The 57,671-nt window shown below is 38.4% G+C and carries 59 protein-coding genes (2 of these 59 running past the window's edge); 34 read left to right on the forward strand and 25 right to left on the reverse strand.

The window, feature by feature from the left end; all coding sequences use genetic code 11:
- The 6 genes from M1F17_RS19915 to ssuE all read right to left on the reverse strand — a co-directional run.
- Positions 1–233 carry the 5' portion of a PACE efflux transporter gene (locus M1F17_RS19915; protein WP_004265273.1) on the reverse strand. The gene continues 208 nt to the left of window position 1, outside the view, so the window shows 233 of its 441 coding nt (coding positions 1–233); it begins with the start codon at positions 231–233; its stop codon lies off the left edge, out of view.
- A 248-nt stretch (positions 234–481) separates the two neighbouring features.
- The gene (locus M1F17_RS19920) at positions 482–1,420 is read right to left on the reverse strand and encodes a sulfonate ABC transporter substrate-binding protein (RefSeq protein WP_094961890.1); all 939 of its coding nucleotides are present in this window, start codon (positions 1,418–1,420) and stop codon (positions 482–484) included.
- 47 nt (positions 1,421–1,467) lie between these two features.
- Positions 1,468–2,619, reverse strand: a complete 1,152-nt coding sequence (gene ssuD / locus M1F17_RS19925; RefSeq protein WP_004265268.1) for an FMNH2-dependent alkanesulfonate monooxygenase — start codon at positions 2,617–2,619, stop codon at positions 1,468–1,470.
- A 49-nt stretch (positions 2,620–2,668) separates the two neighbouring features.
- Positions 2,669–3,403 carry an ATP-binding cassette domain-containing protein gene (locus M1F17_RS19930; RefSeq protein WP_413242991.1) on the reverse strand — a complete coding sequence of 245 codons (735 nt, stop codon included), beginning with the start codon at positions 3,401–3,403 and terminating at the stop codon, positions 2,669–2,671.
- A gap of 2 nt (positions 3,404–3,405) precedes the next feature.
- On the reverse strand, positions 3,406–4,185 hold the full coding sequence (ssuC, locus tag M1F17_RS19935; RefSeq protein ID WP_004265254.1) for an aliphatic sulfonate ABC transporter permease SsuC: 780 nt from the start codon (positions 4,183–4,185) through the stop codon (positions 3,406–3,408).
- 64 nt (positions 4,186–4,249) lie between these two features.
- A complete protein-coding gene (gene ssuE / locus M1F17_RS19940) occupies positions 4,250–4,771 on the reverse strand; it encodes an NADPH-dependent FMN reductase (protein WP_004265252.1) in 522 nt (173 codons plus the stop codon).
- 691 nt (positions 4,772–5,462) lie between these two features.
- On the opposite strand from ssuE, the gene M1F17_RS19945 reads away from it, so the two are divergent.
- The 5 genes from M1F17_RS19945 to M1F17_RS19965 all read left to right on the forward strand — a co-directional run bounded on the left by M1F17_RS19945 (position 5,463) and on the right by M1F17_RS19965 (position 11,266).
- Positions 5,463–6,707, forward strand: coding sequence for a PfkB family carbohydrate kinase (locus M1F17_RS19945; protein ID WP_004265251.1), 1,245 nt, complete (start codon positions 5,463–5,465; stop codon positions 6,705–6,707).
- 10 nt (positions 6,708–6,717) lie between these two features.
- Positions 6,718–7,680, forward strand: coding sequence for a sugar ABC transporter substrate-binding protein (locus M1F17_RS19950; protein WP_318837123.1), 963 nt, complete (start codon positions 6,718–6,720; stop codon positions 7,678–7,680).
- A gap of 72 nt (positions 7,681–7,752) precedes the next feature.
- Entirely contained in the window at positions 7,753–9,279 is a 1,527-nt protein-coding gene (locus tag M1F17_RS19955; RefSeq protein ID WP_318837124.1) for a sugar ABC transporter ATP-binding protein, read from the forward strand.
- A gap of 13 nt (positions 9,280–9,292) precedes the next feature.
- A complete protein-coding gene (locus M1F17_RS19960; RefSeq protein WP_172767499.1) occupies positions 9,293–10,285 on the forward strand; it encodes an ABC transporter permease in 993 nt (330 codons plus the stop codon).
- A gap of 36 nt (positions 10,286–10,321) precedes the next feature.
- Positions 10,322–11,266, forward strand: a complete 945-nt coding sequence (locus tag M1F17_RS19965) for a nucleoside hydrolase (protein ID WP_196724870.1) — start codon at positions 10,322–10,324, stop codon at positions 11,264–11,266.
- 354 nt (positions 11,267–11,620) lie between these two features.
- On the opposite strand, the gene M1F17_RS19970 is transcribed toward M1F17_RS19965, so the two are convergent.
- Together M1F17_RS19970 and M1F17_RS19975 are read right to left on the reverse strand one after the other, a co-directional pair.
- Positions 11,621–12,664, reverse strand: a complete 1,044-nt coding sequence (locus M1F17_RS19970) for an NAD(P)-dependent alcohol dehydrogenase (protein WP_004265244.1) — start codon at positions 12,662–12,664, stop codon at positions 11,621–11,623.
- A gap of 171 nt (positions 12,665–12,835) precedes the next feature.
- Entirely contained in the window at positions 12,836–13,339 is a 504-nt protein-coding gene (locus M1F17_RS19975; RefSeq protein WP_004265242.1) for a DUF4334 domain-containing protein, read from the reverse strand.
- A 404-nt stretch (positions 13,340–13,743) separates the two neighbouring features.
- On the opposite strand from M1F17_RS19975, the gene M1F17_RS19980 reads away from it, so the two are divergent.
- Positions 13,744–14,643, forward strand: coding sequence for an AraC family transcriptional regulator (locus tag M1F17_RS19980; protein ID WP_094961884.1), 900 nt, complete (start codon positions 13,744–13,746; stop codon positions 14,641–14,643).
- Positions 14,644–15,174: 531 nt separating this feature from the next.
- Here the strand turns inward: M1F17_RS19980 and pfkA are convergent.
- From pfkA to M1F17_RS20025, 9 genes are all read right to left on the reverse strand, one after another.
- Complete coding sequence (gene pfkA / locus M1F17_RS19985; RefSeq protein WP_004265237.1) at positions 15,175–16,152, reverse strand: 6-phosphofructokinase; 978 nt, start codon at positions 16,150–16,152, stop codon at positions 15,175–15,177.
- 406 nt (positions 16,153–16,558) lie between these two features.
- On the reverse strand, positions 16,559–17,503 hold the full coding sequence (locus M1F17_RS19990) for a phosphatidate cytidylyltransferase (RefSeq protein ID WP_004265235.1): 945 nt from the start codon (positions 17,501–17,503) through the stop codon (positions 16,559–16,561).
- A complete protein-coding gene (locus M1F17_RS19995) occupies positions 17,500–18,129 on the reverse strand; it encodes a lysophospholipid acyltransferase family protein (RefSeq protein WP_164456203.1) in 630 nt (209 codons plus the stop codon). Before M1F17_RS19995 ends, M1F17_RS19990 begins: the two co-directional genes overlap by 4 nt.
- Before the next feature lie 237 nt (positions 18,130–18,366).
- Positions 18,367–19,119 carry a M48 family metallopeptidase gene (locus tag M1F17_RS20000; RefSeq protein ID WP_004265231.1) on the reverse strand — a complete coding sequence of 251 codons (753 nt, stop codon included), beginning with the start codon at positions 19,117–19,119 and terminating at the stop codon, positions 18,367–18,369.
- A 219-nt stretch (positions 19,120–19,338) separates the two neighbouring features.
- Positions 19,339–19,920, reverse strand: coding sequence for a HutD family protein (locus tag M1F17_RS20005; RefSeq protein WP_318837125.1), 582 nt, complete (start codon positions 19,918–19,920; stop codon positions 19,339–19,341).
- Positions 19,921–20,002: 82 nt separating this feature from the next.
- Positions 20,003–20,287, reverse strand: a complete 285-nt coding sequence (locus M1F17_RS20010) for an addiction module antidote protein (RefSeq protein ID WP_318837126.1) — start codon at positions 20,285–20,287, stop codon at positions 20,003–20,005.
- Positions 20,284–20,457 carry a type II toxin-antitoxin system RelE/ParE family toxin gene (locus tag M1F17_RS22595; RefSeq protein ID WP_413242992.1) on the reverse strand — a complete coding sequence of 58 codons (174 nt, stop codon included), beginning with the start codon at positions 20,455–20,457 and terminating at the stop codon, positions 20,284–20,286. The genes M1F17_RS20010 and M1F17_RS22595 overlap by 4 nt, the downstream gene beginning before the upstream one ends.
- Positions 20,458–20,841: 384 nt before the next feature.
- Positions 20,842–20,985 carry a Spy/CpxP family protein refolding chaperone gene (locus tag M1F17_RS20020; RefSeq protein WP_318837127.1) on the reverse strand — a complete coding sequence of 48 codons (144 nt, stop codon included), beginning with the start codon at positions 20,983–20,985 and terminating at the stop codon, positions 20,842–20,844.
- Positions 20,919–21,413 carry a Spy/CpxP family protein refolding chaperone gene (locus M1F17_RS20025; protein WP_318837128.1) on the reverse strand — a complete coding sequence of 165 codons (495 nt, stop codon included), beginning with the start codon at positions 21,411–21,413 and terminating at the stop codon, positions 20,919–20,921. The genes M1F17_RS20020 and M1F17_RS20025 overlap by 67 nt, the downstream gene beginning before the upstream one ends.
- A gap of 150 nt (positions 21,414–21,563) precedes the next feature.
- Between M1F17_RS20025 and cpxR the strand changes: the two genes are divergently transcribed.
- The 22 genes from cpxR to trmL all read left to right on the forward strand — a co-directional run bounded on the left by cpxR (position 21,564) and on the right by trmL (position 45,481).
- The gene (gene cpxR, locus M1F17_RS20030) at positions 21,564–22,262 is read left to right on the forward strand and encodes an envelope stress response regulator transcription factor CpxR (RefSeq protein WP_004265224.1); all 699 of its coding nucleotides are present in this window, start codon (positions 21,564–21,566) and stop codon (positions 22,260–22,262) included.
- Entirely contained in the window at positions 22,259–23,641 is a 1,383-nt protein-coding gene (cpxA, locus tag M1F17_RS20035) for an envelope stress sensor histidine kinase CpxA (RefSeq protein WP_318837129.1), read from the forward strand. Before cpxR ends, cpxA begins: the two co-directional genes overlap by 4 nt.
- Positions 23,642–24,112: 471 nt before the next feature.
- On the forward strand, positions 24,113–25,549 hold the full coding sequence (locus tag M1F17_RS20040; RefSeq protein WP_318837130.1) for a capsule assembly Wzi family protein: 1,437 nt from the start codon (positions 24,113–24,115) through the stop codon (positions 25,547–25,549).
- 655 nt (positions 25,550–26,204) lie between these two features.
- Positions 26,205–27,263, forward strand: coding sequence for a dTDP-glucose 4,6-dehydratase (gene rfbB, locus M1F17_RS20045; protein ID WP_318837131.1), 1,059 nt, complete (start codon positions 26,205–26,207; stop codon positions 27,261–27,263).
- Between the two features lie 3 nt (positions 27,264–27,266).
- Complete coding sequence (gene rfbA / locus M1F17_RS20050; RefSeq protein ID WP_172767502.1) at positions 27,267–28,139, forward strand: glucose-1-phosphate thymidylyltransferase RfbA; 873 nt, start codon at positions 27,267–27,269, stop codon at positions 28,137–28,139.
- Entirely contained in the window at positions 28,136–28,546 is a 411-nt protein-coding gene (locus M1F17_RS20055; RefSeq protein ID WP_318837132.1) for an FdtA/QdtA family cupin domain-containing protein, read from the forward strand. The genes rfbA and M1F17_RS20055 overlap by 4 nt, the downstream gene beginning before the upstream one ends.
- The gene (locus M1F17_RS20060) at positions 28,533–28,991 is read left to right on the forward strand and encodes an acyltransferase (RefSeq protein WP_318837133.1); all 459 of its coding nucleotides are present in this window, start codon (positions 28,533–28,535) and stop codon (positions 28,989–28,991) included. The genes M1F17_RS20055 and M1F17_RS20060 overlap by 14 nt, the downstream gene beginning before the upstream one ends.
- Before the next feature lie 14 nt (positions 28,992–29,005).
- Positions 29,006–30,130 carry a DegT/DnrJ/EryC1/StrS family aminotransferase gene (locus M1F17_RS20065; protein WP_318837134.1) on the forward strand — a complete coding sequence of 375 codons (1,125 nt, stop codon included), beginning with the start codon at positions 29,006–29,008 and terminating at the stop codon, positions 30,128–30,130.
- On the forward strand, positions 30,127–31,374 hold the full coding sequence (locus tag M1F17_RS20070; RefSeq protein ID WP_318837135.1) for an O-antigen translocase: 1,248 nt from the start codon (positions 30,127–30,129) through the stop codon (positions 31,372–31,374). The genes M1F17_RS20065 and M1F17_RS20070 overlap by 4 nt, the downstream gene beginning before the upstream one ends.
- A gap of 36 nt (positions 31,375–31,410) precedes the next feature.
- Entirely contained in the window at positions 31,411–32,304 is an 894-nt protein-coding gene (locus M1F17_RS20075) for a glycosyltransferase family 2 protein (protein WP_318837136.1), read from the forward strand.
- Between the two features lie 162 nt (positions 32,305–32,466).
- Entirely contained in the window at positions 32,467–33,618 is a 1,152-nt protein-coding gene (locus tag M1F17_RS20080) for a hypothetical protein (RefSeq protein WP_318837137.1), read from the forward strand.
- Positions 33,578–34,648 (forward strand): glycosyltransferase family 4 protein, encoded by a 1,071-nt coding sequence (locus M1F17_RS20085; protein ID WP_318837138.1) that lies wholly within the window; start codon positions 33,578–33,580, stop codon positions 34,646–34,648. The genes M1F17_RS20080 and M1F17_RS20085 overlap by 41 nt, the downstream gene beginning before the upstream one ends.
- Positions 34,645–35,763, forward strand: coding sequence for a glycosyltransferase (locus tag M1F17_RS20090; protein WP_318837139.1), 1,119 nt, complete (start codon positions 34,645–34,647; stop codon positions 35,761–35,763). Before M1F17_RS20085 ends, M1F17_RS20090 begins: the two co-directional genes overlap by 4 nt.
- A gap of 3 nt (positions 35,764–35,766) precedes the next feature.
- Entirely contained in the window at positions 35,767–36,768 is a 1,002-nt protein-coding gene (locus M1F17_RS20095) for an NAD-dependent epimerase (protein ID WP_318837140.1), read from the forward strand.
- A 44-nt stretch (positions 36,769–36,812) separates the two neighbouring features.
- On the forward strand, positions 36,813–37,979 hold the full coding sequence (locus M1F17_RS20100; protein WP_318837141.1) for a nucleotide sugar dehydrogenase: 1,167 nt from the start codon (positions 36,813–36,815) through the stop codon (positions 37,977–37,979).
- Positions 37,980–39,086, forward strand: coding sequence for a glycosyltransferase family 4 protein (locus tag M1F17_RS20105; protein ID WP_318837142.1), 1,107 nt, complete (start codon positions 37,980–37,982; stop codon positions 39,084–39,086).
- Positions 39,083–40,033 carry an NAD-dependent epimerase/dehydratase family protein gene (locus M1F17_RS20110; RefSeq protein WP_318837143.1) on the forward strand — a complete coding sequence of 317 codons (951 nt, stop codon included), beginning with the start codon at positions 39,083–39,085 and terminating at the stop codon, positions 40,031–40,033. Before M1F17_RS20105 ends, M1F17_RS20110 begins: the two co-directional genes overlap by 4 nt.
- Before the next feature lie 48 nt (positions 40,034–40,081).
- Positions 40,082–41,227 (forward strand): polysaccharide export protein, encoded by a 1,146-nt coding sequence (locus tag M1F17_RS20115; protein ID WP_318837144.1) that lies wholly within the window; start codon positions 40,082–40,084, stop codon positions 41,225–41,227.
- Between the two features lie 5 nt (positions 41,228–41,232).
- Complete coding sequence (locus tag M1F17_RS20120) at positions 41,233–41,661, forward strand: protein tyrosine phosphatase (protein ID WP_318837145.1); 429 nt, start codon at positions 41,233–41,235, stop codon at positions 41,659–41,661.
- 35 nt (positions 41,662–41,696) lie between these two features.
- Positions 41,697–43,775, forward strand: coding sequence for a polysaccharide biosynthesis tyrosine autokinase (locus M1F17_RS20125; RefSeq protein WP_318837146.1), 2,079 nt, complete (start codon positions 41,697–41,699; stop codon positions 43,773–43,775).
- Positions 43,776–43,792: 17 nt separating this feature from the next.
- On the forward strand, positions 43,793–44,818 hold the full coding sequence (galE, locus tag M1F17_RS20130; protein ID WP_318837147.1) for a UDP-glucose 4-epimerase GalE: 1,026 nt from the start codon (positions 43,793–43,795) through the stop codon (positions 44,816–44,818).
- A 159-nt stretch (positions 44,819–44,977) separates the two neighbouring features.
- Positions 44,978–45,481, forward strand: a complete 504-nt coding sequence (trmL, locus tag M1F17_RS20135; protein ID WP_125895018.1) for a tRNA (uridine(34)/cytosine(34)/5-carboxymethylaminomethyluridine(34)-2'-O)-methyltransferase TrmL — start codon at positions 44,978–44,980, stop codon at positions 45,479–45,481.
- A gap of 35 nt (positions 45,482–45,516) precedes the next feature.
- Here the strand turns inward: trmL and M1F17_RS20140 are convergent, their stop codons facing one another.
- The 6 genes from M1F17_RS20140 to M1F17_RS20165 form a co-directional block, all read right to left on the reverse strand.
- Complete coding sequence (locus M1F17_RS20140; RefSeq protein WP_047756788.1) at positions 45,517–45,873, reverse strand: type II toxin-antitoxin system PemK/MazF family toxin; 357 nt, start codon at positions 45,871–45,873, stop codon at positions 45,517–45,519.
- The gene (locus M1F17_RS20145) at positions 45,870–46,115 is read right to left on the reverse strand and encodes an AbrB/MazE/SpoVT family DNA-binding domain-containing protein (RefSeq protein ID WP_004906951.1); all 246 of its coding nucleotides are present in this window, start codon (positions 46,113–46,115) and stop codon (positions 45,870–45,872) included. Before M1F17_RS20145 ends, M1F17_RS20140 begins: the two co-directional genes overlap by 4 nt.
- 151 nt (positions 46,116–46,266) lie before the next feature.
- On the reverse strand, positions 46,267–47,088 hold the full coding sequence (cysE, locus tag M1F17_RS20150; protein WP_153674037.1) for a serine O-acetyltransferase: 822 nt from the start codon (positions 47,086–47,088) through the stop codon (positions 46,267–46,269).
- Between the two features lie 23 nt (positions 47,089–47,111).
- Complete coding sequence (gpsA, locus tag M1F17_RS20155) at positions 47,112–48,140, reverse strand: NAD(P)H-dependent glycerol-3-phosphate dehydrogenase (protein WP_004265161.1); 1,029 nt, start codon at positions 48,138–48,140, stop codon at positions 47,112–47,114.
- Positions 48,140–48,616: a protein-export chaperone SecB gene (gene secB, locus M1F17_RS20160; protein ID WP_004906947.1), complete on the reverse strand. Its 477-nt coding sequence runs from the start codon at positions 48,614–48,616 to the stop codon at positions 48,140–48,142. Before secB ends, gpsA begins: the two co-directional genes overlap by 1 nt.
- A 117-nt stretch (positions 48,617–48,733) precedes the next feature.
- Positions 48,734–49,171 carry a rhodanese-like domain-containing protein gene (locus M1F17_RS20165; RefSeq protein ID WP_004265159.1) on the reverse strand — a complete coding sequence of 146 codons (438 nt, stop codon included), beginning with the start codon at positions 49,169–49,171 and terminating at the stop codon, positions 48,734–48,736.
- Positions 49,172–49,604: 433 nt separating this feature from the next.
- On the opposite strand from M1F17_RS20165, the gene envC reads away from it, so the two are divergent.
- Both envC and M1F17_RS20175 read left to right on the forward strand, forming a co-directional pair.
- Positions 49,605–50,894: a murein hydrolase activator EnvC gene (gene envC, locus M1F17_RS20170; RefSeq protein WP_187710690.1), complete on the forward strand. Its 1,290-nt coding sequence runs from the start codon at positions 49,605–49,607 to the stop codon at positions 50,892–50,894.
- A gap of 48 nt (positions 50,895–50,942) precedes the next feature.
- Positions 50,943–52,007 carry a divergent polysaccharide deacetylase family protein gene (locus M1F17_RS20175; protein WP_318837148.1) on the forward strand — a complete coding sequence of 355 codons (1,065 nt, stop codon included), beginning with the start codon at positions 50,943–50,945 and terminating at the stop codon, positions 52,005–52,007.
- Between the two features lie 61 nt (positions 52,008–52,068).
- Here M1F17_RS20175 and tdh read toward each other — a convergent pair whose 3' ends face one another.
- Positions 52,069–53,094, reverse strand: coding sequence for an L-threonine 3-dehydrogenase (gene tdh, locus M1F17_RS20180; protein ID WP_004265155.1), 1,026 nt, complete (start codon positions 53,092–53,094; stop codon positions 52,069–52,071).
- Between the two features lie 10 nt (positions 53,095–53,104).
- The gene (locus M1F17_RS20185; protein WP_318837149.1) at positions 53,105–54,301 is read right to left on the reverse strand and encodes a glycine C-acetyltransferase; all 1,197 of its coding nucleotides are present in this window, start codon (positions 54,299–54,301) and stop codon (positions 53,105–53,107) included.
- A gap of 229 nt (positions 54,302–54,530) precedes the next feature.
- Between M1F17_RS20185 and rfaD the strand changes: the two genes are divergently transcribed.
- The 4 genes from rfaD to yibB all read left to right on the forward strand — a co-directional run.
- Positions 54,531–55,469 (forward strand): ADP-glyceromanno-heptose 6-epimerase, encoded by a 939-nt coding sequence (gene rfaD / locus M1F17_RS20190; RefSeq protein ID WP_004265152.1) that lies wholly within the window; start codon positions 54,531–54,533, stop codon positions 55,467–55,469.
- Positions 55,470–55,492: 23 nt separating this feature from the next.
- Positions 55,493–56,539: an ADP-heptose--LPS heptosyltransferase RfaF gene (rfaF, locus tag M1F17_RS20195; RefSeq protein ID WP_112308426.1), complete on the forward strand. Its 1,047-nt coding sequence runs from the start codon at positions 55,493–55,495 to the stop codon at positions 56,537–56,539.
- Entirely contained in the window at positions 56,539–57,501 is a 963-nt protein-coding gene (gene rfaC / locus M1F17_RS20200; protein WP_318837439.1) for a lipopolysaccharide heptosyltransferase RfaC, read from the forward strand. Before rfaF ends, rfaC begins: the two co-directional genes overlap by 1 nt.
- A gap of 104 nt (positions 57,502–57,605) precedes the next feature.
- Positions 57,606–57,671, forward strand: the beginning of a protein-coding gene (yibB, locus tag M1F17_RS20205) for a protein YibB (RefSeq protein ID WP_180312246.1). It continues 795 nt past the right edge of the window; the window shows 66 of its 861 coding nt (coding positions 1–66); it begins with the start codon at positions 57,606–57,608; the stop codon falls past the right edge of the window.

A 57,671-nucleotide genomic window follows, 5' to 3' on the forward strand; every position in this document is an offset into this window, starting at 1 on the left:
ACAAAACGGCGTCTAAATGTTCTAATACGTGATTTTTGTTTCGATTCCCAATATTCAAATGCGGTATTGAAAATAAAATTCCAACTAACGGCAATAGTAGTTATTACTAAGGCTAATGGCCCTGTAGTTCCTGCTGAATTACCAGAAAGAAAAGCCAGTGCCAATGCTGAAATAAACCAGCCAATAACTTCATAAATCGTTATAAATACAATTCTACGTTTTATTCCCTGCATTTCTCCACCTCCAATATATTATTACCAATAAAATGACAGAGTAAATATTCGTCAATATTAATAAAACTCAGCCACTTAAGTTTTTATCGCAGGAGACAATTTCATCTACTAGAAAGCGGCAAATGATATAACATTAAGTAGTAAAACATCTGATTATACGAAAAACCGTGTTAAATATTCTCGTATTAAGCTGGCGACTTTATATAAAACTTTATCAATTATTAGATTTAAATATTTTTATTAAAAAATTAATTTACCTTAATTATCCATTGTGCTTTTTTAACATCAACAGGTTCAGGAATTAGACGTGCTTTTACAAAAATATCTGCAATTTTTTGTTGCTTCGCAAACGAATCATCACTCATATGAATAAACCCATAATTTGCGCGTTGTAATGCTTTTAACCATATATCTTTGCTTAGCCCTGTTGACACTGATAAGACTTCTGAGGTTTCTTGAGGATGTGTATTAACCCATTCACTTTGTTGTATTAGTTGCTCAATAATTACTTCAACATATTTAATTTTTTTTTCAGCAAAGTTACGGCTAGCAAGGAAAAAGGTGTAATGAGGAACTAAATTTTCACCATTAACAATTTGACGGACTGACAAGTTAGTTTCAACTTCAGCTAAAAAAGGATCCCAAATCGCCCATGCATCAGTTGCCCCTTTCTCAAAGGCTGCTCTCGCATCTGATGGTTGTAAATAAACTGGGATAATATCACTGTAATTAAGCCCCGCATGTTGCAATGCGGCCAAAAGTAAATAATTCACATCAGAACCTTTATTTAATGCGATCCGTTTTCCCTTTAAATCATTGATAGACTTAATTGATGAATTTTCAGGAACAATAATTGCCTCTGATTTGGGATTAGCCGGTGAATGACCTAAATAGACAAAATCAGCTTGTGCTGCTTGAGCAAAAATAGGTGGTGCATCTCCCGTCGCGGCTAAATCAATACTTCCTAGATTTAACCCTTCTAACATTTGCGGTCCTGCGGGAAATTCAATCCAATTAATATTAACATCATATTTTTTAAATTCGTTTTCTAACGAACCTCGATATTTTAATATTGCAAAAATATTGGATTTTTGATACCCAATATTAATTTTTTTCGCTTCTGCAAAAATAAAGTTGGGGTAGATGAAAATCAGTAATAATGAAGCAAATAGTATTAACTTTTTCATAGTAAGACTCCTGATAGGATTAATTACCTCAAATAGTTTTCACTCACTTATTTTGGCCTTGAATCATTAGCAATTGTTTCACCAAATGGCCCAGTATTAATACATGAACTAGAGAAAGAGAACTCTTTTAGTCCTTGTAATAACGGCATTACTAACTCTGCAAACCGGTGTGCTTCCTCTAAATGCGGATAACCTGAAAAAATAAACTTACTAATACCCACGGCTTGATATCCCCTAATTCGTTCTGCAACTTGCTCAGGTGAACCAACTAAAGCCGTTCCGGCTCCGCCTCGAACTAAACCAATACCGGCCCATAAATTAGGTGCAATAAATAAGCTATCTTTAGAGCCATTATGGAGTGCTTGCATACGCTTCTGCCCCATTGAATCCATACGCGAAAAAATAGATTGAGCTTGAGCAATCACTTCATCATCAAGATGTGAAATCAGCTTATTCGCCGCATCAATAGCCTCTTGCTCTGTTTCTCGCACTATCACATGTAAGCGAATTCCAAACTCCAATTGGTTACCCTTTTCATCTGCTAGTTTCCGCACAGCTGTAATTTTTTCAGTTACATCAGCAATTGGTTCGCCCCATGACAAATATGTATTAATATGTTCTGCTGCAACCGCTAACGCAGCTGGCGATGAGCCACCAAAATACAATGGAGGACCTAATGGTTGTACTGGTGGAAATAGCAATCCTGCATTTTCAACATTTATATGTTCTCCTTGATAATTAACTTGCTGCTCTCCACGGATCAACCGTTTATAAACTTCAAGGAATTCCTTTGTCACTTTATATCGCTCTTCATGATTTAAAAAAATCCCATCACCTCTATTTTCTATCGGATCACCTCCTGTAACCACATTTACCAATAATCGTCCATCTGATAGTCTATCCAAAGTAGAGGACATGCGAGCAGCTAGTGAAGGAGGTTGAAGACCTGGTCTAACCGCCACTAAAAAACGTAATTGTTTGGTCACTGAAACCAATGCTGCAGCAATTAACCACGAATCTTCGCAGCTTTTACCTGTTGGGATCAGCACACCATGGAAACCTAAACTATCCACTGCGATAGCAATTTGCTGCAAATAAGGTAATGTCACGGGACGAGCACCTTTCTGAGTGCCTAAATAGCGCCCGTCTCCATGCGTCGGTAAAAACCAAAATATCTGTAGTTCTTGCTGTGCTGTCATGTTTAATCCCTATTCAATTGATAACAATCAGAAATTATTTTTAATACCTCTAAAACTCTGTAAGTGCACTCAATACCTTCGATTCAAGTTCAATCAACCTAGAGTTAGTCAGTGTTCTGGGATAATCTTCATTTACTTGTAAATCAAAATACAGCCCGCCATCCTTTAACATCAATACTCGTTCAGAGGTAAACACAGCTTCATGCACATCGTGTGTTACAAGCACAACGGTAAATTTGTATTCTTGCCATAGCTTAATGATCAACTGCTGCATTTCTATTCGAGTTAATGCATCAAGTGCACCTAAAGGCTCGTCAAGTAATAGTAAACGAGGACGATGAATAAGTGCTCTTGCTAATGCGACACGCTGTTTCTGTCCACCAGATAATGTTGCAGGCCATTCATTAGCTTTATCAAGCAGTCCAACGGCATCTAGCGCTTCAAGTGCCTCATTACGCCATTTTCCTTTAAGTCCAAGCTCTACATTCTCGATAACTTTTTTCCATGGTAGTAATCGCGGCTCTTGGAACATCATGCGTGTATTATTATAAAAATGAGCTAGTGATAGTGTTTCGCTCGTGATTTCCCCTGACGAGGGAAAATCTAAATTAGCTATTAGGCGTAATAAGGAACTCTTACCACAGCCACTGTGCCCAACAATGGCGACAAATTGCCCTGCAGGAATTGTAAAGCTAAGGGATTTAAGTACTTCATGAGCACCAAACTGTTGAGTAATCTGGTTAACATTAACTGTAATGCCTTCATTTCTAAGAGGTTGATTTATCATCATGCTGGAACCTTTTTTTTCTGCCAAGTAGGATGCCAACGCAAAAGTACAACTTCTAATAAATAGGTCGACCAATCTGCTATTTTACCCAGTAAGGCATAAACAATGATGGTAAATACTACAATGTCAGTTCTGAGGAACTCGCGCGCATTCATTGCTAAATATCCGATCCCTGCATTTGCAGAAATGGTTTCAGCAACAATCAATGTTAGCCACATCAGCCCAAGAGAAAAACGGATACCAACCAATATTGATGGCAGTGCCCCTGGAAAAATAACGTGATGGAATAGTTGATATCCATTTAGTCCATAGCTTTTTGCCATCTCAATCAAACCGCGGTCAATATGTCTAATGCCATGTAATGTATTTAAATAAATAGGGAAAAAAGTACCTAATGAGACGAGAAATATTTTAGCTTTCTCATCAATACCAAACCATAAAATAACTAAAGGGATAAGTGCCAAATGTGGTATATTGCGGATCATTTGTATCGAACTATCTAATAAAGTTTCACCTAATCGGGATAGCCCTGTAATTAGTCCTAAAATAAGCCCTATCGAGCCGCCAATAATAAAACCGATAGAGGCACGTAATGTGCTGACAACCATATTTTCCCATAACTCACCACTTTTTATTAACCTCCACCCCGCATTCATTACTTGAAGTGGTTCTGGTAATATACGGTTTGATACCCAGCCTGAATTTACGGAAAATTGCCAAATCATAAGTAAGGCTAAAGGCACTAGCCAACTCAAAAATAAATTACGTTGATAGCTCATTTTTATTCCCCCAATCCAACAATCGAGTATAGTTCAGCTTGTAATATATAATTCCTAGTTTTATTTAGTGAGCGATAAAAAAACGTAAAGTATTATTTACTCTACCAATGATCTCATCATTAAAAATATATTTCTGAGATTGCTCAGAATACTTTGAATGTTTATTACTAATATAAATTCCAATCATAATTTCTTCAGCTTTTAATGCCATCAATAAGGGTTTAAAAGCATAATCCAATGCTAATTGATGACATTCACTGCCTCCAGACATAATTGGCAATACTCTTTTATTAGCAAATGAACCTTGTGGTAATAAGTCAATTAATGACTTTAACACACCACTATACGATGATTGGTAAACGGGGGAAGCTATAATGACACCATCTGCTCTATTAACTTTTTTAATAAATAATTCTATTTGAGAATGTTGATATTCTGCTTTTAATAACACACTTGAATCAAATTCATTCACACTAACCCGTTCAATCAATACATTATATTCACCAAGCCATTGCTGAATATAATCAAGTAAGGCAGATGAAAGTGATTTCGAATTTGGACTTCCTGAAATAATAAGAATATTCATATTAAACTCTCTATTGATAACTGACTCTTAATATTTATCGAATTAGCCTATGAGAAAGAAATAATTTTTTGTTCTTAGTAATACTATAATCGATATAAAAGAATTGCTTTTTAATTATTATCGGATTTAAAATTTTGAACAGGATGCAAAAAATCAAAAAAAATACCAAAACTACTTGCTTTAAAATTAGAATTTGCAGAATTATTGAATTTCATATTAGCCTAATTAGTAATTAAAAGTAACTGGCCAGAGTTACAGGATTGAATGAATAGTTACTGATGCATTTGATTTTTAATCATTTTATGCTATTACGATTTAATTAAGTGGAAAATCACATTACTGTAATAGACACATTTATCAATGCTGAATATTTTAGCTGTCACTCAGTAGTGGAAAATTTTAATACTCGTTTGATAAATTCATAGGCGGCATCGTAATTACCTTTTAGTATGAAACACCCTGAAAAACTGACTTATTTGTTATTTGTAACAAATGCAAGGAGAGTGTATAGATTACGGATTATAACTATAGATTGTAATCCGTTGACACTAGATTTTTATTCGAGCTTCCTGAACATTTAACTAATTACCCAAATCGGAAAAAAAAATTCCAATTTATGTGTTTATTTTTGAACGTCACTCAATAAACATTAGCATTAATTTAATATTATAAAACTTGGAGGTGAGTATTTATGAAAAAACAAGAACGACAAAAAGCTATTCGAATTAAGTTGATAACTGATAAAAAAGCTTATGTTAGCGAATTAGCTAAAGAATTATCGGTAACTACTCGAACTATTCGTAATGACTTAAATGAGCTATGCCAAAGTACACTATTCTCATTGTTTCATGGTGGCGTACAATTAAAAAACACACCAGATGACGAATCCTTATTTGAACAATCGTTTACAGAAACGATATTAAACGGCTTTAAAAGCGGCAAGGATATTGCACCAAATTCAAATCGAACTACACAAAACAGCTATATTAATGAAAGTGTTTACATCCTAGGTTCGTTTAATGTTGATATTGTCTCTGAAATAACAGCACTACCCCAGATTGGTCAAACCATACGGGCTTCTGCAACACATTTTTATGCCGGAGGAAAGGGGACAAACCAAGCTATCGCTGCGGCTAAAATTAATAATAACGTTCACTTAACGGTTAAATTAGGCTCAGATGAGTTTTCAAAAAAAGCCAAGAGGTATTTAACAAAGACTGAGATTTCATCATTTTCTTTTCTTATAAATGAAATGTCACCAACTGGAATAGCAATCGTATGGGTTTCTGATGCTACTGGTGACAATATGATCAGTGTCACTCTTGGTGCCAACGAAACATTTACCGAAGAGGACATTTTATTAGATATTGATATCATTCGTAATTGCAGAGTATTTTTGACTCAGCTAGAAAACAATTTCCCTATAACTCGTTATGCAATAATGCAGGCAAAACTTGGGAAAGCTATTGTTGTATTGAACCCAGCCCCTTATGTTCCAGAAATCAAAGAAATATTGCATTTAATAGATATTATTACACCAAATAAAATTGAAGCCGAAGCATTATCTGGGGTAGTTATTGACGATATTAATTCGGCAAAAAACGCAGCCAAAAGCATTCATATTCAAGGTGCAAAATCCGTCATTATCACGTTAGGTAATCAAGGTTGCCTAATCTTTGATGGCAAAGTTTATACCCATATTCCTGCCTATAAATCAGCTGTTGTCGATACCAGTGGAGCTGCCGATGCTTTTACTGGAGCACTAGCTGCATACATTGCTAACGGTAAAGAGCTCGTCAATGCAGCGCAGTATGCTTCTGCGTTTGCATCGTTGAAAGTTGAACGTAAAGGCGCATCAAACATGCCCAGTAACTCGCTCGTTTATCACCGTAAGCAGCAATTGTTTAGAGAATTATTCAGTCCCCTAAGCCTATAGGAATAACCAAATGAAAAATAAAATGTTTTATCGCATTATCGGTGCAACTGTCGGAATAGCACTTTCCTCCTTCTTCATCATACCTGCATTTGCCGCCGATACGCAGACGCATAAACCAAAAATTGCCCTAGTCATGAAATCATTGGCAAACGAGTTTTTTCTGACAATGGAGACAGGAGCAAAAGATTATCAGAAAAAAAATATAGATAAGTTTGATTTGATATCTAATGGAATAAAGAACGAAACGGATACGGCAAATCAAATCCAGATTGTAGAGCAAATGATTGTATCTAAAGTGGATGCTATCATCATTGCACCATCTGATTCTAAAGCAATCCTACCTGTAGTTAAGAAAGCAATTGATGCAGGAATAATCGTTATTAATATTGATAATAAATTTGATGAAGGTGTACTCAAAGATAAAAATCTAAATATTCCTTTTGTTGGTCCTGATAATCAAAAAGGAGCTAAAGATATTGGTGATTATTTAGTAAAGCACCTTAAACAAGGTGATCAAGTAGGTATTATTGAAGGCATTCCAACCTCCCGTAACTCTCAACAACGCACTCAGGGATTCCAGCAAGCAATGGCTGAGGGCGGAATGAAAGTGGTTTCTATTCAATCCGGTCAATGGGAAATAAACAACGCTAATGTGGTAGCCGCTGCAATGCTGAGTGAATATCCCGATATCAAAGCACTGTTAGCAAATAACGATAACATGGCATTAGGTGCAGTTTCTGCAATTCGTTCAGCTGGAAAAAAAGGACAGGTTCTGGTGGTAGGTTATGACAATATCGAAGCAATTAAGCCGATGTTGAATGGTGGCCGAGTATTAGCAACAGCAGATCAATTCGCTTCCCAGCAAGCTGTATTTGGCATTGATGCCGCACTTGATGCGCTCAAAAATGGTAAAAAACAAAGTGATTTATCCAGCAATATTGAGACCCCAATAAAACTTATTATTAAACAATAGGTTAATCATGGTTCATTGCTTTGGTATCGCACCTTTCGGATATCAGAGCAGCTTACCCGATAAGGTCAGGATATGAAAAATAGGCAAGAGATCCTCGCAATACACGGAATAAGTAAAACCTATAGTGAACCTGTCTTAGTGGATGTGACACTAGCATTATATTCAGGAAAAGTATTGGCTCTGACTGGGGAAAATGGCGCCGGAAAAAGTACCTTAGCCAAAATAATTGGAGGACTAACCAGCGCAACCTCTGGACAAATTATTTATCAGGGAAAACCTTACACGCCTAACAGCAGGAAAGATGCTGAAAAATTGGGTATCCGCATGGTGATGCAGGAACTCAATTTACTGCCCACGCTATCGGTAGCAGAAAATCTGTTTCTCGAACAGCTTCCTCACCGATTTGGTTGGATTGATCGGAAAAAGTTAAACGAAGTAGCTCAACCCGTGATGGCCATGGTTGGATTGCAATCGATCGATCCTAATACACTTGTTGGTAAATTAGGCATTGGCCATCAACAGATGATTGAAATCGCAAGAAACTTAATTGGTGAAAGCCGAGTTCTTATTCTTGATGAACCTACAGCAATGCTCAGTAACCGTGAGGTTGAATTACTATTTAAACAGATAATGTTGTTTAAAGCCCGAGGTGTTTCATTGATTTATATCTCCCATCGATTAGATGAATTAGCGGTAATTGCTGATGATATTGCAGTACTACGGAATGGCCACCTAGTCTGTGTGGATGATATTAAACGCTATAACAGTGATCAGCTAGTTTCACTGATGGTCGGACGTGATTTAAAAAGTTCATTTAATTTAAATCAGCACCAGGTCGGTCATCCGATCTTGAAAGTGAAAAACTTTAAGCGTGGAAGAATTATTCAAGATACATCGTTCACGCTACACAGTGGTGAAATATTAGGTATTAGCGGTCTAGTAGGTTCTGGACGAACAGAACTTTTACGCGCTATTTTCGGTGCTGATAAAATCGACAGCGGCACATTACAGGTTGGTGATCCGTTAAAAACCGTAGTAATACGATCTCCTAAGGATGCAATTAAGCACGGTATCGCATTGGTTACAGAAGATCGTAAAGGCGAAGGCCTTTTATTACCACAATCTATAGCAGCAAATATCTCCTTGGGTAATAGCGATAAAACAAGCTTTCTATCAATCGTTAGCTCACTTGATGAAACCAATTTAGCAAATAAATATATTAAAAACTTAGGCATCCGCGCGACAAATCCTTCGCAGCCTGTAAAGAGTTTATCAGGAGGTAATCAGCAAAAAGTATTAATTAGCCGATGGTTAGAAAGAGATTGTCAGATTATTTTATTTGATGAGCCCACTCGAGGTATAGATATTGGTGCAAAACAAGATATTTACCAGTTACTGAATGCGTTGACGGCTAAGGAAAAAGGCATTGTTGTCGTTTCCAGTGATTTACGCGAACTCATGCTCATTTGCGACCGTATTGCAGTAATTTCAGATGGCAAACTAGTGAATACCTTTTCACGTGGTGACTGGAGTCAGGAGCAAATTTTAGCAGCAGCATTTTCTGCATATCAGCATGTAGAAAATACTTCTAGCGAATAGCCGAGGATAAAAAATGAATAACAAATTATCGACTAAACAAGCGGCAACAACAAAAGAAACCCCTTATACATCATTGAAAGAGTTAAATAGCTACATCGGATTAATCGGCGCGTTATTGGCGATGATAGTGCTATTTTCATGCCTTAGCACACACTTTTTAAGCATGAATACCTTTAGTACTATTGCGAATCAAATCCCTGACCTAATTGTTATGTCTGTTGGGATGACATTCATATTAATTATTGCAGGTATAGATCTTTCCGTTGGATCGTTGTTGGCTCTTGCAGCAGCTGTGGTAAGCGTAACGTATTTAAATTTCCAATGGCCCCCATGGCTAGCAGCTCTTTCTGGTGTAATGCTCGCAACACTAGTTGGATCACTAACGGGCTTCATTACGGTTGCTTGGCGTATTCCCGCATTTATCGTCTCTCTCGGAATGTTGGAAATGGCTCGAGGAGTAGCCTATCAGTTGACTGACTCTAGAACGGCCTATATTGGTTCTATTTATGATTATATTGCCGACCCGGTTTTCCTCGGAGTATCCCCTTCTTTTATTATTGCCATAGTAGTCATTATAGTCGGGCATTTAGTTTTAACTCGAACTGTGTTTGGCCGTCATTTGATTGGTATTGGTACGAATGAAGAAGCGGTCCGATTATCAGGCATTAATCCCGGGCCTTATAAGATCGCTGTGTTTGCACTTATGGGAGGATTATCTGGTTTGGCCTCACTGTTCCAAGTGGCGCGCCTTGAGGCCGCTGACCCAAATAGTGGTGTTGGAATGGAACTACAGGTTATTGCTGCTGTTGTGATAGGCGGTACAAGCTTGATGGGAGGAAGAGGTTCAATTATATGTACTTTTCTTGGAGCATTGATTATTTCCGTTCTGGCTGCTGGGTTGGCACAAGTTGGTGCAAGCGAGCCCACAAAACGCTTTATAACAGGAGCCGTAATTATCGTTGCAGTGGTACTTGATACATACCGTAGTCATTTAAACAAGAGCTAAACAACCACCTACTAAATGTTAATAAAAGGAAAAAAAATGTCTAAAAATAAAATTATTATCGACTGTGACCCCGGTCATGATGATGCAATGGCTATTTTTTTAGCATTAGGTAATCCGAATATTGATTTACTTGCCGTAACAACGGCTGCTGGAAACAAAACTTTAGATGAAGTCACTTATAATACACGCGCTGTTATGGAATTAATCGGTGCAAATAATATTCCTATCGCAGCAGGTTGTTCTCGCCCTTTAGTCAGGACAATACAAAAAGGTTTAAAAACTCATAAAGTAACAGGTATTGATAGGTCACAACTTCCAGAACCTAAACTACCTATTGATAAACGACATGCCGTTGACTTAATTATTGATACCATTAAATCTCACCCACCAAAAACAGTAACTCTCGTTCCGATAGGGGGACTTACAAATATTGCATTAGCAGCAAGAAAGGCGCCAGAAATTGTAGGATTAGTGAAAGAGGTAGTTTTAATGGGGGGTGGCTACCATACAGGCAACAGCACAGCTGTTGCTGAATTTAATATCCTCATAGATCCTGAAGCCGCCCATATCGTATTTAATGAAACTTGGCCTATCACAATGGTTGGATTAGACCTAGCCTATCAAGCACGCCCAGATGACCAAATCATAGAAAAGATTAAGGCGTTAAATACTCGGCTAAGCCATTTTGTTGTTGAGTCCCTCAATAACTACACTGCTAGTTATCGTCAGCAAAAAGGACATAGTGACCATGCCCCAGTTCATGATTTATGCGCTGTTGCTTATGTTATCGACCCATCGATAATGGAAACAATCAAAGCTCCAATTAATATTGAATTGCAAGGTGCTCTAACAACGGGAATGACAGTCACAGATTTTCGTCAACCCATTAAAGCAGAATGCCATACCCAAGCTGCCACTAAATTAGATAATCCGCAATTATGGGATATGTTTATTGATTCCCTTGAGCAATTAGGAAAATAGAGTGATAACCACCCCACATAGCGGGTGGTTTACTCCTTAATTTCTATAGAGGTAATCTGTATTAACAAATAAACCAGATATCAACGGATGCATAGAGCAATGATATTAGTGAAATAGTGAAGACATTTGAACGCTTTTCAAATTAAAGTCTGAGTAACTCATCCTGGAAAGCAACTAAATTACCCTATTTATTCTTAATGCGGCAGAACCAAATGCATTCATACAATGAGTCTCTGAAATGAGATTTCTAGCTCAGCCTAATACCTTAATTAAACTTTGTAATGGTGCTTTTCATATCATATTGGCATAAATACAATCAATTCTGCCGCGCTACAAGAACCGGCTAAAACATTATCAGAACGAACTATTGTCGATTACAAAGCGATATTTAACATCACTTTTCAACATACGTTCATATGCTTGATTAATATTTTCTATATTAATCAACTCAATCTCTGCAACAATATTGTGTTCCCCACAGAAATCAAGTAATTCCTGAGTTTCTTTAATACCACCGATTAATGAAGCCGAAATAGATTTTCTTCCAAGATATAACGGAACTGAACTCGTGTTAAATTCACCGATGTAACCAACAAGAACCAATGTTCCATCTAATGTTAATGTAGAAACATATGGTTTTAAATCATGCTCATAAGGGATAGTATCAATGATGATATCAAACTGATTTTTAATCTCTGCCATCTTAGCTTCATCTGTTGATAACACAACATGATGGGCACCTAAACGGATCGCATCAGCTATTTTGGATTTTGAACTAGTTATTAATGTAATCTCTGCCCCTAAAGCATGAGCTAGTTTAATAGCCATATGACCCAAGCCACCTAATCCCACAATAGCAAGCTTAGTTCCGTTACCCACTTTCCAATGCCTTAACGGAGACCAAGTTGTAATACCAGCACATAATATTGGTGGAACTGCTTTTAAATCTAAATTTTTAGGTACTTTTACAACAAAATTTTCACTGCAAACAATTTTTTTAGAATACCCTCCATAAGTCATTCGTCCATCATAACGATCTAAACTATTAAAGGTTTGGGTTGGACCCTCTTCACAATACTGTTCCAAATCTGATTTACAATATGTACAGTCTTGACAAGAATCTACTATAAATCCAATTCCTACAATATCACCAACTTTAAACTTTGAAACTTTATTTCCTATATTAGAAATACGTCCAACAATTTCATGTCCAGGAACAATAGGATATTGAGAAACACCCCAATCATTTCTACTTTGATGAATATCAGTATGACAGACTCCACAGTATTCAATATCAATTAAAACATCATCTTCGCGAAGATCTCGACGTTCGAAAACAAAAGGAGCTAGTGGACTCTTATTACTTTTAGCTGCATACCCAAGTATTTTTATCGACATAGTATTCTCTTTATTATTTATATAAATTAATGATTAATTTAATGACAGCGAGAACAACCCAGATTTTAAATAAATTAAATGTCATTTACTCTTTATATCTTGAATATAAAATTTAATAATATAAATTGGCTTATTCACTCACTCCTAATACACAATTAAAATTTTGTTTTTTTATTGCTCAATAAACTTAGCAGGATATTTGGCTATTCTTTCTAGAAAAAAGAAATAGTATTTACCGTTATCAACAATGTCGGGAAACCCTTCAATATGCTTACCATCCATTAGCCCGAAAACAATATTATTATCGACTTTCCTAAAGTGGTCAAAAATTGGCACTCCATCATAAATCATGGTTGCAGACGTTTTTCCTCTAAAGCTCACATCAAGAATAGATGCTTCTCCTTTCATTATCTTATTAGAAAAAAGTTTACCCTCATCATTGAAACAAATGATTGGAAGCACATCAAATTTGCTTTTAAACCATTTACCGTACCATTTCATTTCCGCTAAGGCTTTATTCCCCCAATGACCTGTTTTGAAATCACCACCTTTCCACTTACCTAACATCTCATCTGATGTAATTATAGGAAGGGAGTCAAAAAGACTCAGTAAAACTGAATCATCTATAATAGAATTTTTAGAACGTAGATCATAAAATTTTTGAATATTATTCATATAAATATACCTTATAAGTTAAAAGTCTTAGTCTGATATAAGCAGTCTCAGATTACCTACTCATCTAAAGTTTCAATATCTATAAACAGAATTTCGGCTATAACTTTCTTTACTACTCTTCATTACCTTTTTAGGAATCAATGATTTTATCGCTAAGCTGAGTATTAGAAATAATAGGATTCGAGGTGGGCCCTTATTCCGAAAGAAATTTTGCTCATTATATGTATTTACTTTTATTGCCTTGTCGATACATATACAGTAAAGGAATTTAGGAGTACTGCATTGCCTGATATTGGATATTTTTTTGCCTGATAATATTTTTATGGCATTTAAGGGGGGAAATATGGTGTTGCAAGTGTGAAAAAAACATAATATTCACATATGATCTTGCTTGGAAACACTATATGAACAACGAACTATTAAATCTCTGCCGTCACTATGCCGATGCTCGGGCCGTTTTTAACGGTGTTATTACTACACCTGTTTCGGGGTTGACTATCGTACGCTCTATCCATCAAGGAGAATTACAGGTAGCAGTATCAAGGCCACTTGTCGCGATGATGTTACAGGGGCGAAAACGTGTAACAACAGGCTCTAACAGCTTTGAGTATGGTCCCGGAGAAGCGATGGTTATATCCGCAGATATTCCTATAGAGGGCCTGATAACAAGAGCTAGTGCTGGAGAGCCCTATTATTCACTTGTTCTAGAACTGGATATTTCGCTCCTTAGTGAACTCTTGAGCGCTATGAAAATTAAGAGAAATCGATCGGCAAGTAATATCCATATTGAACCCATTCGAACTAATGTGGCAGATACAGCATGTCGTCTGGTAAGGCTGTTCGAAGAACATGAAGCACTTAACATCCTTGGTAAAGGGTTAATACGTGAGTTACATTACTGGTTGCTCAGGAGTGAGCATGGAGAAGCCATCAGGGCTCTTGGTGCAATGGACAGTCATTCTGTGAAAGTGAGTCGTGCAATAGAAAAATTGCGTAATGATTTTATGTACCCAATCAAAATCAAAGAACTAGCCAGTAGCGTAGGTATGAGCGTACCGGTATTCCATAAATATTTCAGATTACTCACCACACTTACCCCTCTACAATTTCAGAAACAACTACGTCTAATTCATGCTAGAAATCAGATGTTAACAAATGGTGTGAGTATCACTCACGCAGCTTCTGCAGTTGGTTATAACAGTGTATCGCAGTTCACCCGTGAATATTCGCGAATGTTTAATATTTCACCAGGACGAGATAACAAACTGTTCAGAGCAAACTTTTCTCAAAAAGGTAAGCATTAACTAAAAATTATTATATGAAGCTTAAGCTCATCGTTAGCATAATTACTCAATACAATTAATAAGTTACCCAACCAAAAAAACTCATAATACAAGTGCATCAAATTAACATCAATTAAGTGCAACCATATCCTTCATCGACACGTATGCACGGAATAGCGTACTACACTGAAAATTTGCATCTATATCATAATTGTCGCTTTACCTACCCTTCCAATTGTGGACCGATTGTTGCCATAACCCAATATTGAAAATATACAAACTATATTTATTACTTATGTAAAATAAATCTATTTGTGATTTTTATAAATACTTTTCACAAGCAATGGACTTCAAATAATCAAATAACTATCCCATTAAGCATTGAACTGCATTTGATTGATTTTCATTATATATCCCGCTAGTTTCTCCAAATAGTTTGAGTTGTGACTAGGCGGCAGCTCGGGGTGCATACATAAGTATGTGACCCGAGTAACCGAGAGCTGCCAACAACGTCACAGCTCAAAATATGACGAAGAAAAAGAAGAGGAAGAATTAGTACAGCTTCTTCGCCGTATCAAACCAATCTTTCTTAAAGACGCGCTTCATATTCATAACAGCATCAATAATGTCATGATGAACTAATTTTTCATTTTGGATACCAACACAGCGCCCACCATAGCCTTCTAACAGAAGTTGAATGGAATAGGCTCCCATGCGTGATGCCAAAATGCGGTCATAAGCAACTGGAGATCCGCCACGCTGGATATGGCCTAGAACCGTTGCGCGAGTTTCATGATGTGTTTCTTGCTCTATATATTTCGCTAACTCACCCACATCACAAACGTGTTCGGTAATAGCGACAATCGCATGGCGTTTACCTTTTTCAATACCACGCTTGATTTCAGATAAGAGTTCTTCGCGGTCAAAAGCCATTTCTTGCTCAGGTAATACTAAGAATTCACAGCCCCCTGCAATCGCAGCAGATAATGTTAAATCACCACAGTAACGCCCCATGACTTCAACAATCGAAATACGTTTATGGGAAGTCGAAGTATCACGAAGGCGGTCAATGGCCTCAACAACCGTTTCGAGGGCAGTAAAATAGCCGATGGTATAGTCTGTACCAGCAACGTCATTATCAATCGTTCCCGGTAGACCAATACATGGGAACCCTGCTTCCGTCAGTGCTTTAGCCCCCAAATAAGAGCCATCACCACCGATGACAACTAATGCGTCAATATGGTTTTTCTTCAGATTATCAAATGCGACTGCACGCACTTTTTCATCACGGAATTGTGGAAAACGAGCTGAACCTAAAAAGGTACCACCACGGTTAATCATATCCGACACGCTATACCGGTCTAATTGCTTCATGCGGTTTTCATATAAGCCAAGGTAACCGTCAAAAATACCCATGACTTCTAAACCTTCACCTAGTGCCGCACGAACCACACCGCGGATAGCGGCATTCATGCCTGGCGCGTCACCACCACTCGTTAAAACCCCAATTCTTTTAATCTGCTTGACCATGATGACCTCTGATTAATGAACATAAAATTGCAAATCGATAAAACCGTTACGCTGTTAATCTTTTTAACGCTAATTACACTGACTGACTAGTGCTGAATTGATTCACCTAACAGCATAATACGGCAAAGAGTGAATTATGCATCTGCTTTCCATCAAGCTTTTATGTTTTATTGTGATCCAGTTTACATAATTCTAGCCGATCACCCCAATAGGTAAATCCTTCAAGGTAAAAAAAGCCCTAGAGTACAAAATACAGCGTATTACCCTAGTCATACCTTAGTTTGAAATAAAAATTAAGTATTAATGATAACACTTAAATTCCTTCGATGCTGTACCTATAAAACAAAAGAAAAGCACCATTTTGGTGCTCTTTTGATTAACGAACAAAAACGAAAATAAAATGGGATTATGTATAGTAATAACGCGTTAAATGGAAAAAAATAGGCGCAGCAAAACACAATGAGTCAATACGATCCAGCATCCCACCATGCCCTTCAATAATCGCCCCAAAATCTTTAATACCACTATCACGCTTAATTGCTGACATACATAACCCACCCACAAACCCCATAATGGTAATAGCGAATGACATCAGCCCCGCAACCCACCAGCTAAACGGGGTTACCCAGTAAAGACAAACACCAATGAGTACTGAAGATAATACTCCGCCAATAAAACCTTCAATGGTCTTATTTGGGCTCAACTTAGGCACAATAGGCCGCTTACCCATTAACTTGCCAAAAACATACTGCAACACATCTGAAATTTGCGTCACAATAATCAAGAAAAGTAATAATTTTACGTTTTCGCCTTCATAGCCTTGAATATTCAACATCAATAACGCAGGGACGTGGCTTAAACAGAAAACAGCCACCAACATCCCCCACTGAATTTTTGCAGTGCGTTCAAGAAAATGAAAGGTATCTCCAGCTAAAGCAATACGGGTAGGCAAGAAAAGGAATACAAAAACAGGTACGAAAATTGAAAATAACCCATACCATTCAATACCTACCAATACATATTGCAATGGAATAAAAACAAAGAAGCACCAAAATAATGCCTCGTGGTCACTTCGCCGTGTTGGCGTTAAGGTAATAAACTCTCTTAGTGCAAAGAACGATATCAGTGCGAATAAGATCACGACACCTATATTGCCAAGCACCACAGCAAGTACACAAATAATGCACATAACCCACCATGCGCGGATACGAGCATTCAAATTATCAATAGTTGGGTTACTTTTTTCACCTGAATAACGATATGCAAGAATACCACCAATAACACTAGCAAATACTAGTATCCCAAACACACCTGACAACAATAATACTAATTCCCTGTCCCCAATACTCATGGCATTAGCTCCTCAAGTGCTTCTTTGGCTCGCTGCAAAAAGTCGATTTTATTTTCATTCTCCATAATAGGCTCCAGAGGCTTACCAACGATAGCTGAGCAAATCACAGGCACAACAAGCTTTGACCCCTTCGGTAATACACGATTTAAATTTTCCAAATAGACTGGAACAACTTCAACATCAGGGTATTTTTTCGCGAGATGGTAGAGCCCACTTTTAAATTGACTTAGCGTTTCCCCATCTCCACGCGTACCCTCAGGAAAAAATATTAATGAATGCTTTGACTCTAATACTGATTCTAAAGGAGCTAATGTATTATTTTGTGCGGGCTTATCGCCTTTTCTATCGACTAATACAGCGCGAAAAACCTTATTAACTAAATAACGCCGAAATGGTGTCTTAACCCAATAATCTTTAGCGGCAACAGGGTGAACAAAATGGCGCATTAACGGCGGCAACCCAGACCAAATAACCAAACCATCAAGATGACTGGAATGATTGGCATAATAAATACGTGAAGCCATTGAAGGTTGGCACCCGACCCAACGAGTGCGAACGCCAGTTAATAAACGGCAGGTTCCCGATAACCCCTTAGCTAAAAGAGAAATTCTCTGCACTTTTTCCATCTTTTTTCCTTGCTAACGTTTTATCAAACGAAAATTTGCAAAATTACGAAAAAACCTGAATATCGTTTAATTAACAAGATAGAGAGTCAGTTACAGGAGTACAACGGGATAAGTTCTGATTTGTAATATAAGAAAAGTAATATTGAGATAAACAGCAGGGAATAAGTGATTGGTGTAGCAATATATCATCACATTACTACACCAGAACGACATCCAACTAACATCAATAATTAAATATTATTTTTTGTCAGCAGCAATACGGTCACGGATGTTTTGTGCGCGCTCGCTTGATGGTGGGTGAGAATCAAACATACTTGTTTCACTGCTACCCATTTTCGCTAATTTTTCAAAACCAGTAACTAAACCTTCAGTTTTAACACCGCGTTTTTTCAGTAAATCGTAAGAGAAGTTATCAGCTTCACTTTCTTGGTGCTGAGAGAACTGTGAGTTAATCAGTTTTTCACCCAGTGCAGCAACTTGTGATGCGCTCAGTTGTTCTGCTACGCCACCCGCTGATGATGCAGCAGTACGTGCAGCAACCGTTGCATAAGCAACTTGCATAGCTTTACGTGTATGACCTAATGCAACGTGGCCCATTTCATGACCTAAAACACCTTCGACTTCATTGTCATTCATCACATCCATCAGGCCACTGTATACACGTACACAACCATTCGCCATCGCCCATGCATTTACATCGCTAGTCATATAAACTTTATAGTTTACTGGGGTACCATCAACTTCGTTACCCAATGCTTTTGCGATTTTATCTAAACGTTTTGCATATTTGCTAGACGCTGGTGCGATTTTGTTTTGCGCATCCATTTCTTTACATGATTCATCACTGAATTTTTTAACGTCTGCATCACTCAGTGTTGCCGCTTGGAATAATTGCATACCTGAGTTAGTCAACATCCCTTGGTCTAAATTTTTACAACCCGTTAAAATGACAGCAGAAACAGCAACTGCCACAAGCGCTTTCATCTTCATAGAACATTTTCCTTTAGTATATAGGTATTATTTTTTAACAACGCTAAAGACTATGAATTTTGCGAAAAATAACAATAGGAATAAAGCCATAATTATCTAATATATGAATTTGATAACGTTTTGACTAAAATTGCAAAATGGGCAGAATATTATTCCAATAATAAGTACTATATAAGCTTCATACAAATAGTACTTAAATTTAGAGTGAAAAAATTCTAACTATTTAATAAATAACTCAATAATGCAAAAATCATTTTCTGTATTTTGCTCAATAGTAAATTGTAGATTCTCTCGATTTTCTTTGATTAGTAGAGTCTCGAATGGTTTTAAATAAAAGCAATCTGAATTAATAGTCACCCCCAAATTAGGGGTAATATTAAAAATTAAGATCTCACTTGCTCCACTGACCCAAGAGTTAATAAGCGCAGTATTCACCCATTGTAAGCGGGCTTGATATTTTTCAGGATTATAGATGACATTAAAATCACGAATTGCACCTTGGATAAGCTCCGCATAAACCTCACTTTCCCCATTAAAAGCAAAAAACTCTTTTTGCTTTAACGTCACCGCAGGGTTCTTACCCACATGTAAAATAAATCCTTCCCCTTCCAATACTCCAATAATACGTTGTCGATTTTGGAAAAACGAAAATGATCCCGCCGCTTTAACATCTGCAATAGACACTCGCCAATCAAAATCATCTAAACCTTCACCATGACTGCGTGCCAATTCAAGTGTCGACCCTTGGCCATTTTTCCAAGGCATATTGCGATAATCTTGCGTCGTTAATATCTGAGTCATAAAGTGAACCCTACTTTGGTGGATACGTTATTTTTATAGTGAGCTTAGCTAATGGCTAGCCTAATCATAGATAAGCTATTTTTTAGATACTCTTAAACTGTAGCTTTAATCCGAGAGAATTAACGATTTTTATAATCGTCATAAATGTTGGATTTCCCTGTCCTGATAGCGCCTTATATAAACCTTCACGACTCATTCCAACTTCTTTAGCTAATTGGCTCATATTTCTTGCCTTCGCAATATCACCAAGTGCAGCGAGAACTAGACTAGGGTCACCTTCTTCTAGAATTTCGTTTAGATACATTTGTATTTCTTCTTCACTGTTTAAATACTCAGCGATATCAACTTCTTTTAATTTAGTATTCATAGTTCCCCCTCAACTTCACCAAAAAGGAGTTTAGCTTTATGGATATCCTTCTGCTGCGTTGCCTTTGTCCCACCACAAAGTAAAATTACAATAACATTGTTTTTCTGCTTTAGATAAACACGATACCCTTGTCCTTCATGTACCCTCAGTTCCGAAAAGCCATCACCAATGGGTTGAACATCACCATAATTCCATTTTTTAACCGCCTAATTCTCATTAGAATTTTAGTTTTAGCTCGAATATCTCTAAGATTTTTGATCCAACTATCAAAACATTCCGTTGTTAGAACCGTGATCATAAGACTGCTCCTTGTCTTTATGTTTTTATCTTAGCAATCTTCGTTTAGTTATCAACTATAGTTAACAATCATGAATAAAGGACTAGTTTAGAAACAAAAAAAAAGCCCCTAACAGGGGCTATAAAAGACAGGGATGGTGTCTATGGCAAGGAAAAACTTCACTTACTGCTACTTCACTACTTACTATGGAACTCAATATATGAAACTAACTAACTTGCATTACTACAGGCATTACTATAGGTACTAACAACTAAATTTACTGAAACTGCATCGCTTGAAATTCCGCCATTTTGTGTTGGTGAATATTTTCAAGCTCAGTTTTCTGCTCTGGCGTTAACAACTGGTACAATTCATGGTGAATTCGTGCCATTTCAACACGTTGTTCCAGTTCTTTTTGCATTCGCTTTTCAAGTTCTCTTCACGAACCGCTTTGTCATCAAAGCTATCCGCTATAATTAATTTGTGCAGCGCTTCACGTTCTTTAACTAAAGCAGTGTTATCAACATGATAATGGCGCTGTGTTGCCATTAAATCGCGTAATTGCTGACGCTGTTTTTCATTTAACGTGATACCATTAAACATAAAGGTACTGGCACGTTCTTCACTGCTAAATAACTCATGATGTTGAAAGGGCACAACCGCATTGCCTGACGGCGTAGTTGGCTCAGACTGCATCTGTAACATCAAAGGTGTTGAACTTTCATTTGCAGCACTTTGTGGCTCTTCTGCAAAAGCAACCGCTGGCCCGAACACAAACGCAGAAGCTAAAACTAACATTGCGGTTTTATGTACTGTATTATGTACTTTGCTATGTGTTGTTCTCAGCATTTGACACCTTGTCTCCGAACTGTGCTCGTGATTCAATGTGAACAAATATACACCTGTGGCTGCAAACTAGCGTCAGAGCATGTAAAAGAACGTAAAGTCATGGAATCGTACAGATTGTTATCGTATTTTGGCAGTTGGAGGACTTAAAAAATGCATAAAATCCTATTAGTTGATGACGACCGTGAACTCACGTCGCTATTAAAAGAACTGCTGGAAATGGAAGGTTTCAATGTTGTCATCGCCTATGATGGTGAACAGGCATTACAGCAAATTGACTCATCCATTGACCTGTTACTACTTGATGTCATGATGCCGAAAAAAAATGGTATTGAGACATTAAAAGAACTGCGCCAAATCCATCAGACCCCCGTAATCATGTTAACGGCTCGCGGTAGTGAGCTAGATAAAGTTCTGGGCCTAGAATTAGGTGCAGACGACTATCTACCTAAACCGTTCAATGACCGTGAACTGGTCGCGCGTATTCGTGCTTTATTACGCCGCTCTAACTGGAGCGAACAAACCCAAGGCGACAATAGCAATACCCCTGTTTTACAAGTTGATAAACTGCAACTTAACCCAGGCCGCCAAGAAGCCAGCTTTGATGATGAAATTTTGGACTTAACAGGTACCGAATTTACGTTGTTATATCTGCTCGCACAGCACCTAGGCCAAGTTGTTTCTCGTGAACACCTTAGCCAAGAAGTACTTGGGAAGCGCTTAACACCGTTTGACCGTGCTATTGATATGCATATTTCAAACTTACGCCGCAAACTTCCGGAACGCACTGATGGCCAGCCGTGGTTTAAAACCTTACGTGGCCGTGGATACTTAATGGTTTCTGCCACATGATCAACAGCTTAACCGCAAGGATCTTTGCGATCTTCTGGTTTACCCTCGCACTAGTATTAATGCTAGTGCTGATGGTGCCCAAGCTCGACTCTCGGCAAATCACCGTCCTTATGGAAAGTGAACAACGCCAAGGGGAGATGCTTGAGCAGCATATTGAAGCCGAACTCGCACAAGCTCCGATGAATGACCTACTTTGGTGGCGGCCTATTTCTAACGCCATCAAAAAATGGGCACCTCCCGGCCAACGGTTGATTATCGTCACCAGTGAAGGCCGTGTGATTGGTGCTATGCCAAGTGAAATGCAGGTGATACGTAACTTTATTGGCCAGTCCGATAACGCAGATCACCCGAAAAAGAAAAAATATGGACGAGCTGAAATCCTCGGGCCATTCTCCATTCGCGATGGGGAAGACCACTACCAGCTATATTTAGTTCGCCCAGCAAGCAGCCCGCAATCTGACTTTATTAACTTATTGTTTGATAGGCCTTTCTTATTACTGATTGCCACAATGCTGATCAGTGCTCCGTTATTATTATGGCTATCTTGGAGTCTTGCCCGCCCTGCTCGTAAGTTAAAAATGGCGGCCGACGATGTGGCGAAAGGAAATTTACGGCCACACCCAGAGCTAGAAGCCGGCCCACAAGAGTTCTTGTCTGCTGGGAATAGCTTTAACCAGATGATCAGCGCCCTTGATGGTATGGTTAGCGCACAGCAACGCTTAATCTCTGATATTTCTCATGAATTACGAACTCCATTGACACGTTTGCAGTTAGCAACAGCCTTATTGCGCCGTCGCCATGGGGAAAGTAAAGAGTTAGAACGCATCGAAACCGAGACCCATCGCCTAGATAGCATGATTAACGATTTGCTGGTGCTATCTCGTAGCCAGCACAAAAACGAGATCTTGCGTGAAAATATCAAAGCCGATGAACTTTGGGGCGATATCTTAGATGACGCTAGCTTTGAAGCCGAACAAATGAACAAAACCCTCGAGGTCACTTCTAACCCCGGACCTTGGCCGCTATATTGCAACCCTTCTGCTGTCGGGAGTGCTTTTGAAAATATTGTGCGTAACGCACTACGCTATTCGCACACGCATATTGCCGTTGATTTCAAAGAAGAAAATAACGGTATTTTAATCACTGTCGATGATGATGGCCCTGGTGTTAGCCCTGGTGTTAGCCCTGCTGACCGTGAGCACATTTTCCGTCCGTTCTACCGCACGGATGAAGCTCGAGACAGGGAGACGGGTGGGACTGGTTTAGGTCTTGCAATTGTTGAAACCGCGATAACACAACATAAAGGTTGGGTGAAGGCGGATGATAGCCCATTAGGTGGTTTAAGGTTACAAATCTGGCTACCTGAACACGGCCGGTAAATTAATTTTATTCATACAAATAAACCCCCTTATTTTCATTCTCAATATGGGGGTTTATTTTTTCAGTTAACTTATACCTATTAATAGGGAATAGTCCTATATTGCATCTAGAAACAACAATCCCCAAATACCTAACCAATATAAAACTCTATTTTGCTGTTTTTCACACGCAAAAAAAAGAATAATAGAAAAGAATTTTTGAAATTAGCAACGTACTAACCTAGTAAAAAGCATATCGCTTTACATCTTAAGATGTTACTAATTCCTATACCTAACATATTAATCTGATATTCTGTTATTACTTAGTTAAAGTGTGATAGCTGAGTTAATAGAAAGCACAGAAGCCCAACTCAATGCAAATTAAGATACTTATAATGTGGCGGATAATAATCATATTTTAACTCTATTTATAGGTTTTCATTTATTAACCTGTTCAATATTAGGCGAACTCAACTTCAAATGGATTTATCAATGAAAAATTTCAAGCTCACTAAGCTAGCAATACTTGCTGTGCTCGGAACCATCAGTGCACAAAGCATTGCAGGGGGATTAGTTCTACCAGATAACAACTTACGCAGTGACCTTGCTTGGCTTTCTGAACGTAACGTTATTCAAATTAGCTTATCTACTTGGCCACTGTCCCAAGAAGAAATCACACGTTCTTTAAATAATGCAAATATTACTAATAGCGAACAAGAAGCCATTATTCAGCGCATTAAAAAGAACCTTGACCGTAAGAAAAACAGTGTTCAACTAGAAACTCACCTTGCATCTAGCCACAACTCAATGCCACAAGGCTTTGCTCAAAGTGAATATAGTGATATTCGCTATACCGTTTCAGGTAACTACAGCACTGACGATGTAGACTTAAACCTCACCGCGAATGGCGAACGTGCTTTACGTGTTGAAAATGGTTCTGATTACAACCTCAATGGTTCATACGGTGGTGTAAAAATTTGGAACCAGTGGGTAACTTTTGGTGAGATCCCACAATGGTGGGGCCCCGGCCACGACGGCAGCTTAATTCGAACTGATGCCGCACGCCCTATGACCGGTTTCTTAATTCAGCGTGCAGACCAAAGCCCATTTGAAACCCCATGGCTTTCTTGGATTGGTTCATGGCAATATCAGTTAACAGCTGCACAATTCAAACAGTATGATCCCAAAAATACTAAACTGATTGGCCTGCGCATGACCATGAACCCAACTGATTTCTTCGAACTCGGTGGTTCACGCGTGGTCATGTGGGGAGGCGATGGCCGCCCTAATAACTGGAATTCTTTCTGGAATGCGATGGGCGGTAGAGATAATACCGGTGACTATCACGATGACCCAGGTAACCAACTGGCCGGTTTAGATTTCAAACTAAAACTTTACCCATTAATCGACTTACCTGTCAGCTTATATGGCCAAATGGTGGGTGAAGACGAAGCTAACCTCTTCCCATCGAAAAACGCCTTTATGGGTGGTATCGAAGGCTACCACACCTTATGGGGCCAGCCACTAAATTGGTATATTGAAGGCGCGAACACCCATACAGAGTGGGACAAAGATGGCGTAATGTATCGCCACTTTATCTACAAAAATGGCTATTACCAACAAGGTGCATCACTAGGCCACGCAATGGGCGGTGACGGGCGCATGCTCACGACCAAAGTGGAATACACTCTCGATGATGACAACCGTGTCAGCACCCGCCTCATGTATGCGAAAGTGAATAAATCTAACTTTGATGGCAACAAGTTATTCCCTAAATCAGAAACCATCAAAGGTGTTGATTTCGGTTGGTGGCATAACTTTGACTATGACATCAGCACTGACGCGAAGGTTTGGGTATCTAAAACTGATTACGAAACACGCAATGACTTAGGTGCAGCCGTTACAGTAAACGTGCCGTTTAAGTGGTAATTGGCACACATTGAGTATATTTAATCGAAAACGGGTTATGTTTTGGCATAATCCGTTTTTTTATCCAAAAAAAATTGTCATTCTAGTCAAAAATATATTACACATATAATTTCTACCGATTGCCAAGTGAATTAATATAATCAATTAAGCATTTTATTAATCTATTACTACTCTAAATTAGGATAAATATGGAGATATAAGCATCTCGTTTTTATTAAACCCACACTAAAAGCAATGATATACAAGGAGTAACTTAACTTAAATATATAATCACATACAAGGCGTAAGAATAGGATTATAACCTGATAATTTAAAATAATTTATTGTATTGCTACTCCCCTTAGGACTATTCCCTAACACTATCGCAGTGATAGTCAGTAACTAGCTTTAATGGTATTATTAAGCGCTTTTTACTTGACCAAATAAATGCTGAGGCATACCCTTTGGCAGTCAAAAAACAATAAGCTATGCTTATCAATTGAACAAGTTAGCAAAAAATGCAATGTTTTCAATTAATAAGTATGCATTTACAAATTCAATGGTGCTCTGGGACCCGACAACCCAGTGCGGTAGCTATGGGTGTTATTAATTAACACCTTAAAAGTTAACTATAGACCACTTTTAATTTATTACTTATTTAATAACAAGGTTCTCAGTGAAAATATTCGTGACTGGTGGCGCAGGCTTTATTGGTTCTGCTGTTATTCGCCATATTATTAATAATACTAACGACAGTGTTGTTAATATTGATAAATTAACTTATGCGGGAAATTTAGAATCTTTAGCATCGATTTCTGAAAGTTCTAATTATATATTTGCTCAAACCGATATTTGTGATTTCGCAGCCATTAAACAACTATTTGAGCTACACCAACCCGATGTGGTGATGCACTTAGCAGCTGAATCCCATGTTGACCGCTCTATCGATGGCCCAAGTGAATTTATTCAAACGAATATTATCGGTACCTATACTTTATTAGAAGCAGCTCGCCACTATTGGAACCAATTGCCTACCGATAAAAAATCAGCCTTCCGCTTCCACCATATTTCAACAGATGAAGTTTACGGCGACCTTGAATCAACAACTGACCTATTCACTGAAACCACTTCTTATGCACCGAGCAGCCCATATTCTGCATCTAAAGCATCCAGCGACCATTTAGTCCGTGCATGGCAACGTACTTATGGGCTACCAACCATTGTGACTAACTGTTCTAACAACTATGGTCCTTACCATTACCCTGAAAAGCTGATTCCGCTTATTATTCTAAATGCATTAGAAGGTAAACCACTACCTGTTTATGGTAATGGCCAGCAAATTAGAGATTGGTTATACGTAGAAGACCACGCTAGAGCACTTTATAAGGTTGTAACCGAGGGCAAAATTGCTGAAACTTATAATATTGGTGGCCATAACGAAAAAACCAATATTGATGTGGTTAAAACAATCTGCAGCATCCTCGATGAGTTAGTACCAAATAAACCAAATGGTATTAATCACTATGAAGAGTTAATTACTTATGTGACCGACAGACCTGGCCATGACCTTCGTTACGCTATTGATGCTACAAAAATTAAAAATGAGCTAAATTGGGTACCAGAGGAAACATTTGAAACTGGGCTTCGTAAAACAGTGGAATGGTATTTAACGAATGGTGAGTGGTGTAAATCAGTTCAAAACAATAAATATAATAGAGAAAGATTAGGGGCTTAAAAAGTGAAAGGTATTATTTTAGCGGGCGGTTCTGGTACAAGGCTGTATCCAATTACCATGGGAGTCTCCAAGCAGTTACTTCCTGTGTATGACAAGCCAATGATCTATTACCCACTTTCCGTTTTAATGTTAGCAGGAATTCGTGAAATATTAATTATTACGACTCCAGAAGATCAAAGCAGTTTTGAACGTTTATTAGCAGATGGCTCACAATTTGGGATTTCAATCCAATATGCGGTTCAACCTAAGCCTGAAGGATTAGCCCAAGCTTTTATTATCGGGGAAGAGTTTATTGGTTCTGATAGTGTGTGTTTAGTTCTTGGGGATAATATTTTCTGGGGACAAGGTTTCTCTCCTAAATTACAAAATGCAGCAAACACTAAAAATGGCGCTACCGTATTTGGCTATGAAGTGCAAGACCCTGAACGTTTTGGTGTTGTTGAATTTGATGAAAAATATAATGCAGTATCTATTGAAGAAAAACCGTTAAAACCGAAATCAAAATATGCGGTAACTGGCTTATATTTCTACGATAACGACGTTATTGAAATAGCTAAAAATATCCAACCTTCTGAGCGCGGTGAGTTAGAGATTACCACTGTAAACCAAATCTATCTAAAAAATAAAAAATTAAAAGTGGAATTACTTGGTCGAGGATTCGCATGGTTAGATACTGGCACTCACGATAGCCTTTTAGACGCCTCAAGCTTTGTCGAAACTATTGAGAAAAGACAAGGCTTCAAGATTGCTTGTTTAGAAGAAATTGCATTTAGACAAAAATGGCTTACCTCAGAACAAGTGTTAGAAACTGCCAATAAATGCCGAAAAAATAGCTACGGCGAATATTTAATTAATTTAATTGAGAAAGAAAAATGAAACTAGTTAACACCATCGAATTCAAAACTCTCGGGGATGATAGAGGATCTTTAGTTTCATTAGAACAAAATAAAAATATTCCTTTTGAAGTTAAACGCATTTATTACATTTTTGGAACTAAAGAAGGAGTTTCTCGTGGTTTTCATGCACACAAGAACCTACAACAAGTCGCTATTTGTGTAAAAGGTAGCTGTCGCTTTGTCCTTGATGATGGACATAACAAAGACGAAATTATTCTCGACAATCCAAATATCGGCTTGCACATTAGTAGCTTTATGTGGCGAGAAATGCATGATTTTTCTGAAGATTGTGTGCTTGTAGTACTAGCAAGCGAACTTTATGATGAAAGTGATTATATTCGTGACTATCAGACTTTTTTAGAAGAATGTAAAAATGTTTATTCATAAACTAAGCGATGTTCAAAGTAAAAAGATAGGTGAAAACACTCGAATTTGGCAATTTAGTGTTATCTTAGAAAATGCAGAATTAGGGACTAACTGTAATATTTGTGCACATACTTTAATTGAGAACGATGTCATTATTGGAAATAACGTAACAATAAAGTCAGGTGTTTATTTATGGGATGGTCTTCGTATTGAGGATGATGTTTTTATTGGACCATGTGTTACATTTGCAAATGATAAATATCCACGCTCTAAACAATACCCCGACAATTTCCCTCTAACAGTTATAAAAAAGGGGGCATCAATTGGCGCAAATGCGACTATCTTACCAGGTATAACTATAGGTGAGAACGCAATGATTGGAGCAGGAAGCGTAGTGACAAAAAATGTACCAGCTAATGCTCTTGTAGTCGGCAATCCAGCAAGAATAACTCGATATTTAAAGTAATTGTAGGACTCATAATGATTAATTTTCTTGATTTAAAAAAAATAAACAATCAATACCAGCAAGAGTTAAAAGATGCATGTTCACGAGTTATCGATTCTGGCTGGTATATCATGGGAAAAGAATTAGAAAGCTTTGAAACTAATTTCGCTAATTATTGCGGTACAAAATATGCTATTGGCGTTGCTAATGGCTTAGATGCTTTAACTCTTGTATTACGCGCTTGGAAAGAGCTTGGTAAAATTAAAGCTGGCGATGAAGTTATCGTCCAAGCCAATACATATATAGCCTCTGTACTGGCAATTACAGAAAATGATTTAGTACCTATATTAGTCGAGCCAGATGAAAATAGTTACAATCTTTCTATTGAAAATATAAAACAAGCAATTACTAATAGAACAAAAGTCATACTCCCAGTTCACCTATATGGTCAAATTTCCCCAATGCCTGAGATTATGGCATTAGCCAAACAATATAATTTATTAGTGCTAGAAGACTGTGCTCAATCTCATGGTGCTATAACTGGCAATAAAAAGTGTGGTAATTGGGGGGATGCGGCGGGTTTTAGCTTTTATCCCGGTAAAAATTTGGGCGCATTAGGCGATGCTGGCGCAATTACCACTAATGATGATGAGCTAGCAAATACATTAAAAGCACTGCGCAACTATGGCTCTCACAAAAAGTATGAAAACCTTTACCAAGGTGTTAATAGCAGACTAAGTGAAATCCAAGCGGCTATGCTTGATGTGAAATTAAAATACTTAGATAAAGAAACAGATACTCGCCAAAGAATTGCGTTAGCTTACCTTGAAAACATTAACAACCCATTAATTAAATTACCATTAGATGCGGAAGAGTATAAAAGCACTATTCAACGTCATGTTTGGCATTTGTTTGTGATTACAACAAGTTATAGAGATTTATTGCAAACACACCTAACAAATTTAGGTATACAAACTTTAATTCATTATCCAACACCACCTCATAAACAACAAGCTTATAAGCAATATAGTCACCTATCACTACCAATTACAGAAAGAATCCACCAAGAAGTACTTAGTATCCCTATTGGCCCTACCATGACTAAAAATGACGTTCAGCGAGTGATTGATGCCTGTAATTCATTTGTGGCTAAACAATGACGTTAATTAAAACATCCCTTCTTAGCCTGATAGCAACTTTTTTCAAAATGCTTTCAGGCTTAGTGATCAATAAAGCAGTTTCTGTTTATATAGGGCCTGCAGGGCTTGCAGTTATCGGACAATTTCAAAATTTTAGTCAAGTAGTTCTAATTGCCGCTCAAGGCGCTATTAATAGTGGTGTTGTAAAGTATACTGCAGAATACGGACAAGATAGCCCAAAGGTACCAAGCCTATTTAGTACTGCTTTCCGAATAAGTTTAATATCTTCCATTATAGTAGGCTTTCTTCTTATCATATTCTCTTCTTTTTTCTCAAAGAAAATTTTAGATAATATAGAGTATAGTTTTGTCTTTATCCTCTTTGGTTTTACAATAATACTTTTTGTATTAAATGGACTTCTTTTATCCATAATTAATGGATTAAAAGAAATTCGCAATTACATAAAAATAAATATAATACAAAGCCTTTATTCTTTATTTTTTACCAGTTTATTAATTTATTTTTTTGGATTAAAAGGCGCATTAATTGCGCTAGCAACTAATCAATCTATTATTTTCTTTGTCACTCTTTTTATGCTTCGAAAGCATACCGTTGTAATATGGAAAAATTTCACCTCTTCATTTGATAAAGGGATATCTAAAAAACTATTTGCATTTTCTGCAATGGCGCTTACATCTGCTATAATGGTGCCTACATCACAGTTTATTATTCGGGATTATATTGCTACTACACAGGGACTTGACCAAGCAGGCTACTGGCAAGGTGTATGGTATATTTCTACAACCTATTTAATGATTGTGACAACGGCCCTAAGTACTTACTACTTACCACGATTATCTGAAATAACGACTAAAAAAGAGTTAAAACAGGAAATACTTCAGGGATATAAAATACTTTTACCTATAGTAATTACTTGTGGTTTAGTTATTTATCTTTTACGTGACCTGATCATTTATCTACTTTTCTCTGATAGTTTTACACCAATGAAACCTCTATTTACATGGCAAATTATAGGTGATGTATTTAAAATTGCTTCTTGGTTATTAGCATATATTATGGTTGCAAAAAGCCTAACATCTATGTTTATTTTAACCGAAATTATTTTTTCCTTTACTTTCACTATCCTATCCATATTTGCAGTCAACTATATTGGAACTATCGGTGTAACTTATGCGTATTCAATAACATATTGTTTATACGGCGTAGTTATTTACAGTACTTTACGATATAAAAATACTTTTTAGCACTTTTCTCACCACTTTAATAACGTAACTAAAATTATGACTCCTCTAGTAACTGTAGTTATTCCATCATATAACCACTCAAAATATGTAATTGACTCAATTAAAAGTATAATTAACCAAGATTATGATAATATTGAATTATTAATTATTGATGATGGTTCAACCGATAATTCTGTTGAAATTATAAATAACTTCATTAGCTCTAGCAAAATAACCCAACATTTTCATAGATTTGCATTCATCCACAGAGAAAATAGAGGATTATGTGCAACACTAAATGAAGGTTTAAAGTGGTCAACTGGTTTATACTTTTCTCCATTTGCATCAGATGATATTGCATTACCCTATAAAATTAGTTATTTAGTAGAAAAAATACACAATAGCCATTATAGTGCTGTATTTGGTAAAATGGACATATTAAAAAGCACAGATAACATACATACTCCTATAACTAAAAACATTGATGATAATAAAATCGAAGAGCACTCTTTCAATGATTTAATCATGCAAAAAAATATTCCATCAGCCCCAACTGCTTTAATAAAAAAAAGTGAAATAACGATGCTTGGTGGCTATCCTGAAGATTTAAAGCTAGAAGATTGGTACCTATGGCTTTCACTAAGTAACAAAAATAAAAAGTTAGCAACCTTTTCAAGAATAGTTACTCTATATAGAGATCACCCAACTAATACCACAAAAAACATTCCACTAATGCATAAAAGTAAAATAGATGTATTAAATAAATTTAGTGATAATATACTCTATAATGAAGCCATTAATAACACTTACTATAATACAGCAAGAGCTTTGGCTCGATATGAGACTTTTTTACCTTTAAAATACTTAATAAAATCAAAAAAGTTTGGATTTGGATTTTTACTTGTCCTAATAAAAGCATTCACACCTAGCTTCATCATAAAATTAAAGTGATAAATTACCATGATTAATATAAAAACAATTATAGTAATTATACTATTCTTCTTAGTTTTATTTTCCATTAATTTTATTTTTCTACCTACATCATGTTTAGTATTTATTTTTTCAATTGCATTGATTTACTTTTTTTATTTTTTAACCAAAAAAAACAATCTATTGACAAATAAAAAATTGATATGCTTTCAATTATTTTTTTTATTACAAATTACTTTTTACATTATAACTTATGCTTTTTCTGATAGTAATGAAACATCTCAACTACAAATTATTTTTGTATTTTATATTGTTTACCCAGTAGTCTCTCTTTTTATAATCAAAACATTCTTAAGGCATAAATCTAAAAACAACATCATTATATTATTTTTAATTGCAATTATTACTCAGGCGATTCTTTCAATCTTTATTACCTTTTCCGCTGAGTTTAGAAGTTTATCTCTTTCTATGTTAAATGTAGACATGGATAGGCTAGATCAAAGTGCAAATGTTAGATTTATTGGTTTTGGAATTGCATATTTTAATCTGGGTACAGTAATGATTCTAGGTGCGCTACTATCAATTTATCTACTAAAAAACAAAGACAACGGTATATTTTTTACTTCTTTTTTAATTTTTTCATTATTACTATTTATTATATTGGGTACTTTTTCCGCTAGAGTATCAATTTTAGGTATAATTGTAGTTATGCTAACCCACATTTATACAAAGAAAAACTTCAAGATAAATAAAAATTTATTCTCTCATTCTTTTTTAGTACTGTTTTTTTTCCCAATTATATTTTCAATATTATATATACTATTACCATCATCTGTACTAGATAATGCAGATCAATTTTTTGATAAGTCTCTTCCTTGGGCTTTTGAAGCATTTAATAATTTTTTAAATGGAAGTGGGTTGCAATCAAGTTCAACAGACGAGCTAGCTAAAATGTTTTTTCTTCCTAAAAATTTATTTACAATGTTATTTGGGGATGCACGAATGTATGATGGTGACTTATATTATATGCATACTGATGTTGGCTATATAAGACAAATTTTCAGTTATGGCATTTTAGGTTTAATAACAAGTATTATTGCTTATGCTTATATATGTAATATAATCAGAAAACGTTTCAACTCATTCCTTGGTATTACTTTATTCCTTCTTGTTTTAACTTTTAATATTAAAGGCATATTCATATACTATTCCAATTTTGATTTTTTTATTATTTTTATATTTATTTATACTCTTATAAATGAAAAAACAGAGCAAAACATAATTGAGAGAATCAATGAAAAGACATTTAAAAAGAAAAGTATTAATTATCAGTGATGAATTCCCTCCAATTATTGGTGGTGCAGGAATTGTAGCTGAACAGCTTCATAATGATTTAATTGAACTTGGTCACGATGTAGACATATTTATTCCCTGCTTAAAACAGTCCTTATTTTTTAAAAAATTTTGGCCGTTTTTTTATTTTAAATTAATTAATAAAATATCTTCATATGATAAAGTAATAGTAAATGATATTAGAAGTGCTTACTTTACATCCTTATTAAGATGGGTTAATTTTACCAAGTTTGTATATATTATTCATGGGACTGAATACGATATAGCATATAACCCATCAATTAAAAATAAATTAATTCTATTACCGTACTTTTATAACTATTTCCTAAGAAAATGTGGTAGAATTATATCAGTTAGTTCATTCACAAAAAACACCTTCATCGAAAACTCTAATATACGAGAGAAAATAAAAAATAAAATAATCGTATCATATGCTGGTGTGAAAAATAACATCGGAATTTCAGGTAAATATATCGAGAAAAGAAATGATGATTTTTTCAAATTAGTCTCTGTTTCACGGTTAGAAGAAAGAAAAGGGTATTACGAAATGTTGGATATTTTTTCTGCCTTGGTGAAAAAAATACCCAATATTCAATGGTTCATTTATGGCAATGGGACAATAAAAGAAAAATTAGTAAAGAAGGTTCATGATATGAATCTTTCTAGCAAGATATTTTTTATGAATACTTGCGACCGAAAAGAAATATATTCGAAAGAGTTTTACCAACATAATTTCGATCTTTTTTGGTTACTTCCAAATAAGCCTGAAGCTTTTGGCTTGGTTTATATTGAAGCAGCATCTATAGGGGTTCCTGTACTAGGAATAGAGAAATATGGAATTAAAGAATCTGTTAATGGCTTATTTTTCTCCACAACAAATGAATTAATAAATTTGATTCTTGACATAAAGATAAACAAAGAAAAATACATTAAAGAATCTATAAAGTTCTCCAAAAAATTTGACAGTAAATTTTTTGCAAATTCCATATTATATGAGGAACACGAAGAATGAAACTTATTCTTGTAAACTCACTTGCCAATGGCGGTGCTGAACGTATCGCAGTCAATATAGCTAATGAAGTTATAAAAACAGAACCTATTATTTTGGCAACCCTTGAATCAAATGTTGAATATGATGTAGCCCCAAAAGTGGAAGTAATTCATTTTAAAAACCACAAATATTTTCGTACATTTTTTCATATACTAGAACTAATTAAAATAATAAAGAAAAGAAAAGTAAATTTCGTTCAAAGTCACTTATATCGCTCTAACATTATAAACGTTGCAACAAGGCTAATTGGAGGAAATCAGTTTTCGCAAATAGTAAATCATGGTGACCCATTGCAATATAGAAAAAAAGGTGTAAAGGGAATTATTATGCTTAGTTTCATTAAGATCTTTTACCCTAAAGCAGACCAAATTATTGCAATATCAGATTTAATGAACAAAAACATTAGTAATTTAATTAAGAAAAATAACAAACATAAAATTTTAACAATAAACAACCCAAACAATATTGATAGTATTATTAAACAATCAATGGAACACTGCGATATTTTAGAAAAATTAAACTTCAAATATTTAGTCGCAATGGGTAGGTTAATTAATTCAAAAAACTTCGATCTGCTAATTAAAGGAATAGAGAAACAAAACATCAATTTAGTAATTATAGGAGATGGCCCTGAAAAGGATTATTTAGAAAAGTTGGCAAAAAAATTAAATATATCTGAAAGAGTATTTTTTTTAGGGAAACTGAAGAATCCATTCCCTATAATAAGAAATGCATTCGCATTTATAAGTGCCTCTAGCTCAGAAGGATTTCCAAATTCTATAATAGAGTCTCTCGCGTGCTCAACACCTGTAATACATACTGATTGTGTTAGTGGACCTAGAGAAATTTTACAACCGAACTCTAATCTAGATAATGTTATTAGTATTAGTGATTACGAGATAACACAATATGGTACTTTATATAGAGTAGGAGATATAATTGGATTAGTTAACTCTATAAATTATATAAGTAATCTATCTGTAGAAAGAATAAATAACTTATGTCATAACTGTAAATTACGAGCTTATGATTTTGATTCTAGTATCATCGTGAAAAAATACTTTAGGCAAACTTAAAAAATGAAATACTTAGTTAGTGGTAGTGCTGGCTTTATTGGATTTAGCTTATGTGAGAGATTGTTAAGCAACGGCTATACCGTTATTGGTATCGATAATATAAACGATTATTACGACCCTAGTTTGAAAATCAGCCGACTTAATATTCTAAAAAAATATGCTAATTTTACTTTTACTTCTTTAGATATATGCGATTATGAGAAAACTATACAATTCATGAAGAATAATCGTTTTGACCGAGTCATTCATCTAGCAGCACAAGCGGGGGTCCGTTACTCGTTGGAAAACCCATTTGCTTACGCAGATAGTAATTTGACTGGCCACCTCGCCATTTTAGAAGGTTGTCGCCAAGCAAAAGTGAAGCATTTGGTCTATGCCTCTTCAAGTTCGGTGTACGGCGTTACCGATAAGACGCCATTTACCACTGACATGGCAACCGACCACCCGATTTCACTCTATGCGGCAACAAAGAAAGCCAATGAATTAATGGCACACTCCTATTCACATTTATACCAGCTACCGACCACAGGGCTGCGATTCTTTACAGTTTATGGCCCTTGGGGGCGCCCAGATATGGCTTTATTTAAGTTTACAAAAGCTATTTTGGCGGGCGAGCCTATCGATGTCTATAATAACGGCAATCTCAGTCGTGATTTCACTTTTGTTGATGATATTGTCGAAGGTGTGATCCGTATTTCAGATATAATTCCACAAGCGAACCCGAATAATCATTCGGCATCACCTGCAGAAAGCAGCGCACCATATCGAATCTATAATATTGGTAATGGGCAGCCTGTTAAGTTGATTGAATTTATTTCTGCACTGGAAAAGGCACTGGGTAAAGAAGCGATTAAAAACTTTTTACCTATGCAAGCGGGTGATGTGTACACCACTTGGGCGGATACGGAAGACTTGTTTAATGTGACAGGTTATCGCCCACAAGTTTCTATTGAGCAGGGTGTTCAGGCATTTGTGGATTGGTACCGTTCTTATTACCACCAATAATATCAATAAGCTGTAACATCTTTAGCAGGATTTGAGAGGCAAGTTTGAAAATAGCAATCGCAGGAACCGGCTACGTCGGCCTATCTAACGCCATGTTGCTGTCACAACACCACGAAGTGGTTGCAGTGGACATCATCCCTGAAAAAGTGGCGATGTTAAACAACCATCAATCACCGATTGTTGATGCAGAAATTGAACAGTTTTTAACGGAAAAGACCCTCAATTTCCGTGCCACAGAAGATAAAACTGAAGCTTACACCGGTGCACAATACGTCATTGTCGCAACGCCAACCGACTATGATCCAAAAACCAATTACTTCAATACAAGATCGGTTGAGTCTGTTATTCATGATGTGAATGAAATTAATCCACAAGCGACGATTATCGTGAAATCCACTATTCCTGTGGGCTTTACCGCGCGCTTACGTGAAGAGTTTGGTTATACCAACGTGATTTTCTCTCCTGAATTTTTACGTGAGGGGCGTGCTTTGTGGGATAACTTACATCCTTCCCGTATTGTGGTGGGAGAGCGTTCAGAGCGCGCGAAAATTTTTGCAGATTTGTTGCTGGAAGGCGCAATTAAGAAAGATGTGCCCGTGTTATTTACCGATGGAACCGAAGCCGAAGCCATTAAATTGTTTGCCAACACCTATTTAGCCATGCGTGTGGCGTACTTTAATGAGCTCGATACCTACGCAGAAAGCCGCGGTTTAAATGCACGCCAAATTATTGAAGGGGTCTCTTTAGACCCACGTATTGGTAGCCATTATAACAACCCATCATTCGGTTACGGCGGTTATTGTTTACCGAAAGATACCAAGCAGTTATTAGCCAACTACGATGACGTGCCAAATAACCTGATTAACGCCATTGTGGAATCAAACCGTACCCGCAAAGACTTTATTTCCGATGCATTAATTGCTAAATCACCACGCAAAGTGGGGGTTTATCGCTTAGTGATGAAAGCGGGCTCTGATAATTTCCGCGCCTCTGCGGTACAAGGTGTAATGAAACGCATCAAGGCCAAGGGCATTGAAGTGGTGGTGTATGAGCCAGTTTTAAAAGAAGAAGAGTTTTTCCGTTCGAAGGTTATTCGTGATCTCGAGACATTCAAAACGGAAAGTGACATTATTCTAGCTAACCGTATGGTGCCTGAGCTGGAAGATGTGGCAGAGAAAGTCTATACTCGTGACTTATTTGGTAATGATTAAATGAAAATTGTCTATATAATAACAAAAGCCGATGAAATTGGTGGCGCGCAAATACATGTGAGAGATTTATCCATCGCCATGACCCAGCTAGGTCATCAAGTAACAGTTATTGTAGGAGAAACTGGTGCATTAACTGAGCAGCTCGAAAACAATGGAATCAACTATATTGTAGAGTCTAAATTAATTAGAAATATATCACCTCTTAAAGACATAATTTGCACCATTAAATTACGCTCTATTCTAAAACAATTATCTCCTGACATTGTTTCATTACACTCATCTAAAGCTGGTATAATTGGAAGAAGCGCATTGATTGGTACTAAAATACCTTGTATTTTTACTGCTCACGGTTGGGCTTTTGCCGACGGGGTTTCAGATCAACGTAAAAAATTCTATATTTTTATTGAAAAATTATTTTCCAAGTTTTGTAATAATATTGTCACAGTTTCTCACCAAGATAAAAATTTAGCAGTTAAATATAATGTAGCTCCAAGTGAAAAACAGATAGTTATACATAATGGCATGCCCGATAAAACGATTGACTTTCCCAGAAAGAATGAACCTAGCGATACAGTAAATATTATATGTGTTGCTAGATTCTCAGAACAGAAAGATCATATATCTTTATTAAAATCACTTACAACAATAGATACATTAAATTGGACTCTCAACCTAGTAGGAAAAGATCCATTGGAATCTGAAGTTAAAATGCTTGCTGAACAATTAAATATTAGCAGTAAAATTAATTTCTTAGGTGAGCGACATGATGTTAGCAAACTACTATCATCATCTGATTTATTTATTTTACCATCAAATTGGGAAGGACTTCCAAGAAGTATAATCGAAGCAATGAGTTTTTCATTACCAATTATTGCTTCTGATGTTGGAGGTGTAAGCGAAATGGTATCCCACTCAAATGGATTTTTAATTCCGAGAGGAGATATCGAAAAAATGTCTAATGCTCTAAAAACATTAATAGAGAATAAAGATACTCGTATTCAAATGGGAAAATCTAGCCGAGAGATCTATTGTAATGGCTTTAATTTTCAACAAATGCTAGATAATACCCATCACTTATACCGTCAAATAAGCGGAAAACATTCATGAAATTAACTATCATCGGTGGTTCCGGTTTTATCGGCACCCGTCTCTCTAATCAATTAAAATCCCAAAATATTGACTTTAAAATTGTTGATATTCAAAAAAGCGAAGCTCATCCTGAAAAATGGGAATTTGGTGATGTTACCAAACCTGAAACACTTATTGAGCCATTAAAAGGCAGTGATGTTATTATTAATTTATCTGCTCAACACAAAGATAATGTCCACCCAATCAGCCTTTACTATGAAGTAAATGTTGATGGTGCAAAAAATGTCTGTGATGTGGCGGAACAACTTGGCATTAAACATATTGTATTTACCTCTTCTGTTGCTGTTTATGGCTTTGTTGAAAAAGAAACGGGCGAAGACGGCGAATACCATCCGTTTAATGACTACGGCAAATCAAAACTTGAAGCCGAATATGTCTATGATGCATGGCAAGCCAAGTCAGCGGACAATATTTTAGTCACCATACGCCCAACGGTTGTTTTTGGTGAAAATAACCGTGGTAACGTTTATAATTTATTCCGCCAAATCGCTTCCGGTCGTTTCTTAATGATCGGTGCAGGGAATAACCAAAAATCGATGGCTTATGTTGAAAATGTTGCCGCCTTTATTTATTTTGCGACCACGTTTACAACTGGAAAACATGTTTTCAATTATATTGATAAACCTGACTTTACTATGAACGAACTAACCACTGTAATCTGTGGTGCGTTAGATAAACCAAAATCTAATATCCGAGTTCCTTACCCAATTGGGATATTAGGTGGTTATTGTTTTGACATTCTTTCTAAAGTGACAGGTAAAGAGTTTCCAGTCAGTAGTATTCGAGTAAAAAAATTCTGTGCAAGAACACAATTTAAATCAAACTACATTGCTGATACCTCATTTACACCACCAGTCACACTGGAAAAAGGTATCGCTAATACAGTTCAATATGAATTCAAATAAAATAGGCGAGTGCCTTTAACCATATTGCTATAGGGATAGAGTGTATTTATGAAGCGTCTTTCTGTTGCTGTACTTATGCTAACTGCATTAACAGGCTGCACCGTCACCCCCGGCGCCTATGTATCAACCTCCGGCAAAAATGTGGTTGATACCGGTGACCGTGATATTACCAAATTGGTTGATATCTATCCAATTTCGCCCAAATTGTTGGATGATATGTACACCGCACCCACCATTGCCAAACCGAATACACAGTTAGAAAAGCAACTGACTCACTATGAATATCGCGTGGGTGCAGGTGATGTACTAACCATTACGGTTTGGGACCACCCTGAACTGACTATCCCTGCGGGTTCATACCGTAGTGCGCAAGACTCTGGTAACTGGGTACACTCAGATGGCACTATTTACTACCCGTATATTGGTAAAGTCAAGGTTATCGGTAAAACCGTCACTGAAATCCGTACTTTAATCAGTAACCGCTTAGCCACTTATATTGAATCCCCACAAGTGGATGTCAGTATTGCCGCATTCCGTTCGCAAAAAATGTATGTTTCAGGTGAAGTGGCGAAACCAGGTACCTTGCCAATTACCAACGTCCCACTGACTATCTTAGAAGCCTTTAATAATGCAGGAGGCTTAACCGAAAAAGCCGATTGGGATAATGTCGTGCTTACCCGTAATGGCAAAGAAATCAAAGTGTCATTACAAGATTTGGTTCAGTATGGGGATTTAACCCAAAACTACCTGATGCTACCGGGTGATGTGTTGTATGTGCCACGTAATGATAGCCAAAAAGTGTTTGTGATGGGTGAAGTGGGTCAACCAACGACCTTAACCATTGACCGTGCAGGTATGAGTATTACTGAAGCCTTAAGCAAAGCAAGCGGCCTTAATCAAGCAACTGCTAATGCAACGGGGGTATTTGTTATCCGCCCAATTAAAAACCAGCCAGCGGAAGACAAAGAGCTCGAAGCTCTGTTACCGAAAAAAATGGCCGCGGTTTATCAGTTAGACTTATCGGATGCTACCTCACTCGTGATGGGAACTGAATTTAAATTACAATCTTATGACTTAGTGTATGTTACCGCAGCCCCTGTGGTACGTTGGAATCGTCTAATCACTCAGTTATTACCAACTATCGCTTCATATAATCAGTTAACCGAAGGTACCAAGCGTATTCACGACTGGTAATCCATATGTTTAATAATATTCTCGTTGTTTGTATGGGAAATATCTGTCGCTCTCCTACGGGGGAGCGTTTATTACAACAGCATTTTCCTGAAAAAAACGTTCATTCGGCGGGTATTATCGCCAAAAATGAGATGCCAGCTTATGACAGTGCCATCCGGATTGCCGAACAACATCAGCTTTCCCTTGAAAACCATCAATCACGTCGTTTAACTAGCGAAATATGCCATAAAGCAGACTTAATCCTAGTGATGGAAAACGATCATATTGCTAAAATCCACCAACAGTTTCCTGAAACCCGCGGTAAAGTGATGTTATTTGGGCAATGGATTAATAAAACCGAAATCCCTGACCCGCATAAACGCAGTGATGAAATGTTTGAGCACGTTTACCAGTTGATGGAAAAAGCCGCGATTGCTTGGCAAGGCAAAATTTAATTTTATTTATTGGATGACTTAACATTTAACCTATTATGAACACAACAAAAAATAGCTCCCCTGCCTCAGATGAAATCGATCTGCTCGCTCTGTTTAAAGTTTTGAAATCCAACACGATTAAAATTGGGTTTTTTACCGTGTTTTTTGCGGCTATCGCCATCGCATACAGTTTATTGGCAACCCCTATTTACCAAGCCAATGCGACCTTACAGTATGACAAATTAGGCCAGGTATCATTACTTGACCAAATGAGTGATGTCATGCCATTCGGTAACAGCAATAACCAAGTCGACTCTGAAATTGAAGTCATCAAATCCCGCATGGTGTTAGGTAAAACCGTTACAAACTTAAACTTAGACACTCAAGCAGCCCCTGAAGGCTTTGTCAGTAAATTACTTGGTGAAGTGGCTCCCGTTCATATTGCCCTATTTCAGTTACCTGAAAACTTAATTGGCCAGCCATTTACCCTGACTTATTTAGGGGATAACAATTATTCCCTCAATGTAAATGGCCAAGTCTTGCAAGGTAAAGTCGGTGAAGTCCTCAAACAAGGGGAAATTAACTTATTGGTTTCCAGTTTCACGGCTGAAACCGGCGAAGAGTTTTCATTAATCAAAAATGCCCGTTATTCCACCATTGAAAACTTACGCAACACCCTAACCATCGCTGAAGTCGGTAAAGGCACGGGTATTATCAGCTTAGCCATTAAAGGGGCGGATAAAACTGAGAATGTTGAAATCCTCAACAGTGTTATCCAAAACTATGTTGACCAAAATACAGAACGTAAAAAAGAAGTCACTAACAATACGCTCGTATTTTTAGATGACTACTTGCCCACCATTAAAAAGAAATTAGATAACTACGAAAACCAGCTCAATGCCTTTCGTAAAAAGAATGAATCCATTGACCTCTCTTTAGAAGCTAAAGCCGCTCTAGATACTGCATTACAGGTAGAAGAAAAACTTAATGAGCTGACCTTTAAAGAGGTGGAGATTCAGCAGCTATATACCCGTAACCACCCCGCTTATCAGTCCCTGTTAGATAAACGCCAACAGTTGTTACGTGAAAAAGAAAAAATCAGTAAAAGTATTCAAAAGTTACCCAATACCCAACAAGAAATCGTCCGTTTAACCCGTGATGTTGAAGCAGAGCAGGCCATCTACACCCAATTAGTGGCTAAGCAACAAGAGCTGAGTGTATTGAACTCCGGTATTACGGCGGATGTGCGTATTATTGACTCTGCAGAGTCGCAACCAAAACGGGTGGCACCAAAGAAATCACTGATTGTCGCTCTTGCCACTATCCTTGGCTTTATTATTGGCTGCGCATATGTAATTGCTCGCGAGTTCTTTAATAATAAAATTAAGAGCACGGAAGATATCGATGCATTGGGTGTCAACGTCTACGCCACCATTCCTTTCTCTGCCTATGAGAAAAAATTGATTGAGGCTGGCAATAAGAGCCCATTAGCGATAGAAAACCCAGCAGATACCGCCGTCGAAGCTATTCGTTCATTACGTACTAGTGTGTACTTTTCGGTAATGAACCAAGGTAACAACCTAGTTATGGTCACCAGTGCGTCACCGGGTGTTGGAAAAAGCTTTGTTACCTCCAATATGGCGGTGGTACTGGCTAATGCAGGAAAGAAAGTACTATTAATCGATACCGACTTACGTAAAGGCCGTTTGCACAAAGCCTTTGGATTAAACAATAAAGCGGGCTTATCTGAATATTTGTCACAGCAAAGCTTAGAATCGCCAACTATTCATGCCAACGTGATTGAAAACCTTGATGTAATTTGTCGTGGTAAAAATGTTACTCACTCTTCTGAGTTATTAATGGGCGAGCGCTTTAAGCAGTTATTAGATAAAGTCAAAAACCAATACGATATTGTGGTGATCGATACCGCACCAATCTTAGCAATTACGGACTCTGCGATTATTGGTAAATATGTCGGTACTTCATTACTGATTGCTTTCTACGGTGTGAATACCGTGAAAGATGTCGATTTATCACTGAAACGCTTTAAGCAAAATGATATCGAAATTACAGGTGTGATCTTGAATGGTATTGATGCAAGGTCTGACGACTATAACTACCATTACGAATATTAAGACTCAGGAATATTGAGATGAAAAATCAACAAGTTCTTGTCACGGGTGGCCTTGGCTACATTGGTAGCCATACCTGTGTACAGATGATCCAGCAAGGGATGCAGCCGGTTATTTTAGATAACTTGCATAATGCTAACCTTGAAGTGCTTAACCGTATTGAAGCTATCACAGGTGTTAAGCCCACCTTTTACCAAGGTGATGTGCGTGATGGGCAAATTTTAGCGTCCATTTTTGCTAATCATCAAATTCATTCTGTCATCCACTTTGCTGGGTTGAAAGCTGTTGGTGAGTCGGTACAAAAACCAATTGAATACTATGATGTTAATGTCAATGGCACATTGGTATTAGTGGAAAGCATGAAAAAAGCGGGTGTTAAGAGCCTAATTTTTAGCTCCTCCGCTACCGTATATGGTGACCCTGAAGAAGTACCATTAACAGAGAATTCCAAAGTTGGTGGAACCACCAACCCATACGGAACCAGTAAGTATATGGTTGAGCGTATCCTTTCGGATTTATATATTGCGGAAGATGATTGGTCACTGACCTTACTGCGTTATTTTAACCCTGTTGGCGCACACTCATCTGGAACCATGGGTGAAGACCCGCAAGGGATTCCGAATAACTTGGCACCGTTTGTTTCCCAAGTCGCTGTAGGGCGCCGCCCACAAGTGATGGTATTTGGTAATGATTACCCAACACCGGATGGTACTGGTGTGCGTGACTATATTCACGTGATGGATTTGGCTGATGGCCATATTGCCGCGCTGAATAAAGTTAGCCAACAAGCAGGCTTACATGTTTACAATCTTGGTACAGGGACTGGCACAAGTGTGCTGGAAATTATTACTGCTTTTGAAAAAGCGGCAGGTAAGCCCATTAAATATGAGATTGTAGCAAGGCGCCCTGGTGATATTGCGGAATGTTGGTCTAGCCCAGAAAAAGCGTTGAAAGATTTAAACTGGAAGGCGCAGTATTCTATTCAAGATATGGTGAATGATAGCTGGCGTTGGCAGTCCATGAACCCCAATGGTTATAACAGCTAACCTCAACGAGTTATTTCAGAGACGAGCCTTTATGGCTCGTTTTTTGTTTTCAGGGTACAAATAATTTTTACGGCTGCTATAAAAGTTCCACATGAAAACAAACCCATTTGCGCGTAAACTCTTCCCATCATTTATTATCACAAATATCAGCTTAACGTTATGCCACACATTGTTTTATTCGAACCAGAAATACCACCAAATACGGGCAATATCATTCGCCTTTGTGCCAATACTGGCTTTGATTTACATCTTATTCACCCTCTTGGGTTTACATGGGATGATAAACGCCTACGTCGTGCAGGGTTGGACTATAGCGAGTTTGCCGATATCAAACACCATCATGATTATTTTGCTTTTTTAAAAAGTGAAGGGCTGAACCCTGATAATAACCAATCTGAAAGCGGTGCCCGTGTGTTTGCCTTAACGACTAAAGGTAAGCCAAGTCATAGTAATGTTAGTTATCAAGAAAATGATTATTTGATGTTTGGCCCTGAAACCCGAGGGCTACCGCCTTATGTGCTAGATAACATGCCAATAGAGCAAAAAATTCGTATTCCAATGTTGGCAGATAGCCGCAGTATGAATTTATCCAACTCAGTGGCTGTGGTGGTGTTTGAGGCATGGAGGCAGTTGGGGTATGCAGGGGCGCTGCTAAAGGACTAGACTATAAAAGGAGCTCAGTTTGAGTTCCTTTAGTTTTAATCAATAAAAAAATGCTCTCCACCAATTAATGGGATCAACCTTGCGAGCACACCATCAAGAACCCCCTCATCAGCAACTACCCCAAACTTCATACTTCTATCTTTCCAAGATAGTGTTTGAATAAGGTTTGCCGCAGCAACACACGGAGTATCAAGATTATTTATCCTTACTTCTGTTATGTGCCCTCTAATGCTTGTGCTAATAGGACAACAAATTACCAAGCCTGATTTTTTATTATATTCCACACTGGATAAAACGAGTGCAGGCCGATATTTTCCTATTTCTTTTCCTTTCGTTGGGTCAAAATCTAACCAAATAATATCATTTCGCCTTGGTATGTAACTTTTACTCATTCACCAATTTCCATATCATTAATTTGAGCAAGTTCATCTGAATGACTATTATATTCATTCATATTGTCAAGCAAATAAGCTTCAGAAAACATCCTTATCTTCTTTTTGGGAGAAAGAACCAAATTACCGTTATTAACAGAAATATCAAGACGTTGACCAACCTCAATACCTAATTGTTTTAAGATAGCTGATGGGATAACAATGCCTTGGCTATTTCCCCATTTTTTTATAGCAACGCTCATTTCTCTTACCCCATACTTATTTTTGAGTATATTAGTTTCCAAATGTATAAACATTGTATAACTTCATTGAGGTTAAAGCAAATTTTCGGTCAATTTATATACAGATGAGGGAAATCAAAAATGAAAACGATCGAACTAGAACCCTCACAACTCAAATCCCATCCCCATCTTCAAAACCCCAAATAATGCCATTAAAGTTTTGATCCATTTCTAAGGACGGTTTATCGCTGGTTGGTTTACCGACAATGCGTGCTGGAACCCCGGCTACTGTGGTGTGTGGTGGAACGGGGTGAAGTACAACAGAACCTGCGCCAATTTTTGCACCGCGGCCAATTTCAATATTGCCTAGAATTTTTGCCCCTGCGCCAATCATCACCCCTTCTCTTACTTTAGGATGGCGGTCGCCACAGGTTTTCCCAGTACCGCCTAATGTGACGGATTGCAAAATTGAGACATCATTTTCGACAATGGCCGTTTCCCCAATTACAATACCCGTTGCGTGGTCAAGCATGATGCCACAACCAATACGGGCGGCTGGGTGGATATCGACACCGAAAGAAACAGAAATTTGATTTTGCAAATAAACCGCCAGCGCTTGGCGGCCTTCTTTCCACAGCCAATTACCGATGCGATAGGCTTGCAAGGCGTGGAAACCTTTTAAGTACAATAATGGCGTGGAGTATTTATCAACGGCAGGGTCACGTAAGCGAACCGCCGCTAAGTCCATTGCCGCAGAGAAAATCATACTTTCGTCATTGCGATAAGCGGCTTCCACAATTTCGCGCACTTCAAGAGCAGGCATAATAGGTGAGCTCAGTTTGTTAGCTAGCATATAACTGAGCGCACTGCCTAAATTGTCGTGCTTTAATAATGTCGCGTTAAAAAAACTGGCAAGAAGTGGTTCGCAGTCCGCAAGAGACTTCGCTTCATCTTTAATGAAACCCCAAATTCTATCCAGTTCTTCACGCGACATAATCACTCACCTATCTATTTTTATTAATCATGCAGCTTTGGCATATCGGCAATTTCATCTTTCGTCGCACGCCCTAATAGGGCTTGCGCTGCCTCTAACACATTTTTATGGCGATAGAGGATTTGATAAATTTGCTCAGTAATTGGCATTTCAACACCTGCCCGCTCAGCCAGTGCGCGAACTTCTTTGGTATTACGATAGCCTTCAACCACTTGGCCAATCTCTTTTTCTGCATCTTCAACACTAACGCCATCGCCTAGCATCATGCCAAAACGGCGGTTACGGGATTGGTTATCGGTACAGGTTAACACAAGGTCACCTAAGCCTGCCATCCCCATAAAAGTTGCAGGGTCTGCTCCTAAAGCTGCACCTAAACGGCTCATTTCCGCTAAACCACGGGTAATCAATGCGGTACGTGCGTTCGCACCAAACCCCATACCATCGGAGATCCCTGCGCCAATTGCGATGACATTTTTTACAGCACCACCCAGTTGCACTCCAACCATGTCAGGGTTCTTATAGACGCGAAAACTCTTACCACAATGGAATAATTTTTGTAAATCATCACCAAATTGGCTATCGCTTGCCGCCACGGAAATTGCCGTTGGTAAACCTGCGGCTAATTCTTTCGCAAATGTCGGACCAGAAAGTACTGCCAGCGGAATTTCATTGCCTAATACCTCACGTGCAACTTCTTGCAACAAACGGCCAGTATCCCTTTCTAAGCCCTTAGTCGCCCAAATAATACGGGAGTCTGCGCGTAAGTATGGCTGGATTTGTTTTAGTACATCACCAAAAACATGGCTCGGTACGACAATCAAGATATTGGGGCTCGCCTCAACGGCGCGTTTTAAGTCCGTTTCGAGAGATAAACTATCAGGGAAAGAAACGCCAGGCAAAAACGCCTGATTACTGCGGTCTTGTTCTAATTGATGAATGTGTTTTGGGTCATGGCCCCATAGCACAACCTGATGTGCATTACGTGCAAGCGTAATGGCTAAAGCGGTGCCGTACGAGCCGGCACCGATCACTGTCATTGAAGCAGTATTCATTAAGCGTCCTGTTGAGCTTCTGAGTTCTGCGCTTGTTCACCTTGTTGCTGCTGTAAATAGTTCATGAACAGTGCATCAAAGTTAACTGGCGCTAAGTTCAATTGTGGGAATGTACCACGGCCCACTAAGCTAGTGATCGCTTCACGTGCATATGGGAACAGGATGTTCGGGCAGTATGCACCTAAGCAATGTGCCATTTGAGTACCTTCAATGCCTTCGATAGAGAAAACACCCGCCTGCTGCACTTCACACAAGAAAGCCGTTTCTTCACCTAAAGTTGCCGTAGTCGTGACACGTAAAACAACCTCATAAACACCTTCAGACAGCTGAGTTGAAGAAGTATCTAAATCTAATTTGATTTCTGGTTGCCACTCGTGTTGAAAGATGTGTGGTGCGTTAGGTGCTTCAAATGAAACGTCTTTTGCATAAATGCGTTGAATTTGAAAGACCATTTCTGAGTTGTTTTGTTCTGACATAGTGTATGTACCTTTAACTTCCATATGAGTTTTCCCTGTTATTCTGAGCTACAGGGGTGTTCGCTGCATTACGCTACCCAAGTCACATACTGATGTATGCTCCTTGGATATCTTCACTTACTTCTTACCACGAGCTAAAGGAAGGTTTTCACCTGCCCAGCCAGAGATCCCTTCTTTCAGGACAAAGACTTTTTCAAAACCGTGTTGTGCCAGCTGTTCAGCAGGTTTACCTGATTCCATACCACTTGCAGAAACGATAATCACTGGTTTCTGTTTGTGTTTTTCTAATTCACCTAAATTATTCTCTTTAATTTCAGACGGTGTTAAGTTAATAGAATCAATAATGTGCCCTTTACGGAAATCGTCACGAGAACGTAAATCGACAACAACCGCCTCTTCTTTATTAATCAGTGTAATCGCTTGTGAACGAGCAATCACTTTCGTTTTAGAGAAAAGGCCTTTAAAGGTCATAACAACCACAGCCACTAATAGCGCTATCCAAACCAGACTCAATAACATGTTCCGGCTTACAAATTGCATGATTTCTTGGATCATGGGGGGCAATCACTCCCGTTAGTTAAAAACAAATATCAAAGGGTTCTGAGTATACCTTTGTGTTGAGCTAATTACAGCCAATTCCCGCAAACTCGCTTGTTTTTTTTGCGCTAAGGCACGCAAAATTAACACTGTTCACTGAAAAACTGCGTTTCTGTTTCGAGGCGGTACGCAAATATTTTAACATAAACGTGCGAAACAGGTCTAAGTCGTGCTTCAAATAGGCAGTGAATAAGAAAAAAGTATTGAATACTGGCTATACAAAATAAATCAGTGATAATAAAACTGTATTATTTAACTTAATATAGTTCTAGTTCAGGGCAAAAATCCGAATTTATAAATGTTTTCAATACTATTTGTTAGACAGTGCTGGAAACCATCACTTGCAGATGAAATAATCAGCTATTGCATTTAATTGAGGTGATTTATCACGATGGCCAATACACATTATCGAATGAAAATTTCATTTATTCGTCAGGCTATTAGCGCTCTCTTTGGGTTAGGGCTGCTTGTTCTCGCCCCAACACAAACTGTGTTTGCCAACCAGATCACTGAAAATAAAGGCCAGCTACATGATTTACTCAAAAGTATTGCTGAAAAAGAGAAAAGCGTAAAAGAACAACAAGCCAAGCGCTCAGCACTACTTGAGCAACTCAAACAACAAGAACAAAGTATCTCTGCAGCCGGTCGTAGCCTACATGAGACTCAAAACCAGCTAAAACAATTAGATAAAGAAATTGTTTCCTTAAATAGCAATATCAATCAGCTACAAATCAAAAAACAACAACAAGAGAAATTATTAGCTGACCAACTAGATGCGGCCTTTCGGTTAGGTAAACACCAAGGGTTAACCTTAATGTTCAAAGGTGAAGAAGGCCAACGAGAAGAACGTATTTTGGCCTATTACAGCTATTTAAATCAGGCGCGTGAAAAAAATATTGTTGCTTTAGAAGAAACCACTAAAGAATTACAAGAACAAAAAGAACTCGAACAAAAAAAACAAGCCGAACAAAAAACAACGCTGGCACGCCAACAACAAGAAAAGCGTAAGCTGGATAACGCACGCGCTTCGCGGCAAAAAACCCTAAATGCCCTTGAAAGTACATTAAAAGAAGACCAAAAAAATCTTGCTGTTCTAAAACAAAACGAAGCGAGATTACGCGATAAGATTGCCCGCGCTGAACGTGAAGCCAAAGCCCGAGCAGAGCGAGAAGCCAAAGAAGCGGCACGTATTCGCGTGCAAGTGGCTGAAAAAGAACGGCAAGCCAAACAGAAAGGCTCAACCTATAAACCATCTGAAAGTGAACGCTCACTGATGTCACGTACAGGTGGTTTAGGACGCCCTGCTGGGCAAGCTATTTGGCCTGTTCGCGGCTCATTACTCCATAACTATGGGGATGTCATTTCCAGCGAGTTACGTTGGAAAGGCATGGTTATCGCGGCTAATGAAGGAACCCAAGTCAAAGCTATCGCCGATGGGCGCGTGCTACTGGCTGACTGGTTACAAGGCTATGGGCTAGTTGTCGTCGTTGAACACGGTAAAGGGGATATGAGCCTCTATGGCTATAACCAGAGCGCCTTAGTGAATGTCGGCCAAGAGGTTAGAGCAGGGCAGCCGATCGCCTTAGTGGGTAGCAGTGGCGGCCAAGAGCGACCAGCACTCTATTTTGAAATCCGCAGACAAGGTAAAACCGTAAACCCACGTCCATGGTTAGGCCGATAAATATAGTTAGGGCGATAAATTTTAAATTCAATTAATTAGGATAACGTTATGCTGAAGCACTTACCCATTCGACCACTCATTGTTTTGTCATTATTAATGATGTGTCTACCGGTGAGTGCGGCAAAATTGGCGATTGTGATTGATGATTTTGGTTATCGCGTTAAAGAAGACAACCAAATTCTAGCGTTATCCCCTGCGGTAACTATTGCAATTTTACCGAGCTCTCCCCATGGCCGTGAAGTCGCAGAAAAAGCCCATCAGCAAGGGCGCGATATTCTCATCCATATGCCAATGAAACCATTGAGCAAACAACCGCTAGAGAAAGACACATTAGCTCCATCAATGAGTGCAGAGGAAATTGACCTTATTATTAAAAATGCGATAACCCGAGTTCCTTATGCAAAAGGCATGAATAACCATATGGGGAGCGAGATGACATCAAACTTACCCGGTATGCAGAACGTGATGCGCAGCCTGTCAAAGTCAAACTTGTTTTTCCTCGATAGCGTAACCATTGGGAATACCCAAGTAGGTAATGCCGCCAAAGAATACGGCGTTCCCACGTTACGTCGCCATATTTTTATTGATAACCACCAATCGGAAGAAGAAACGCGCACTCAATTGAATAAAGCCGTTGCCTATGCGCGCAAACACGGTAGTGCGGTAGCAATTGGCCATCCACACCCATCTACCGTACGCGCCTTACAAAAATACCTTGCCCAACTCCCTGCTGATGTCGAATTAGTGGCCGTTAGCGCTCTGCTTAGTCCTCAATCTTCAACTAAACAACCAACATCATTAAGAATGTTATCTGAAGAAGCGAAAAAAACACCGATACAACCTCAAAACAAGCAAGCAGTACAAGATGAAATAAAAACACCACCAACCAAAGATGCTACTGTTGGGCAACCCGAAGCGGCTAGCCAACCAGAAAATGTGATTATTCCGCAAGAACTCGGTATATGTGAGTTTACATTACCGCCTGCTAAGCCACAGGGGATTGATTTTATTATGTTTGTGGTTGAGAGTATTTATAACGATAAGGCTTTACAACCTTTGTTGGTACAGGGCGATAGAGCCCAAAAGCGCCCGCTTTTCAAGCAACAGCAGTAGATCATTTTCGATTCCCCTTCTTGGTTCAAAAAAGCCAAAAAGGGGAATCGAGATAATTAATTTAATCCCAGTTTAAAATCACTTTACCAGATTGGCCTGAACGCATGATATCAAAGCCTTTTTGGAACTCATCAATCGAGAATTGATGGGTAATTATCGGTGATAAATCCAAACCAGATTGAATGAGTGTCGCCATTTTATACCATGTTTCAAACATCTCACGGCCGTAAATTCCCTTAATAAACAGTCCTTTGAATATTACTTGGCTCCAATCTGTTGCCATAGAAGCAGGGGGAATCCCTAATAGTGCAATTCTGCCACCGTGGTTCATGGTGTCTAACATGGTCTGAAAAGCTGCTGGTGAACCAGAAACTTCCAGTGCAACATCAAAACCTTCTTTCATCCCCAACTCATTCATCACGTCTTTTAAATTTTCACGACTGACGTTCACTGCACGGGAAACACCCATTTTTTTCGCCAATTCAAGTCGATAGTCATTCACATCCGTGATAACAACATGGCGGGCCCCCACATGTCGGCACACTGCAGCCGCCATGATACCTATAGGGCCAGCACCTGAAACCAGCACATCTTCCCCCACTAAATCAAAGGAAAGAGCCGTATGAACTGCGTTGCCAAATGGGTCAAAAATAGCCGCTATTTCATCAGGGATATTATCGGGAATTTTAAAAGCATTAAATGCAGGGATCACCAGATATTCAGCAAAACACCCTTCTCGGTTAACCCCCACCCCAATCGTATTGCGGCAAAGATGGGTACGGCCACCACGGCAGTTTCGGCAGTGGCCGCAAGTAATATGCCCTTCCCCTGACACTCGGTCACCAATTTTAAAGCCTTTGACTTCCTGCCCAATCGCAACAATTTCCCCTATATATTCATGACCGACAACCATTGGGACAGGAATGGTTTTCTGCGACCATTCATCCCAGTTATAGATATGTACATCCGTACCGCAAATCGCAGTTTTACGAATTTTGATCATCACATCATTGTGCCCGAGTTCCGGTTTCGGAACATCTGTCATCCATATACCTGGTTCAGCTTTCAGTTTGGACAGTGCTTTCATAAAAGACCTTTTATTTGATTATTTTTAGTTTTCTACCAATGCGGGTGAATGCGTCAACAGCGTGTAAAATATCCTCCTCACTATGTGCTGCAGACATCTGAGTACGAATACGTGCCTGGCCTTGTGGTACAACAGGGTAGAAAAAGCCCGTGACATAAATACCTTCATCGAGTAGCTCTTTCGCAAAAATTTGGGCGAGTTTGGCATCACCTAACATAACAGGGATGATGGCGTGGTCAGCGCCAGAGAGGGTGAAACCCGCTGTGGTCATTTTTTCTCTAAATAACACGGCATTACGCCATAATTTTTCACGTAATGAATGGCCTTCTTTCATCATATCAATCACTTTGATAGATGCGGCAACAATCGCAGGAGCGAGGGAATTCGAAAACAAATAAGGACGAGAACGCTGACGCAGCCATTCAACGACCTCTTTTTTCGCTGCCGTATAACCACCAGATGCGCCGCCAAGGGCTTTACCTAATGTCCCCGTGATAATATCGATACGCCCCATCACATCGCAGTACTCATGGCTACCACGACCATTTTCCCCAACAAAACCAACAGCATGTGAGTCATCCACCATCACCAATGCTTGGTATTCATCCGCAAGGTCACAAATGGATTTTAAATCAGCGATAACGCCATCCATTGAGAACACGCCATCTGTGGCAATTAAAATATGGCGAGCTCCTGCTGTTTTGGCTTCCTCTAAGCGTACTTTTAATTCCACCATATTATTATTGCTGTAGCGGTAGCGTTTTGCCTTGCTTAGCCTGACCCCATCAATAATGGATGCATGATTTAATGCATCTGAAATAATCGCATCTTCCGGCCCTAACAAGGTTTCAAATAGCCCACCATTTGCATCAAAACAGGATGAATAAAGAATCGCATCTTCCATGCCCAGAAAATCTGCCAATTTGCGCTCTAAAACTTTGTGGCTGTCTTGCGTTCCACAAATAAAGCGTACAGACGCCATACCAAAACCATGGCTATCCATTCCCCGTTTAGCGGCTTCGATGAGCGCGGGATGGTTAGCAAGACCAAGGTAATTATTTGCACAGAAATTAATAACCCGCTGGCCACCTACAATTTCAATGTCAGCATCTTGTGAAGTCGTAATAATGCGTTCGTTTTTAAATAATCCATCGGCTTCAATTTGTACCAATTGTTCTTGAATCTGCTGATAAAATCTTTCTGACATGATTTTTTCCTGTATAGAGACTATTAATAGAGTTTAATAATAGTCTCTATGTGTGGCGATATTCACAGCATAAATAAGTCAAGTTTGTAGCCAAGATCACGATATTTACCTTGTTCTCATTTAAGTGTCAGCTCAATTCTCTTCTATCAATGCTACCGTCTGCGCCAAGAGATGTTATTATAGTCACCAATTACGATTCTATTTTCTTAACCCATTTGAGGTATACCCAATGATCATAGTCACTGGTGGAGCTGGTTTTATTGGCAGCAATATTATTAAAGCCCTAAACGCAATCGGCCGTACAGATATCTTAGTCGTTGATAATCTGAAAGACGGCACTAAATTCGCTAACCTTGTTGACCTTGATATTGCGGATTATGCAGATAAAGAAGATTTTATTGGCAGCATCATTGCGGGTGATGATTTCGGTGATGTCGATGCGGTATTCCATGAAGGCGCTTGCTCGTCAACCACTGAATGGGATGGAAAATATATGATGGACAATAACTACCAGTATTCCAAAGAGTTACTGCACTATTGTCTAGACCGTGAAATCCCGTTCTTATACGCTTCTTCCGCAGCAACTTATGGCGGCCGCAGTGATAACTTTATTGAAGAACGCCAATTCGAAAAACCATTGAATGTCTATGGTTACTCAAAATTCCAATTTGACCAATATGTACGTGAAATTCTGCCAGAAGCGGACTCACAAGTCTGTGGTTTCCGCTATTTCAATGTCTATGGGCCAAATGAAGACCATAAAGGCAGCATGGCAAGCGTTGCTTATCACTTAAATAAACAAATTAATGAAGGGCAAAACCCAAAACTGTTCGAAGGTAGCGATACTTTCCGCCGTGACTTTATTTATGTGGGTGATGTGGCTGCAGTCAATTTATGGTTCTGGGAAAATAATGTTTCAGGTATTTTTAACTGTGGTACAGGACGTGCAGAATCTTTCCAAGCTGTTGCTGATGCTGTCACTGAATTCCACAAAGATAAAAATGTGGCCATCGAATACATTGAGTTCCCTGAAAAATTAAAAGGTCGTTACCAAAGCTTCACCCAAGCTGACCTCACTAAGCTACGTGCCGCTGGCTATACTGCACCATTTAAAACGGTTGCAGAAGGTGTCACCGAATATATGCACTTGCTCAATAAAGACGCGTAACGCTTATTTCTGAAAAATCATTTATGAAAATATTGGTGATCGGCCCTTCATGGGTAGGGGATATGATGATGTCACAAAGCCTTTATCGCACGATCAAGGCTTTACATCCCCATGCACAGATTGACGTGATGGCGCCACAATGGTGCCGTCCTTTACTCGCCAAAATGCCTGAAGTTAGCGAAGCCATTCCTATGCCTCTTGGGCATGGTACACTGGAAATTAGTGAACGTCGTCGATTAGGCCAAAGTTTACAGGCAAATGGCTATGACCAAGCGATTGTGCTACCCAATTCCTTAAAGTCTGCACTTGTGCCTTTCTTCGCAAAAATCCCCAAAAGAACGGGATGGCGTGGTGAAATGCGCTATGGTCTACTCAATGATATTCGCCCACTCAATAAAGACGCTTTTCCTTTAATGGTGCAGCGGTATGTTGCGCTTGCTTATGATAAGCAAACTATTCGATCAGCTGCTGATATTCCGACACCCATTTTACCGCCTAAACTGGTGACTATACCGCAAGAAGTCACTGAAACTCTGCAAACCTTTGGGGTTGAAGGTTCTCGCCCTGTTATTGGTTTTTGCCCAGGCGCAGAATTTGGGCCCGCCAAACGTTGGCCCCACTACCACTACGCTTCTCTTGCTCAAACACTCATTAGCCAAAAAGGCTATCAAGTGTTGCTATTTGGTTCACAAAAAGACCACGAAGCGGGTGAAGCCATTCGTTTAGAGCTGACCGATGATGCTAAATTGCATTGCCATAATTTTTCAGGGAAAACATCTTTAGAACAAGCTGTTAATCTAATCGATGCCTGTACTGCAGTTGTCAGTAATGACTCTGGTTTGATGCATGTCGCGGCAGCGCTAGGTAAACCTCTTGTCGCCTTATATGGCCCAAGTAGCCCTGACTTTACACCGCCATTATCAGATAAAGCAGAAGTGATCCGCCTAATTACGGGGTACCACAAAGTGCGTAAAGGTGACGGTGAAAGTGGTTATCACCAAAGTTTGATTGATATCCAACCCCAATTAGTTATCGATGCGTTAGCTCGGTTAAATATAGGTATTGAATGATGAGAGTATTATTAGTCAAGACATCTTCAATGGGAGATGTTTTACACTCATTACCTGCGCTGACCGATGCACAACAAGCCATACCCGATATCCAGTTCGATTGGGTCGTTGAAGAAGGCTTTGCACAAATTCCCACATGGCATAGTGCCGTTAACCAAGTGATCCCTGTGGCCATTCGTCGCTGGCGTAAAAATTGGTTTTCTGCACCGATCAGAGCCGAACGTGCAGAATTTCGCAAGAAATTACAAGCAACTCATTATGACGCAATCATTGATGCGCAAGGGTTATTGAAGAGCGCCTTTCTTGTCACCCGCTTAGCTCATGGCGATAAACATGGCTATGACCGCCATAGTATTCGCGAACCATTAGCCAGCTTCTTTTATGACCATCGTTACGCAATTAGTAAGCAACAACATGCCGTTGAACGTATTCGCCAGTTATTTGCCAAAAGTCTTGGTTACGCCTGCCCAACACAGCAAGGGGATTACGCAATTGCTCGCCACTTTTTGCAGTCAACAGAAGAGCATCAAAGCCCTTATGTCATTTTCCTGCACTCAACCACCCGTGATGATAAGCACTGGCCTGAAGAAAATTGGCGAGAGCTCATCGGGCTAGTGGCGGGGGCTGGTATCAAAATCAAATTACCGTGGGGAGCACCTCATGAGCAACAGCGCGCAGAGCGATTAGCAAAAGACTTTGATTTTGTAGAGGTTTTACCTAAACTCACTTTAGCCGAAGTTGCTCAGCAAATTGCTAATGCTAAAGCTGTGGTTTCTGTCGATACTGGGCTTAGCCATTTAACCGCCGCGCTTGATAAACCCAATTTTACCCTGTTTGGCCCCACTGACCCCGGCTTGATTGGGGGATATGGGCAAGGGCAGCATGAAATTAAGTCAGTTGATAATTCAATGGCAAGTATTCGCTATATTGAAGTATACAAACAATTGAAGAATTTTTTGTAAAATTATCATTTTACTAAAAGTATTCTCATTTTTTAATTTAGTCGGTTAGTATATATTTTATACTTTCCCTTTTTTAAACTTATCAAGAAGATAACTTAATAAAAATGAATAAATCTATAACAATAGTCACAGCATTCTTTGATATTGGTAGAGGTAATTGGAATACCCAA

The organism is Providencia sp. PROV073, assembly GCF_033688125.1.
Taxonomy (GTDB): domain Bacteria; phylum Pseudomonadota; class Gammaproteobacteria; order Enterobacterales; family Enterobacteriaceae; genus Providencia; species Providencia hangzhouensis.

Bases quoted from the DNA above. Each gene is read 5' to 3' on its own strand.
- M1F17_RS19920 (WP_094961890.1), bottom strand. From the start codon at position 1,420: ATGAAAAAGTTAATACTATTTGCTTCATTATTACTGATTTTCATCTAC.
- ssuD (WP_004265268.1), bottom strand. From the start codon at position 2,619: ATGACAGCACAGCAAGAACTACAGATATTTTGGTTTTTACCGACGCAT.
- ssuC (WP_004265254.1), bottom strand. From the start codon at position 4,185: ATGAGCTATCAACGTAATTTATTTTTGAGTTGGCTAGTGCCTTTAGCC.
- ssuE (WP_004265252.1), bottom strand. From the start codon at position 4,771: ATGAATATTCTTATTATTTCAGGAAGTCCAAATTCGAAATCACTTTCA.
- M1F17_RS19945 (WP_004265251.1), top strand. From the start codon at position 5,463: ATGAAAAAACAAGAACGACAAAAAGCTATTCGAATTAAGTTGATAACT.
- M1F17_RS19950 (WP_318837123.1), top strand. From the start codon at position 6,718: ATGAAAAATAAAATGTTTTATCGCATTATCGGTGCAACTGTCGGAATA.
- M1F17_RS19955 (WP_318837124.1), top strand. From the start codon at position 7,753: ATGAAAAATAGGCAAGAGATCCTCGCAATACACGGAATAAGTAAAACC.
- M1F17_RS19960 (WP_172767499.1), top strand. From the start codon at position 9,293: ATGAATAACAAATTATCGACTAAACAAGCGGCAACAACAAAAGAAACC.
- M1F17_RS19965 (WP_196724870.1), top strand. From the start codon at position 10,322: ATGTCTAAAAATAAAATTATTATCGACTGTGACCCCGGTCATGATGAT.
- M1F17_RS19970 (WP_004265244.1), bottom strand. From the start codon at position 12,664: ATGTCGATAAAAATACTTGGGTATGCAGCTAAAAGTAATAAGAGTCCA.
- M1F17_RS19975 (WP_004265242.1), bottom strand. From the start codon at position 13,339: ATGAATAATATTCAAAAATTTTATGATCTACGTTCTAAAAATTCTATT.
- M1F17_RS19980 (WP_094961884.1), top strand. From the start codon at position 13,744: ATGAACAACGAACTATTAAATCTCTGCCGTCACTATGCCGATGCTCGG.
- pfkA (WP_004265237.1), bottom strand. From the start codon at position 16,152: ATGGTCAAGCAGATTAAAAGAATTGGGGTTTTAACGAGTGGTGGTGAC.
- M1F17_RS19990 (WP_004265235.1), bottom strand. From the start codon at position 17,503: ATGAGTATTGGGGACAGGGAATTAGTATTATTGTTGTCAGGTGTGTTT.
- M1F17_RS19995 (WP_164456203.1), bottom strand. From the start codon at position 18,129: ATGGAAAAAGTGCAGAGAATTTCTCTTTTAGCTAAGGGGTTATCGGGA.
- M1F17_RS20000 (WP_004265231.1), bottom strand. From the start codon at position 19,119: ATGAAGATGAAAGCGCTTGTGGCAGTTGCTGTTTCTGCTGTCATTTTA.
- M1F17_RS20005 (WP_318837125.1), bottom strand. From the start codon at position 19,920: ATGACTCAGATATTAACGACGCAAGATTATCGCAATATGCCTTGGAAA.
- M1F17_RS20010 (WP_318837126.1), bottom strand. From the start codon at position 20,287: ATGAATACTAAATTAAAAGAAGTTGATATCGCTGAGTATTTAAACAGT.
- M1F17_RS20020 (WP_318837127.1), bottom strand. From the start codon at position 20,985: ATGCAAAAAGAACTGGAACAACGTGTTGAAATGGCACGAATTCACCAT.
- M1F17_RS20025 (WP_318837128.1), bottom strand. From the start codon at position 21,413: ATGCTGAGAACAACACATAGCAAAGTACATAATACAGTACATAAAACC.
- cpxR (WP_004265224.1), top strand. From the start codon at position 21,564: ATGCATAAAATCCTATTAGTTGATGACGACCGTGAACTCACGTCGCTA.
- cpxA (WP_318837129.1), top strand. From the start codon at position 22,259: ATGATCAACAGCTTAACCGCAAGGATCTTTGCGATCTTCTGGTTTACC.
- M1F17_RS20040 (WP_318837130.1), top strand. From the start codon at position 24,113: ATGAAAAATTTCAAGCTCACTAAGCTAGCAATACTTGCTGTGCTCGGA.
- M1F17_RS20055 (WP_318837132.1), top strand. From the start codon at position 28,136: ATGAAACTAGTTAACACCATCGAATTCAAAACTCTCGGGGATGATAGA.
- M1F17_RS20060 (WP_318837133.1), top strand. From the start codon at position 28,533: ATGTTTATTCATAAACTAAGCGATGTTCAAAGTAAAAAGATAGGTGAA.
- M1F17_RS20065 (WP_318837134.1), top strand. From the start codon at position 29,006: ATGATTAATTTTCTTGATTTAAAAAAAATAAACAATCAATACCAGCAA.
- M1F17_RS20070 (WP_318837135.1), top strand. From the start codon at position 30,127: ATGACGTTAATTAAAACATCCCTTCTTAGCCTGATAGCAACTTTTTTC.
- M1F17_RS20075 (WP_318837136.1), top strand. From the start codon at position 31,411: ATGACTCCTCTAGTAACTGTAGTTATTCCATCATATAACCACTCAAAA.
- M1F17_RS20085 (WP_318837138.1), top strand. From the start codon at position 33,578: ATGAAAAGACATTTAAAAAGAAAAGTATTAATTATCAGTGATGAATTC.
- M1F17_RS20090 (WP_318837139.1), top strand. From the start codon at position 34,645: ATGAAACTTATTCTTGTAAACTCACTTGCCAATGGCGGTGCTGAACGT.
- M1F17_RS20095 (WP_318837140.1), top strand. From the start codon at position 35,767: ATGAAATACTTAGTTAGTGGTAGTGCTGGCTTTATTGGATTTAGCTTA.
- M1F17_RS20105 (WP_318837142.1), top strand. From the start codon at position 37,980: ATGAAAATTGTCTATATAATAACAAAAGCCGATGAAATTGGTGGCGCG.
- M1F17_RS20110 (WP_318837143.1), top strand. From the start codon at position 39,083: ATGAAATTAACTATCATCGGTGGTTCCGGTTTTATCGGCACCCGTCTC.
- M1F17_RS20115 (WP_318837144.1), top strand. From the start codon at position 40,082: ATGAAGCGTCTTTCTGTTGCTGTACTTATGCTAACTGCATTAACAGGC.
- M1F17_RS20120 (WP_318837145.1), top strand. From the start codon at position 41,233: ATGTTTAATAATATTCTCGTTGTTTGTATGGGAAATATCTGTCGCTCT.
- M1F17_RS20125 (WP_318837146.1), top strand. From the start codon at position 41,697: ATGAACACAACAAAAAATAGCTCCCCTGCCTCAGATGAAATCGATCTG.
- galE (WP_318837147.1), top strand. From the start codon at position 43,793: ATGAAAAATCAACAAGTTCTTGTCACGGGTGGCCTTGGCTACATTGGT.
- trmL (WP_125895018.1), top strand. From the start codon at position 44,978: ATGCCACACATTGTTTTATTCGAACCAGAAATACCACCAAATACGGGC.
- M1F17_RS20140 (WP_047756788.1), bottom strand. From the start codon at position 45,873: ATGAGTAAAAGTTACATACCAAGGCGAAATGATATTATTTGGTTAGAT.
- M1F17_RS20145 (WP_004906951.1), bottom strand. From the start codon at position 46,115: ATGAGCGTTGCTATAAAAAAATGGGGAAATAGCCAAGGCATTGTTATC.
- cysE (WP_153674037.1), bottom strand. From the start codon at position 47,088: ATGTCGCGTGAAGAACTGGATAGAATTTGGGGTTTCATTAAAGATGAA.
- gpsA (WP_004265161.1), bottom strand. From the start codon at position 48,140: ATGAATACTGCTTCAATGACAGTGATCGGTGCCGGCTCGTACGGCACC.
- secB (WP_004906947.1), bottom strand. From the start codon at position 48,616: ATGTCAGAACAAAACAACTCAGAAATGGTCTTTCAAATTCAACGCATT.
- M1F17_RS20165 (WP_004265159.1), bottom strand. From the start codon at position 49,171: ATGATCCAAGAAATCATGCAATTTGTAAGCCGGAACATGTTATTGAGT.
- envC (WP_187710690.1), top strand. From the start codon at position 49,605: ATGGCCAATACACATTATCGAATGAAAATTTCATTTATTCGTCAGGCT.
- M1F17_RS20175 (WP_318837148.1), top strand. From the start codon at position 50,943: ATGCTGAAGCACTTACCCATTCGACCACTCATTGTTTTGTCATTATTA.
- tdh (WP_004265155.1), bottom strand. From the start codon at position 53,094: ATGAAAGCACTGTCCAAACTGAAAGCTGAACCAGGTATATGGATGACA.
- M1F17_RS20185 (WP_318837149.1), bottom strand. From the start codon at position 54,301: ATGTCAGAAAGATTTTATCAGCAGATTCAAGAACAATTGGTACAAATT.
- rfaD (WP_004265152.1), top strand. From the start codon at position 54,531: ATGATCATAGTCACTGGTGGAGCTGGTTTTATTGGCAGCAATATTATT.
- rfaF (WP_112308426.1), top strand. From the start codon at position 55,493: ATGAAAATATTGGTGATCGGCCCTTCATGGGTAGGGGATATGATGATG.
- rfaC (WP_318837439.1), top strand. From the start codon at position 56,539: ATGAGAGTATTATTAGTCAAGACATCTTCAATGGGAGATGTTTTACAC.